Raw genomic sequence first — 55,496 nt, forward strand, 5'->3', positions numbered from 1 at the left:
GCTGCCCCAAATGCCAGAACCAGGACATCGCCGACTCCAACGCACCGATTGCCGCCGACCTGCGCAAAGAGATTTTCCGCATGCTCGGCGAGGGCAAGGACAATCAGCAGATCATCGACTTCATGGTCGATCGCTACGGTGATTTCGTCCGCTACAAACCGGCGCTCAATGCCAAGACCGCGCTGCTGTGGTTCGGCCCGGCCGCTCTGCTGCTCGGCGGTTTTGTGGTGATCGTGCTGATCGTGCGCAGGCGTCGCGGGCAACGCGCCGAAACGCCGTCATCGCTGTCTGCCGAAGAACGTCAGCGCCTCGACCAACTGTTGGATAAAAACCAAGAATGATTGATTTCTGGCTCGCCGCAGGGCTGTTGCTTCTGGTCGCCCTGAGTTTTCTGCTGATCCCGGTACTGCGCGAACGCCGCGCTCAGCGGGAAGAAGATCGCACCGCGTTGAACGTCGCGCTGTACCAGGAACGGGTTGCCGAGCTGCAAGCGCAGCAGGCCGAAGGCGTGCTCGACGCCGCGCAACTGGACAGCGGCCGCGCAGAAGCCGCGCGTGAATTGCTCGCTGACACCGAAGGCGTCACCGCACCGCGTGTCTCCCGCCTGGGCAAGCCGTTGCCGCTGCTGGCCGCCGTGTTGGTACCGGTGCTGGGTCTCGGTCTGTACCTGCATTTCGGCGCCGCCGACAAGGTCGAACTGACCCGCGAATTCGCTCAGGCACCACAGTCGATGGAAGAGATGACCCAGCGTCTGGAGCGTGCGGTTGCCGCGCAACCGGATTCCGCTGAAGGCCTGTATTTCCTCGGCCGTACCTACATGGCTCAAGACCGTCCGGCAGACGCGGCGAAGATGTTCGAACGCGCCGCCAACCTCGCCGGTCGCCAGCCGGAACTGCTCGGCCAGTGGGCGCAGGCGCAGTATTTTGCTGACGGTAAAAAGTGGTCGGAGCAGATTCAGAAATTGACCGACGAAGCGCTGAAGGCCGATCCGAAGGAAGTTACCAGCCTCGGCCTGCTCGGCATCGCCGCGTTCGAAGGCGAGCGTTATCAGGAGGCCATCGACTACTGGAATCGCCTGCTCGCGCAACTGCCGCCGGATGACAACTCTCGCGCTGCGCTGCAAGGCGGCATCGAGCGTGCCGCCGAACGCTTGAAAGCCAGCGGCGGCAAAGTTGCCCAGGCACCGGCGCCGAAAGCGGCATTGCTGACAGTCAGCGTTGATCTGGCCAGCGAACTCAAGAGCAAGGTGCAACCGGGCGACAGCGTGTTCATCTTCGCCCGCGCCACTTCTGGCCCACCGGCGCCGCTGGCGGCCAAACGCCTGACCGTCGCCGACCTGCCGGTAACCGTCGAACTGGGCGATGCCGACGCGATGATGCCGCAGTTGAAACTGTCCAACTTCCCTGAAGTCCAACTGGTTGCGCGCATCTCACGAGCCGGTCAACCGACTGCCGGTGAGTGGATCGGTCGCAGCGGCCCAGTGGCCAGCAACACCACCGCGCCACAAAAACTGACTATCGACAGCCCGGACAAGTAACCGGACCCAACAGGAAAGCACCGCCATGCACACCATCGCCCGCATCACAGTCCTCACACTGGCCCTGGGCTTGAGTGCATGTGCGGTACAACGCCCGGAACCGACCACCAGCCTGCCGCCAATCCCGCCCTCGCAGCCAAGCCCGACCCCGTCGACCTCGCCGAGCCCCGGCAAGAGCATCCCGGCCAAACCCGCCAAGCCCGTGCCCCGTACCTCGGCCAGCTTTGCCCCGCCACCGGGCGGCAACAGCCACTGGGACCAGAAACTCGGCGTCTACGTGCTCGACGACCAGACCAACACCTTCTACCGCCAGCGCACCTACTACCGCTGGAACAACGGCTGGAGCCGCTCGGTCAGCCCCAACGGCCCGTGGGAAGACACCAACATCCACGGCGTCCCGCCGGGGTTGGGCAAGAAATTCGGGCAGTGATGAGAAACGGCGATCCTGGGATCGCCGTTTTTTTTGCGTCTGATTTTCAGAGAATCGCACGATAGTGACCTAACGCCTTTACCGACTCGACCAATCCTTGCCGTTGGAGAAAGCCAAGATATTTGTCCACCTCCACACTGGGCGTTTTCAATTGCCGTCGCTGGCTTTGAGCCGCAGCGACGACGGCAGCCGAATCAAGATGGAAAAGGTTTTCCACAAACTCATCCGGGTGCTGAGCTTCAATGCCGTATGGCGCGAGGTGACGGGTGGGGAAATCTTTCAGGTTGAACGTCACTATTACATCGGCACCGCATCGGATAGCGGCCGCCAGAACATGGCGGTCGTTCTCATCAGGCAGCGTCAGGCCTGACACCAAGTCTTCATAGCCATCGATACACGCATCTGGAAGGGCCAGGTCCATCAATTGCGATGTGCGATCGAGTTGTTCGCGGGTCAGGTCGGACCTGTTCTTCAATAAGTTACGCTTCCATTCGTGGTGTATTTCCTGAGTCCAGCGAGCCCGATACAGCCCTGACAACGCGAGCCACATCAGGAAATCTTTTAAAGGGGCCGGATATAAAACGCATGCATCGTACACAGCAGTGAAAGAGGAATGCCTCACTCGTATCCTGTCCTTAGCGCCTGTGCCTGCTCCGCGAGAAGCATCATTGCCTGCTCGCTGGCGGTGTCTCGCCGGGTTTTATATTCCATCAGATCAGCAAAACGCACACGTCGGTGCTTGCCTGTTTTGTGGTAGGAAATCTCACCGCTCTCCAGCAGTTTGATCATGTGCGGACGTGAGACGTTGAGCAGATCGGCAGCTTCCTGCGTGGTCAGCTCCGCGTGGATCGGTACCACCTTCACAGCGTTGCCCTGCGCCAGCGCCGCGAGGATATCGCTCAGCAAGCGCAACGCCGATGTTGGCAGCTCGACGCTGTGGGCTTCGTTCTGTTCATCAAAAATCTGGATTCGCTGAGTTTCAAAACCGCTTGCGAGAAATGCGGTCAGGGCGCGCTGGCCTTCAATCGCGGCTTTGACCTCTCGTTCGACAGGCAGATTGATGGCAGATGGAGTAGCAGTGGTCATAAGACTGTTCCAGCATTCTATGGAAGGATGTGTCGACGTTATTCGAATCAAACGAAATTCGCAATAAACGAAACGGGTGCAGGAATACTTTGTAAAACTACCAACCATCACCCCGTCCCATTCTGTGCTTGAGTAAAGATAACTCTAGAGTTACGTTTAATGGGCCAGGCCAAGGAGGCGGTTGGTGCAGAGCAGGCTATTGATGAAGGAGCTGGAGGAGGCGGGCTGGACGCTGGATCGGGTTGCGGCCAGTCATCACATCTTCACTCATCGTTACAACCCGAACACGATTGCCGTCCCGCATCCGAAAAAGGATTTACCGCTGGGGACAGTCAAAAGCATTCGGCGGCGCGCGGGGTTATTCAGCCCGCCAACCCGTCATGAAGGAGATCCGTAATGCAATATCCCATCTGCATCGAGTGGGGTGACGAGAACACTGCCATCGGTATTCAGATCCCCGATATTCCCGGCGCAGTCACGGCCGGGGACAGCTTTGAGGAGGCCTACAACGCGGCCGTGGAAGTGGCTCACCTCATGCTGCAGGAGATCGCGGCGGCCGGTCAGGCGATTCCGATGCCGACCTCGGCAGCGGCGCATCGCAATCATCCGGATTTTGCCGAGATGGGCTGGGGCATGCTGGAGCTGGATATCTCGCCGTACCTTGGCAAGACCGAAAAGGTCAACGTTACGCTGCCCGGCTATGTGATTCAGCGTATTGATCGCTATGTACGCGAGCACAACGTCAAAAGCCGCTCCTCGTTTCTGGCGGATGCGGCGATGGAGAAACTGGTTCGGTATTGAGGGTCTGCGCAATTGTGGGAGCGAGCCTGCTCGCGAAGGCGTCAGGTCAGGCACTGATCTATGGCTGACACACCGGCCTTCGCGAGCAGGCTCGCTCCCACTATGACATCGCGTCAGGACGCGACTTTTCGCTGCGCCAGCGCAGCGTTTTGCGATGCACTCAAAAACCGCACCAACGCCAACAACGGAAACACGCTGCCGACAATCACGATCCACAACCAGCCGCCATGCTCGTACACCGCGCTGGCCACCGACGAGCCGAACGCGCCGCCGATGAAGATGCTGGTCATGTACAGCGCGTTCAAACGGCCACGACTTTTCGCGTCCAGCGAGTACACCGCGCGTTGGCCGAGGACCATGTTCATCTGCACGCAGAAGTCCAGCACCACGCCGGTCACGGCCAGGCCGATGACGCTGTAGGCCGGGTGAATGAAGGCGGGCAGGAAGCTCAGGCTGGCGAAGAGCATGGCCAGCAGCGAGGCGATGCGTGTGTGACCGGCATCAGCGAGGCGGCCGCTGATTGGCGCGGCGATGGCACCGATGGCGCCGACCAGGGCGAAGATCGCGATTTCGCTTTGCGACAGGCCATGGTTGCGTGCCAGCTCCAGCGGCACGGCGGTCCAGAACAGGCTGAACGTGGCAAACATGCAGCCCTGGTAAAACGCCCGCTGACGCAGCACCGGTTGCTGGCGCAGCAGTGTCCATAGCGAACCGATCAACTGGCCATAAGTAGCGCTGTGATCCGGCTGGCGCTTGGGCACGGTCAGCGCCAGCACCACGCTGATTGCCGCCATCAACGCTGCGGCGATCATGAACATGGCGCGCCAGCCGAGGTGATCGGCGACCACACTCGATACCGGTCGCGCCAACAGAATACCCAGCAGCAAACCGCCCATGATCCCGCCCACCACGCGACCACGGGACTCTTCCGGCGCCAGATGCGCGGCCAGCGGAATCAGGATCTGCACCGACACCGAGCTGAACCCGACCAGCAGTGAGATCAGCAGAAATACGTTCGGCTGTTCAGTGAACGCGGCGCCAAGCAGACTGGCGATCGCCACGACCGTGGTGATGATCATCAGCCGACGGTTCTCCAGCAGATCCCCCAGCGGCACCAGAAAGAACAGGCCCAACGCGTAACCGATCTGCGTCAGCGAGACGATGAAACTGGCCATGGTGTCGGAGAGGCCGATGTCCGGCGCGATCAGGCCGATGATCGGCTGTGCGTAGTAGATGTTGGCAACGATGGCGCCGCAGCAGAACGCGAACAGCAGGACCATGCCTCGGGTCATTGCGTGAGGAGTGGTGGTCATAGGGGATCTCGGGTCAGGCACAGGAAAGGGCTGAGGCTAATGGACAACGTGGACTGGCAGAAGACGTTTTCGGATGATAACTGTTATTACGCAGTGTAATGAGCGGTATTGCCGCGCAACAAAAAGGCGACCCGGTGGGTCGCCTTTTGATTTTTCAGACCAAGCCTTACTGCCCGCTGTAAATCTGATCGAACACGCCACCATCATTGAAGTGGGTTTTCTGCACCGTGCGCCAGTCACCAAAGGTCTTCTCCACCGAAAGGAAGTCGACTTTCGGGAAACGGTCGGTGTACTTCGCCAGCACCGCCGGGTCACGCGGACGCAGATAGTTGGCCGCCGCAATTTCCTGACCTTCCGGCGACCACAGGTACTTCAGATACTCGTCAGCCGCAGCGCGCGAGCCTTTCTTGTCGACGACTTTGTCGACCACCGAAACCGGTGGCTCGGCTTCCGCTGAGACCGTCGGGTAGATGACTTCGAACTGATCGCGACCGAACTCGCGGGCGATCATTTCCGCTTCGTTTTCGAAGGTCACCAGTACGTCGCCGATCTGGTTGGTCATGAACGTGGTGGTGGCGGCGCGGCCACCGGTATCGAGCACCGGCGCCTGCTTGAACAGCTTGCCGACGAAGTCCTTGGCCTTGTTCTCGTCGCCACCGTTTTTCAGCACATAGCCCCAGGCCGACAGGTAGGTGTAGCGGCCGTTACCCGAAGTTTTCGGGTTCGGCACGATCACCTGTACGCCGTCCTTGAGCAGATCCGGCCAGTCTTTCAAAGCTTTCGGGTTGCCCTTGCGGACGATGAACACCGTGGCCGAGGTAAACGGTGCGCTGTTGTTCGGCAGGCGCGTGACCCAATTGTCCGGGACCAGTTTGCCGTTGTCGGCGAGGGCATTGATGTCGGTGGCCATGTTCATGGTAATGACGTCAGCCGGCAGGCCGTCGATCACCGAACGCGCCTGCTTGCTCGAGCCGCCGAAGGACATCTGCACGGTGATGTTCTCCTTGTGCTCGGCTTGCCAGTGCTTCTGGAACGCAGTGTTGTAGTCCTTGTAGAAATCGCGCATCACGTCGTAGGAAACGTTAAGCAGCGTCGGTGCAGCCTGAGCGATGTTGGCCAAGGCCAGGCCGGCGGCGAGAAGTGAGGCGCCAAAGAGTTTTTTCACTGCGCATTCCTTATTGATTACGTATGTGTAGGAGCTGCCGAAGGCTCGGGCCGCGCACGGACGATCATTTGATCTTAAAAACAAAGTCAAAAGATCGCAGCCTTCGGCAGCTCCTACAGGGGGTGATGTTTAATTGCCACTGACTATAACGGCGCAGACATAGTCGCTTAAAGATTAAAAAGCTCTGTGCTTATTCCACTTTCTTGAACAGCTGACTACCGCAGCGCGAACAGAACGCTGCGCTCTGCTCGTGGGTCTTTTTCTGACAGCCCGGGCAGTCATGTTGCAGCTGCTCGCCGCGCATGGCATTGGCCAGCTCAGCGGTGAAGATCCCTGTGGGCACAGCGATGATCGAATAACCGGTGATCATCACCAGCGAGGAAATCACCTGGCCCAGCGGCGTCTTCGGCACGATGTCGCCGAAGCCCACAGTGGTCAAGGTCACGATGGCCCAATAGATGCCTTTGGGAATGCTGGTGAAGCCATGTTCCGGGCCTTCGATCACGTACATCAGCGTGCCGAACACCGTCACCAGCGTGCACACGCTGACCAGAAACACGACGATTTTCTGCTTGCTGCCACGCAGCGCCGACATCAGATAGTTGGCTTGCTTGAGATACGGGCTGAGCTTGAGCACACGGAAAATCCGCAGCATCCGAATGATGCGGATGATCAGCAGATACTGCGCATCGCTGTAATACAGGGCGAGGATGCCCGGCACGATCGCCAGCAGATCCACCAGGCCATAAAAGCTGAAGGCATAGCGCAGCGGCTTGGGCGAGCAGTACAGACGCAGGATGTATTCGCCGAGGAAGATCGCCGTGAAGCCCCACTCGATATAGGCCAGAACGTCGGCGTAATTACGGTGAATGCTGTCGATACTGTCGAGCATCACGATCACCAGACTGGCGAGGATGATCAACAGCAGAATGCCGTCGAAGCGACGTCCGGCCGGGGTGTCGCTCTGGAAAATCATGACGTAAAGCCGTTCGCGCCAATTGTTGCTGCTGTCCATGGATAACGCCTGAATCGAAGATCAGCGCAGCCTAGGGTGATTCTCCTCGTGAGCGCAAGACTCATGCGCGAGCGAAGCTTTGCCAAGCATTTGAATGCCAGCCCGGATCAACCAGCAGGCGAGGATGAACGGCGCGGTCAGCGTCGCCAATCCAAGGGCAGCAAACAGCGGCGTCACCAGCAGCGCCAGGACAATTGCCAGCAGCGGCAGCCACGGATGTTGCCGTTGCGCGCTGAAGGCGAGGGCGGCGAGTACGGCGTTGTAGCCACCGAGGCCGAGCAGTGCGGCGGACGTTTCGTGGTGCAGCAGACTCGAGCCCAGGCCGATCGCCGACGCCAGCAGCGCCCAGCAGAAAGCGCGGCGATCGGCGAGCAGCAAACCGCTGGCGATCAACGCCCCGGCCAATGGATGGTCGAGAAACATCACCTGGCCGAATCCGCGCAGTTCAGCGGCCAGCAGATTTGTCGTGTTCAGGTCGACCGATGCCGCCGGCGCGGACGGCTCGGCGAACATCAGCAGCACCCAGCTGAGCGCCACGAACGGCGAGGTATACGCCGGTATGGCGCGACTGCGGTACACGTGTTTGAGCCATTGCTGAGTAAGCATCGCGCTCAAGCCACCGGCTGCAAGAATCAACGGCGGCAGCAGTGGCGACCAAGGGAAATACAGGCTCAGCAGCAGGCCGAGCAGCACGCCGTTGTAGCTGAACAACCCGGCCTGGCGATCGGCCTTGGCGTAGTTGCGCCGTTGCGCGGTGAGCAGACCGGCGACGCCACCAAGCAGCGCGCCGGCGAACAGCACCGGCGCGGTCAGCAGAATCGCCAACAGACACAGCAGGCCGCACAGCGGGTGGCGCTGAAAGAAAATCTGACTGAAACCGTTGAGCAAAGCCTCGGCCCAGTCGGGGCAGTGGGTGTTGAAATGATTGGCAGGCATGTTGAGAAAATCTGGGCAGTTGGAACATCAAAAGGTCTTGCAAGTCACTGTGGCGAGGGGATTTAGCGAAACGTCGCACCGCCCCGTTCGGCTGCGCAGCAGTCGTCGCTTTTGAGGGTGTGACGGTTTCCACAGAGAAACCGCATTCTCCGATGGGGGGCCGCTTCGCAGCCCAACGGGGATAAATCCCCTCGCCACAAGTTTATGCACCCACTTTTATGGTGGGTTAAATCAACGTCTCGATGCGCAGCGAATTGGTCGACCCCGGCTGCCCGAACGGCACGCCGGCGGTGATCAGCAGCGTATCGCCACGCTCGGCCATGCCTTGCGCCTGAGCAATCTCCAGCGCGGTCGAGCAGACTTCGTCGACCTGACGCAGGCGATCGTTGACCACCGAATGAATGCCCCACGCTACGCTCAAGCGCCGCGCCGTTTGCAGGTTCGGCGTCAGATTGAGGATCGGCGCTTTCGGCCGTTCCCGGGATGCGCGCAGCGTCGAGGCGCCGGACTCGCTGTAATTGACCAGCACCGCCACCGGCAGCACGTTGCTGATCCGGCGGATCGCACAGCTGATCGCATCGGAAACCGTCGCCTCGGCTTTCGGTCGGCTGACGTCAAGCTGGGTCTGATAATCCGGGCCGTTCTCAACTTGACGGATGATCTTGCTCATCATCTGCACGGCTTCCAGCGGGTATTCGCCGGACGCGGTCTCCGCCGAGAGCATCACCGCATCGGCGCCTTCGGCCACGGCGTTGGCGACGTCAGTCACCTCGGCACGGGTTGGGGCAGGGGAGAAGCGCATTGACTCGAGCATCTGCGTCGCCACCACCACCGGTTTGCCCAGCGCGCGGCAGGTGGTGATGATGTTTTTCTGAATCTGCGGCACGCTCTCCGCCGGCACTTCCACACCAAGATCGCCGCGCGCGACCATGATCGCGTCGCTCAACTCAGCAATCTCACGCAATTGCTCGACCGCCGAAGGCTTCTCGATTTTCGCCATCAGAAACGCCTTGTCGCCGATCAATGCGCGGGCTTCGACAATGTCCTGCGGGCGCTGTACGAACGACAGCGCGACCCAGTCCACACCCAATTCCAGGCCGAAGCTCAAATCGCGGCGATCCTTGGCGGTCAGCGGGCTGAGGTCGAGCACCGCTTGCGGCACATTCACGCCTTTGCGATCGGACAGTTCGCCGCCGTTGAGCACGCTGGTGTCGATCGCATCGGCGTACTTGGTGACCACGCGCAGGCGCAGCTTGCCGTCGTCGAGCAGCAGGTCCATGCCCGCTTCCAGCGCGGCAATGATTTCCGGATGCGGCAGGTTGACCCGGCGCTCATCGCCCGCTGTCGTATCGAGATCGAGGCGGAACGCCTGACCGCGATGCAACTGCACCTTGCCGTCAGCGAACTTGCCGACGCGCAGTTTCGGCCCCTGCAGATCCATCAGAATGCCCAGCGGGTAGTTGAGCTGGCGCTCGACTTCGCGGATCCACTGATAGCGCTTGGCGTGGTCGGCGTGATCGCCGTGGCTGAAGTTCAGGCGGAAGATGTTGACCCCGGCTTCGACCAGCTCGCGGATGTCGTCGATACCGTCGACCGCAGGGCCGAGGGTGGCGAGGATTTTGACCTTTTTATCAGGCGTCATGATTTGCAGTTCTCAAGGATCAGAATGGCGCGGAAGTCGTTGACGTTAGTGCGGGTCGGCTCGGTGACGATCAGCGCATCGAGCGCCTGGAAGTAGCCGTAGCCGTTGTTGTTATCCAGCTCGTCGCTGGCGCTCAGACCGAGGGCGGCGGCGCGGGCGTAGCTGTCCGGGGTCATGATCGCGCCGGCGTTGTCTTCCGAGCCGTCGATGCCATCGGTGTCGCCGGCCAGCGCGTAGACGCCGGGCTGGCCCTTGAGGCTGTCGGTCAGGCTGAGGAGGAATTCGGCATTGCGTCCGCCACGGCCATTGCCGCGCACGGTCACCGTGGTTTCACCGCCGGAGAGAATCACGCACGGCGCTGCCAAGGGCTGGCCGTGGTGGATGATCTGCCGGGCGATGCCGGCGTGGACTTTCGCCACTTCGCGGGATTCGCCTTCGAGGTCGCCGAGAATCAAGGTGCTGAAACCGGCCTGACGGCACTTCACCGCCGCCGCGTCCAGCGACTGCTGCGGGCGGGCGATCAACTGGAAATGACTGCGCGCCAGACTCGGATCGCCGGGTTTGACGGTTTCCGATTCAGGGCTTTGCAGCCAGGTGCGCACGGAGGCGGGAATCTCGATGCCATAGCGTTTGATGATCGCCAGTGCTTCGGCTGAGGTGCTCGGGTCGGCCACAGTCGGGCCGGACGCAATGACCGTGGCGAGGTCGCCCGGCACATCGGAAATCGCGTAGGTGTAAACCGTCGCCGGCCAGCAGGCCTTGCCGAGGCGGCCGCCCTTGATCGCCGAGAGGTGCTTGCGCACGCAGTTCATCTCGCCGATGGTCGCACCGGATTTGAGCAGGGCTTTGTTGATCGACTGCTTGTCAGCGAGGGTAATGCCGTCGGCGGGCAAGGCGAGCAGGGCAGAGCCGCCGCCGGAAAGCAGAAAGATCACGCGGTCGTCTTCAGTCAGGTTGCTGACCAGCTCCAGCACACGTTTGGCCACGGCCAGACCCGCCGCATCCGGCACCGGGTGTGCGGCTTCGACCACTTCGATTTTTTCGCACGGAGCGCCGTGGCCGTAGCGGGTCACCACCAGGCCGGTGACTTCACCCTCCCAGCAGCGCTCGACCACTTGCGCCATGGCGGCAGCGGCTTTGCCGGCGCCGATGACGATCACCCGGCCGGTACGATCGGCGGGCAAATGGGCTTCGAGGACTTGGTTCGGATGGGCCGCGTCGATGGCTGTAGCAAACAGCTCGCGCAGCAGTTGTTGCGGATCGACCGACATGGCGGGCTCCCGGAATTCTTGTTATTCGAAAGGGCAACTCGGAACCCTTGTGGGAGCGAGCCTGCTCGCGAACGCGGCATGTCAGCCAACATGGATGTTGGATGTGAAGCCGCTTTCGCGAGCAGGCTCGCTCCCACAGGGTTTTGTGCAGGGTTTATTTTTTGTCGCGAATCGAGAAATTGGCCATGTGCTCCAGGCCCTTGATCAGCGCCGAGTGGTCCCAGTTGCTGCCGCCGATGGCCGCGCAGGTGCTGAATACCTGCTGGGCATTGGCGGTGTTCGGCAGATTGATGTTCAGCTCCTTGGCGCCTTGCAGGGCCAGGTTCAGGTCCTTCTGGTGCAGGCTGATGCGGAAGCCCGGGTCGAAGGTGCCTTTGATCATGCGCTCGCCGTGCACTTCGAGGATCTTCGAAGAAGCGAAACCGCCCATCAGCGCTTCACGCACCTTGGCCGGATCGGCACCGTTTTTCGAGGCGAACAGCAGGGCTTCGGCTACGGCCTGGATGTTCAGCGCGACGATGATCTGGTTCGCCACTTTGGCGGTCTGGCCGTCGCCATTGCCACCAACCAGAGTGATGTTCTTGCCCATGGCCTGGAACAGCGGCAGGGCGCGTTCGAAGGCATCGGGGTCGCCACCGACCATGATGCTCAGGGTCGCGGCCTTGGCGCCGACTTCACCGCCGGACACTGGCGCGTCGAGGTACTGCGCGCCTTTTTCGTTGATCTTCGCCGCGAAGGCTTTGGTGGCGGTCGGCGAAATCGAGCTCATGTCGATGACTACTTTGCCTTTACCGATACCGGCGGCAACACCGTCGGCGCGGAACAGCACGTCATCGACCTGCGGGGTATCCGGAACCATGACGATGATGAATTCGGCTTCCTGCGCCACTTCGCGCGGGTTGGCCAGGGCGACGGCGCCAGCGGCGACCAGATCGGCCGGGGCCGCGTCGTGGTGTTGCGACAGGAACAGGCTGTGACCGGCTTTCTGCAGGTTCGCCGCCATTGGGTGGCCCATGATGCCGGTGCCGATGAATCCGATTTTAGCCATGAGAAAATCCTCTTGTTTTTGTCGTGCTCAAGCAAATAGGGGAGCTGCTTTTCATGTGGGAGCGAGCCTGCTCGCGAATGCGGTGGAACATTCAATATCCGTGTTGACTGAACCACCGCATTCGCGAGCAGGCTCGCTCCCACAGGGGATTTGCTGTGTTTCTTAGATTGCGTTGTGTGATTTCAACCAACCCAGGCCCGCTTCGGTGGTGGTCAGCGGTTTGTATTCGCAACCAACCCAACCCTGATAACCGATGCGATCAAGGTGTTCGAACAGGAAGCGGTAGTTGATCTCACCAGTACCCGGCTCGTTGCGCCCCGGGTTGTCCGCGAGCTGAACGTGGTTGATCTCGCCCAGGTGCGATTGCAGGGTGCGGGCCAGATCGCCTTCCATGATTTGCATGTGATAGATGTCGTATTGCAGGAACAGATTGGCGCTGCCGACCTGCTCGCGAATCGACAGGGCCTGCGCCGTGTTGTTCAGGTAGAAACCGGGAATGTCGCGGGTGTTGATCGCTTCCATTACCAGTTTGATGCCCGCCGCTTGCAGCTTGTCGGCGGCGTATTTGAGGTTGGCGACAAAGGTCTTTTCCACAGTGGCATCGTCAACGCCTTGCGGGCGGATACCGGCCAGGCAGTTGACCTGAGTGTTGCCCAGCACTTGTGCGTAGGCGATCGCCAGATCGACCCCGGCGCGGAATTCTTCGACCCGATCCGGCAGGCAGGCGATGCCACGCTCGCCCTTGGCCCAGTCACCGGCCGGCAGGTTGAACAGCACTTGGGTCAGCCCGTTGGCCTCGAGTTTTGCCTTGATTTCAGCCGAGCTGAAGTCGTACGGGAACAGGTATTCCACGCCACTGAAACCGGCCTTGGCGGCGGCGTCGAAACGGGCAAGGAAATCCTGTTCGGTGAACAGCATGGACAGGTTGGCTGCGAAACGCGGCATGGTGGTCTCCTAAAAACTGATGAGGCACGGTAGGTCAGACTGAGCGCGGTCAAGTCCCCTCTCCTGGGGGAGAGGGTTAGGGTGAGGGGGAATCCTGAGTCTGATCCCGATTGTGCGAACACCGCAAAACCTTTCCCTCACCCCAGCCCTCTCCCAGAGAGAGAGGGGGCTAAAAGCAATCAATCGAGCAACGAAATCGCCGTCGGCGCATCGTTGCCGACCAGTGCCAGGTCCTCGAACTCGTTGACCGCGTTGATCTCGGTACCCATGGAGATGTTGGTCACACGCTCCAGAATGATCTCGACGATCACCGGCACCTTGAACTCTTCGATCATCTGTTCGGCCTTGCGCAGGGCAGGGGCGATTTCCGACGGTTCGAACACACGCAGCGCCTTGCAGCCGAGGCCTTCGGCGACTGCGATGTGGTCAACCCCGTAACCGTTGAGTTCCGGCGCATTCAGGTTATCGAAGGACAGCTGCACGCAGTAGTCCATTTCGAACCCGCGCTGGGCCTGACGGATCAGGCCCAGGTACGAGTTGTTCACCACGACGTGGATGTACGGCAGTTTGAACTGAGCGCCGACCGCCAGTTCTTCGATCATGAACTGGAAATCATAGTCCCCCGACAGGGCCACGACTTTGCGGCTCGGATCGGCCTTCACCACGCCCAGCGCCGCCGGAATGGTCCAGCCCAACGGGCCGGCCTGGCCACAGTTGATCCAGTGACGCGGCTTGTAGACGTGCAGGAACTGCGCGCCGGCAATCTGCGACAGACCAATGGTGCTGACGTAGCAGGTGTCCTTGCCGAACACCTGGTTCATTTCTTCGTAGACGCGCTGCGGCTTGACCGGCACGTTGTCGAAGTGGGTCTTGCGATGCAGGCTGGCCTTGCGCTGCTGGCAATCCTGCAGCCAGGCACTGCGGTTTTTCAGCTTGCCGGCGGCTTGCCATTCACGGGCCACTTCGATGAACACGGTCAGCGCGGCAGCGGCGTCGGAAACGATGCCCAGATCCGGGGTGAACACGCGGCCGATCTGCGTGCCCTCGATGTCGACGTGAATGAACTTGCGGCCTTCGGTGTAGACATCCACCGAACCGGTGTGACGGTTGGCCCAACGGTTACCAATGCCCAGCACCACGTCGGATTTGAGCATGGTGGCGTTGCCGTAACGGTGCGACGTCTGCAGACCGACCATGCCGACCATCAGCGGGTGATCGTCAGGGATGGTGCCCCAGCCCATCAGGGTCGGGATGACCGGAATGCCGGTCAGCTCGGCGAACTCGACCAGCAGGTCGCTGGCGTCGGCATTGATGATGCCGCCACCGGCGACCAGCAATGGACGCTCGGCCTGATCCAGCAGCGCCAGAGCCTTCTCGACCTGCACGCGGGTTGCGGTCGGTTTGGCCAATGGCAGCGGTTGGTAAGCGTCGATGTCGAATTCGATCTCGGCCATCTGCACGTCGAACGGCAGATCGATCAGCACCGGGCCTGGACGCCCGGAGCGCATTTCATAGAAGGCTTTCTGAAACGCATAAGGCACCTGGCCCGGTTCGAGAACGGTGGTCGCCCACTTGGTCACTGGCTTGACGATGCTGGTGATGTCGACAGCCTGGAAGTCTTCCTTGTGCATCCGGGCGCGGGGTGCCTGGCCGGTAATGCAGAGGATTGGAATCGAGTCAGCCGAGGCGCTGTAGAGCCCGGTGACCATATCGGTGCCGGCCGGGCCGGACGTGCCGATGCACACGCCGATATTGCCGGCCTTGGTGCGGGTGTAGCCCTCGGCCATGTGCGAGGCGCCTTCAACGTGGCGAGCAAGGACGTGATCGATGCCACCGACTTTCTGCAAGGCGGAGTACAGCGGGTTGATCGCTGCGCCCGGGATGCCAAAAGCGGTATCAACCCCTTCACGGCGCATCACCAGAACGGCGGCTTCGATTGCTCTCATTTTGCTCATGGTTTTGTGCCTCTTTACGTTTTGTAATTGTATACAAGTGGCTTTGCGCAGAGTGTATTCACGGCGGACGGCGCAGGTCAATCCATTTTCTCAAGCGCCTGTTTCATTCGTCGGAAGCCCGAAGTGCTGTGGCTTTTCGTCGCATGTGGCGCTTTTCGAGAATTATTGTATACAAAAAAATAACTCATTGTGTTCTATTTGTGGCATCGGCCTGCGGCACAAACGCGCAGTCCCACGACTTTCCCTATAACAAAATGAGGACGGCACCATGAGCGCTTTAACCTTGAAAGTCGCAGTCAACCTGGTCAGCGAAGCCATCAACGCAGGACGCGGCATCAACGCCGCACCGCTGACCATCGCGGTACTCGATAACGGCGGCCACCTGATCGCCCTGCAACGCGAAGACGGCGCCAGCCTGCTGCGCCCGAACATCGCCATCGGCAAAGCCTGGGGCGCCATCGCCCTGGGTAAAGGCTCCCGCCTGCTCGCCCAGGACGCGCAGCAGCGCCCGGCGTTTTTTTCTTCATTGAACAACATGGGGCAGGGCAGCGTAGTGCCGGCACCGGGTGGGGTGTTGATTCGAAATCAGGCGGGTGAAGTGCTGGGCGCGATCGGGATCAGTGGGGATTTGTCGGATGTGGATGAGCAGGTGGCGATCAGAGCGGTGGAAGCGCTGGATTTGAGGGCGGATGGCGGGGTGGTTGGTTGAATGTCAGTGTCTGAATGACCGCTTTCGCCAGCAGGCTCGCTCCCCCATTCGATCAGGGTTGGACACAAAATGTCTGAACACCTGAAGCCCACTGTGGGAGCGAGCCTGCTCGCGAATACGATCTGCGCTACACATCTTGCTAAAAGTCTGACGCTCTCTTCGCCATCTCCACGGCTAGCCTTCTCATGATCAACATATGAGAAGGCAACGGAATGCCGGGTTTATCTGCTTCACATCGCTTGCGCATCGGACGCTATTCAGAACACAACCGCATTTACCTTCTGACCGCCAATACCGCCGGGAGAGAACCTGTATTCAGCGATTTCTTCCTCGGCAGATTGCTTGTAAGCCAATTCAGGGCAGCTGAGGAAACGGGATTGGCCAATTCTCTGGCTTGGGTCGTAATGCCAGATCATTTTCACTGGCTGATTGAATTGAAGAGTGGCTCGCTCGGCGAATTGATGCAGCGAACTAAATCCCTCAGCACCAAAGCGGTAAAGCTTTCGACCGGTAGAAAGTCCAGCCTTTGGCAACCTGGCTTCCATGACCGGGCACTGCGTAAAGAGGAGAATCTGGTGAAGATGGCTCGGTATGTCATTGCCAACCCATTGCGGGCAGGGCTGGTCAAAAGCCTTGGCGACTATCCGTTGTGGGATTCGATCTGGTTATGAGTTGAGGTCTGCGGTGCAGCTATTCGCGAGCAGGCTCGCTCCCACAGTGGATCTGGGTTGGACACAAAATGTCTGGACACCACAACCCCTGTGGGAGCGAGCCTGCTCGCGAAGCGGTTCCCCCGATCTCACCGATCCGGCTCACACCCCTTCAACACCAACCGGATAATCGTCTGCGCCGCCGCTTCATAATCGGCTTCATCAAGCTTGTCTTTCCCGGTCACCGCGGAAATCTGCCAGTCGAAGTCGGCGTAGGTCTGGGTCGCGGCCCAGATGCTGAACATCAGGTGGTTGGGGTCGATCGGGGCGATCTGGCCGCGGTCGATCCAGCTCTGGATGCAGGCGATGTTGTGTTTGGCCTGGGCGTTGAGCTGCTCGACAAGATCAGCGCTCAGGTGTGGGGCGCCGTGCATGATTTCGCTGGCGAACACCTTGGAGGCGTAGGGCAGGTCGCGGGAGATGCGGATCTTCGAGCGGATGTAGCCGCTCAGCACTTCGCTCGGCACGCCGTCCGGGTTGAACGGGGTCGAGGCCTGCAGAATCGGCTCGATGATGCTTTCCAGCACCTCGCGATAGAGGTTTTCCTTGGATTTGAAGTAGTAGTAGACGTTGGGCTTGGGCAATCCCGCCTTGGCGGCGATGTCGCTGGTTTTGGTCGCCGCGAAGCCCTTGTCGGCAAACTCTTCGCTGGCGGCGCGCAGGATCAGTTCTTTGTTACGCTCGCGGATTGTGCTCATAAACCCGGTGGTTCCTTGCCTGTTCTGGCGGTGGCGCATGGTAGCACCGGCCTTGAGCGGCGCTCAACAATGCAGCCTGTGGCCGGCGGTCGCGTTATGCTTGGCAACATTCATACACAGAAGGAAACAGGATTCATGGCAGGAAGCAGTTTGCTGGTGCTGATCGATGACATCGCCACCGTTCTGGATGACGTTGCGTTGATGACCAAGATGGCCGCGAAGAAGACCGCCGGAGTGCTCGGTGATGATCTGGCGCTCAATGCCCAGCAGGTATCGGGCGTGCGCGCCGAGCGGGAAATTCCCGTGGTCTGGGCGGTGGCCAAGGGCTCGTTCGTCAACAAACTGATCCTCGTGCCGTCGGCGCTGGCAATCAGCGCCTTTGTGCCTTGGCTGGTGACGCCGCTGTTGATGGTCGGCGGCGCGTACCTGTGTTTCGAGGGTTTTGAAAAACTCGCGCACAAGTTTCTGCACAGCAAAGAGGAAGACGAGGCAGAGCACACGCAGTTGACCGAAGCAGTGGCCGATCCGGCGACCGATCTGGTGGCGTACGAAAAGGACAAGATCAAAGGCGCGATCCGCACTGACTTCATTCTCTCGGCAGAAATCATTGCGATCACCCTCGGCACCGTGGCAGATGCCTCGCTGACCCAGCAAGTGGTCGTCATGTCCGGCATAGCCATTGTCATGACCGTGGGCGTTTACGGTTTGGTGGCGGGCATCGTCAAGCTCGACGACCTGGGGCTGTGGCTGACGCAGAAGCCCGGGCAGATGGCGAAAAAGATCGGCGGCGGCATTCTCAGCGCCGCGCCGTACATGATGAAAACCCTGTCGGTGGTTGGCACGGCAGCGATGTTCCTGGTCGGCGGCGGCATCCTGACCCATGGCGTGCCGGTGCTGCATCACTGGATCGAAGGTGTCGGCGCAGCGGCGGGCAGTGCCGGGTTTGCCGTACCGATGCTGCTCAATGGTGTTGCGGGGATTATTGCCGGTGCTGTGGTGTTGGCGGTGGTTTCGGTCGTAGGCAAGCTCTGGAAAGCGCTGAAGGGTTAGTCAGCAACACATAACAAATGTGGGAGCGAGCCTGCTTGCGAATGCGATAGTTCAGTCAATATCGATGTTGACTGAAACTCCGCGTTCGCGAGCAGGCTCGCTCCCACAGTGTTTTGCGCCAGCCGATTTACTCGGCGATCTGCAACTTGCGCGCTTCGGTGTAGACGTACCGCACTTTCTCGTACTCGAACGGCGAGTTCATCTGGCCGTAGCGGAAGCTGGTCTGGTAGCGCTTGTCGATCGCACGCAAGGCCCAGACTTCCGGGTGGTTGGAGCTGACTTCGGCGACGTTGAGGAAGTTGATCGCGGTGTCGGCGGTGTAATCCACGGCCAGACCTGCGGTGTCGCGGATGTTCGACGGGCCGAAGATCGGCAGTACGAAGTAGGCGCCGCCCGGTACGCCGTAGAAGCCCAGAGTCTGCCCGAAGTCCTCGTTCTGGCGCGGCAGGCCCATGGCGGTTGCCGGATCCCACAGACCGGCGATGCCGATCGTGGTGTTGAGCAGCAGGCGCGCAGTGGTTTCCATCGAGCGCTGGCCCTTGAACTGCAGCAGGCTGTTGACCAGGTTCGGCACGTCGCCAATGTTGTTGAAGAAGTTGCTCACCCCGGTACGCACGAAGCTTGGGGTGATGTAGCGATAGCCATCGACCACTGGCAAGAACACCCACTGGTCGAAGCGGTAGTTGAAGTGATAGACCCGGCGATTCCACGATTCCAGCGGGTCATAGACGTTCAGCGCATTGAGCGTGGAGCGTTCGAATTCGCGCTGATCCAGGCCCGGGTTGAACTTGAGTTTGGTCAGCGGCTGCTTGAAGCCGTCGCTGTCGACCACCACCGGTGCATCGGCTTTACTGTTGTCGGCCTGGGCCACGCCTGCACAGAGGAACGCTGCAATCAGCAGGAGATATTTAGCCACGGAAGAACTCCAGCATGGCGTCGCTGTTGACGCGATAGTTAAGGTTGCCGCAGTGGCCGCCCAGTGGATAAACGGTCAGGCGATCACCGAAGGTTTTACGCAGGAAGCCCAGGTCGCCAGGGCCGAGGATGACGTCGTCGGCGTTGTGCATGACGGCGATTTTCGGGCTGTCGTGCAGGTAATCCTTGAGCGCATACAGGCTGACCTGATCGATCAGTTGCAGCAGGCTGCCGCCGTCGGTGCGTGCGCGCCACATCGGAATAACCTGTTCGGTGATGTAGCAGTCGAAATCGCATTGAAGCGCACGCTTGAGGAACGGCGTGAGGCTGGTGCCTTCGGTGATCGGGAATTTCGGCGGGGTGATCAGGCCGCGACGGTTGACCAGGTCCGAGGTGTAGGCAATGTCGGCTGCCGAAAAGCGGAACGACGTGCCGATGAGCATGGCCATCTGTTCGTTGGTCAAATGTTGCTTGGATTGTTGAAAGTCATACAGCAGCGCATCGTTGAGATCGATGTAGCCTTTCTGCTGGAAGTAGCGGGTCAGCTTGGTCAGTACCAGTTCGTAGAACGTGGTGCTGTTGTTGATGCCCTTGACCTCGGTTTGTACCAGCTTGTCGAGGTTGGTCACCGAGGTGTATAGGTTGACCGGCGGGTTCAGCAGCAGGACTTTTTTGAAGTTGAAGCTGCGGCGAGTCTCGTCCAGATGCGCGACGAACGCGGCATCAAGGGCGCCGAGGCTGTAACCGGTCAGGTAATACTCGGTGACCGGCAGCTTCGGGTTCTGCGCCCGCACGGCCTGCATCACCCGGTACATGTCTTCGGCATCTTCCTTGGTCACGCCCGGCGTGGCGAAACGCGAGGCGGCGCTGATGAAGTCGAAGCTGGTCGGCGAGGACAACTGCACGACGTGGTAGCCGGCCTTGTAATACAGCTTTTTCAGGTATTCGTTGAGCGTGCTGTCAAAGCGCGCGCCGGTGCCGGCAATCAGGAAGATAAGCGGCGCCGGTTTGTCCTGCGTGGCGATGCGGTAAGTGAGTTTCTTCACTGCCCAGAAATTGTCCGGCAGTTGGAATTCACGCTCCGGGCGCAGGGTGAGGCTGCGGTCCGATTGATTGATGTCGTCGTCCAGCGGCAGCTCCGGACGCAGGTCCGGTGGTGTCGTGGCGATCGTCGCCTCGAACGGGTTGGTCAGCGGGTAGCCATAGCTGGCGGCGTCGATATCCACCGCCAGCGCGGACGCACTCAAGATAAGGCCGCTGAACAGCGCGGCGAAGCGCAAGGAACGGAGCATGACTAGATCCCTTAGAGGAAGGTGCCGATTGAAGTTCGCAGGCTATGACCACCGGCCGTGCGCCAAAGTGCCATGCTGCGGCACCAAACAGGCGGAATTCGGGGTAATAGTAGCTGGACGATACACGTTGCAAGGGCTCGCTGAACAGTTAACAGTTGTTAGTGCTTGCGAATGCCGGTCGGCAGATTAAGCTGGCCGCCGATTTCCGCAGATTGGAGTGCTCCATGTCCCGCCGCTTGCCCGTTATTGTGCTGCTCGTTTTGTTGCCGCTGTGGCTGGCCGGCAGTTATGCCGCGCGCTATGGCTTCATGGAAGACGGGCAGTGGGTGGGCATCTGTGTCGACGAGACCGGCCGTTGGGAATGCGTGGTGCGGTCGAACCTCGGGCTGATGATTCATTTCAAGGTGCTGGGCTGGGCGGCGGTGGGCGCGGCGGTATTGGCGTTTGTATTGCCGGGACGGACAGGGTGGTGGCTGGGGGTGCTGGCGCTGGTGTTCGGCCTGCCGGCGCTGGCGTTGTACAACACCACATTAGCGGTATTTGCGGTGGTGATTGCCGGATTGCGCCTGGTCCGCGAGTCCCGCAGCGCCTGACAGTCAGTCATCGCGGGCAAGCCCGCTCCCACAGGGATTGAGGTGAACACAACATTTGTGTGCAGCAGAAATCCTGTGGGAGCTGGCTTGCCAGCGATGGCGATTTCGAAAGCGCTGAAATCAGGCCTTGCGAACCCGCAGACAGCGCCACAACGCCACCACCATCAATCCACTGACCAGCGCCCAGCCCCACGCCTGCTGATTCAGCATCCCTTCCTGATACAACTGCGGTGCAATCCCCGCGCCAACGATAAAGGTCAGCAGAGCAACCTCCCGACGCGGCACGCTTACCGGGCGGCACAGGTAGACCAGCGCCGGGAGGACGAACGCCATGCTGGCGAAACTGCGATAGCGCGGGTCGAAGACCATTTCCAGCATCATCACCGCCGCGGCAAAACCGGCCACCGCGACCAGCCAGCCGGCGCGACGCTCGAGCAAATCGAAGGCTCGCGCGCGCCAACCGCTGCGTGCGCTCAACGTCAGCGCGGCATGCGCGAGCACCAACAGATTCAACCCGGTCAGCAAGCCGACCCACAGCCATTCACCGGCAAACCGTGTGGTCAATCGAGCCAGATCGCCCCAGGCGCCAATCGAGCACGCTGCGACCGCGCCCAGCAGCGGTAGCAGCAACGCCGAACGAGTGGTGCGCACGCGTCCACCAAGGATCAGCGTGCCGAGGAAAATCAAAGCACCGACTGCCAGCCATTCTTTCCAGTACGGCACATTGCTCACCGGTCCGGCGAGCACGCCTTTGTCCTGCCGATCCGCATCGAACAGCCCCCAGTAGCCGCCGACCGCGCCTTCACTGCCGCGCTTCCACGGTTGATCAAAGGCTTCGATCAGGTTGTAACGCCAGCCTTCCTGCTCGGCCATCGCCACGAATCCACGAATGAATTTCGCCTCGTTGACCCGGCTCGGCACGGCGGTTTCGCGCTGGCGGCCTTCGCTGGGCCAACCGGTTTCGCCGATCATCACGTCCTTGGGCGCGAACTTGTTGCCGAACACCTGACGCACATCCGCCACATGCCGCAGCGCCACGTCGATATTCGACGGATCGTCTTCCCAGTACGGCAGCAAGTGGATGGTCAGAAAATCCACGGCCGGGGCGACTTCCGGGTGCTTGAGCCAGAATTCCCAAACATCGGCGTAAGTCACCGGTTGCTTGACCTGGCTTTTTACCTTGTTGATCAGCCGGGCCAGTTGCGCGCCAGTGACCTCTTTGCGCAGCAGCGCTTCGTTGCCGACGATTACGGCGGTGACCACGTCGGGGTTGGCATTGGCCGATTTGATCAGCAGGTCGACTTCCTGCTCGGTATCGACGGGGTTGCTATTGACCCAGGCGCCGATCATCAACTTCAGACCGTGCTTGCGCGCCAGATCGGGCAGGGCGTCGAGGCCGGTCATCGAGTAGGTGCGGATGCATTCAAAGCGCGTCGCCAGCAGCGCGAGGTCGGCGTCCATGCGCTCGGGGCGCAATTTGAACGGCACGTCGAACGGCGATTGGTCCTTGTCGAACGGCGTATAGGAGGCGCACTGCAATTTGTGTGTCGGCGTTGCAGCGTCCGGCAGGAACACCGGTTGGCCGAGGCCATACCAGAAACCGCCAAGGGCCAGGAGCCCGAGCAGGCAGGCGAACAGATAGGGCAGAAAAGGAAATCGGGACGTTGCGGACATAGTCAGGCCGAGTGGCTGCAAAGCGACGCATGTTACCTGCATTTATGAAAGGGCAGGTGGCTCGCTGGCGTTGTACATGCAAAGTTCGGGCGGATTGTCTGGCGTCAATTAATCTCGCTTGATTAATGGCTTTCTGATGTCGTTTCTCGCTGCCTTGAGGTCGCTGACAGAGCAGGTCGCCGGCCGCTTGAGGTTGATGATCAAACCATCAGTACCCTTTTTGAAAAATCGGCTGATGTTCGGTGTGTGAGGTCCGGCGTGATGGGGGCGCTGTGCACCATAACAATACGTTGACGATGCCCGGCATCCGTCGGGCGCAGCATTTCGGGGAAGTAAACGATGAAGATGCGACGACTTTTAGGCGCAGGTGCCGCTTTGGCGCTTGCGATGAGTTCCACTTTCGCCAACGCTGAAAAACAGACCCTGAACATCGGTTACGTTGACGGCTGGTCCGACAGCGTCGCGACCACCCACGTGGCGGCCGAAGTGATCAAACAGAAGCTCGGTTATGACGTGAAGCTGCAAGCTGTCGCCACCGGGATCATGTGGCAGGGCGTGGCCACCGGCAAACTCGATGCGATGCTCTCGGCCTGGCTGCCCGTGACCCACGGTGACTACTGGACGAAAAACAAGGATCAGGTCGTCGATTACGGCCCGAACTTCAAGGACGCGAAGATCGGCCTGATCGTGCCGGAGTACGTCAAAGCCAAATCGATCGAAGACCTGAAAACCGACGACACCTTCAAAAACCGCATTGTTGGCATCGACGCCGGTTCAGGCGTAATGCTCAAGACCGATCAGGCGATCAAGGATTACGGCCTGGACAAATACAGCCTCAAGGCCAGTTCCGGCGCCGGCATGATTGCCGAGCTGACCCGCGCCGAGAAGAAGAACGAATCCATCGCCGTCACCGGTTGGGTGCCGCACTGGATGTTCGCCAAGTGGAAACTGCGCTTCCTCGACGACCCGAAAGGCGTGTATGGCCAGGCTGAAACCGTGAACAGCATCGGCAGCAAAGGCCTGGACGCCAAGGCGCCGGAAGTGGCCAAATTCCTGAAAAACTTCCAGTGGGCCTCGAAAGACGAAATCGGCGAGGTCATGCTGGCGATTCAGGACGGTGCCAAGCCTGATGCAGCGGCCAAGGACTGGGTGGCCAAACACCCGGAACGTGTAGCTGACTGGACCAAGTAATTTAAACACCGCCACACCCCTGTGGGAGCGAGCCTGCTCGCGAATGCAATCTGTCAGTTGATGCAATATCGACTGATACGACGCCTTCGCGAGCAGGCTCGCTCCCACATTTTTTCCTGTGTACCGGAAAATGGCAAAAACATCATGGCCATCTACTACTAAGGTCGTCTGGAACCTCTCTCGCAGCCGCATACATTAGCTACGTTCCAACAATAATTTGTGCTGCGAGGATAAAAACAATGAACGACAGCATTTACCTCTCGATTCAAAACAGTCCCCGATTCAAGGAGCTGGTTCAGAAACGGGAACGATTCGCCTGGATTCTCTCGGCAATCATGCTTGGGCTCTACTCCGCATTCATCCTGCTGATCGCATACGGGCCGCACGTGCTCGGGGCGAAACTCAGTCCTGAATCCTCGATCACCTGGGGCATCCCGATCGGTGTCGGTCTGATCATTTCAGCCTTCGTCCTGACCGGCATCTACGTGCGCCGCGCCAATGGCGAGTTCGACGACCTGAACAATGCGATTCTCAAGGAGGCTCAGCAATGATCCGGCGTCTACTGGCTTTATTGAGTGTTGCGGCTTTCGCGCCGAGTGTCTGGGCGGCTGACGCATTGACGGGGGAGGTGGCCAAACAGCCGCTGAACATCCCGGCGATCCTGATGTTCGTGGCCTTCGTCGGCGCGACGTTGTACATCACCTACTGGGCTTCGAAGAAAAACAATTCGGCCGCCGACTACTACGCGGCGGGCGGCAAGATCACCGGTTTCCAGAACGGCCTGGCGATCGCTGGCGACTACATGTCGGCGGCGTCCTTCCTGGGGATCTCCGCGCTGGTGTTCACCTCCGGCTACGACGGCCTGATCTACTCGATCGGCTTCCTCGTGGGCTGGCCGATCATTCTGTTCCTGATCGCCGAACGCCTGCGCAACCTGGGTAAATACACCTTTGCCGACGTGGCGTCCTACCGCCTCGGGCAAACCCAGATTCGCACCCTGTCCGCCTGCGGTTCGCTGGTGGTGGTGGCGTTCTACCTGATCGCGCAAATGGTCGGTGCCGGCAAGCTGATCCAGCTGCTGTTCGGCCTCGATTACCACGTTGCGGTGATCCTGGTCGGCGTGCTGATGTGCATGTACGTGCTGTTCGGCGGCATGCTCGCGACCACTTGGGTGCAGATCATCAAGGCAGTGCTGCTGCTGTCCGGTGCCTCGTTCATGGCGCTGATGGTGATGAAGCACGTGGGCTTCGACTTCAACACGCTGTTCTCCGAAGCGATCAAGGTTCACGCCAAGGGCGAAGCGATCATGAGCCCCGGCGGTCTGGTGAAGGATCCGATCTCGGCATTCTCGCTGGGTCTGGCGCTGATGTTCGGCACCGCTGGCCTGCCGCACATTCTGATGCGCTTCTTCACCGTGAGTGACGCAAAAGAAGCGCGCAAGAGCGTGCTGTACGCTACCGGTTTCATTGGCTACTTCTACATCCTGACCTTCATCATCGGCTTCGGCGCGATCCTGCTCGTCAGCACCAACCCGGCCTTTAAAGATGCAGCGGGCGCCTTGCTCGGCGGCAACAACATGGCGGCGGTGCACCTGGCCAACGCGGTGGGCGGCAGCATCTTCCTTGGCTTCATCTCGGCAGTGGCGTTCGCAACCATTCTGGCTGTGGTAGCCGGTCTGACGCTGGCGGGTGCTTCGGCGGTTTCTCACGACCTGTACGCCAGTGTGATCAAGAAGGGCAAGGCCAACGAGAAAGATGAGATTCGCGTGTCGAAGATCACCACTATCGCTCTGGCGGTGCTGGCGATTGGTCTGGGCATTCTGTTCGAAAGCCAGAACATTGCGTTCATGGTCGGCCTGGCGTTCTCCATCGCGGCGAGCTGCAACTTCCCTGTGCTGCTGCTTTCGATGTACTGGAAGAAGCTGACCACTCGTGGCGCGATGATTGGTGGCTGGCTGGGTCTGGTGAGTGCTGTTGGTCTGATGATCCTTGGCCCGACCATCTGGGTGCAGATTCTGCATCACGAGAAGGCGATCTTCCCTTACGAATATCCGGCGCTGTTCTCGATGATGATTGCGTTCATCGGGATCTGGTTCTTCTCGATTACCGACAAGTCGGCGGCTGCGGACAATGAGCGGGCGTTGTTCTTCCCGCAGTTTGTGCGTTCGCAGACCGGGTTGGGGGCGAGTGGGGCGGTTTCGCACTAAGAGATCAGTTGTAAGCTGCAAGCTGCAAGCTTCAAGCTTCAAGAAAACGCCCTGGTTGAGAGATTGGGGCGTTTTTTTTGTGGGCGGTTATCGGTTGGTTTGGTGTGTATATCCGTTGCTGCGGTAACGGCGGCTTAGGGTTTCGCCCTTACGGCGAGTCACCTTTTCCAAACGCCGAAAAGGTAACCCAAAAGGCTTGCTCCTGCGTTCGGCCCTCGCAGGCTCGGGTTCCTTCGCTGCGGGATCGATCCGGGCGCAGCGGCTCCGGTTTGCTTCGCTGCACCTCCTTCCGCTGTGTCTGGCTGCGCCAGACGGTCGCTGCGCTCCCACCCCCGGATCAATCCCTCCACTCAGCCTTCCGACGTCGCCCGTGGATCAAGATCAAAAGCACTCGAGCTAACGCTCATTGTTGAGTGGTTAGAAGCGTCGCACGGCTTGAGATTTTCGGTGGATTCGCCCCTCACCCCAGCCCTCTCCCGAGGGAGAGGGAGCCGATTTGTGTGGTGTTCAAAACCTGCATTCGACTCGGTATCGCAAGTCGGCGTGTTTCGCCCAAACACCTCGGTCAGTCCCCTCTCCCTCTGGGAGAGGGCTAGGGTGAGGGGCTCTTGATCTGGCTTTGGCTTTTGCTTTTGATCTTTTGCCCCTTCGGCAGGCTTCGTTACGGGATCGATCCGGGTGTGGGAGCGCAGCGACCGTACGACGCAGTCGTACACAGCGAGTGTAGGTGCAGCGAAGCCAACCGGAGCCGCTGCGCCCGGATCGGTCCCGTAACGAAGGTACCCCGAGCCCCAGCGAGCGGGCCGTACGCCGGGGCAAAGCCTTTTGGGTTACCTTTTTGGCGTTTGGAAAAGGTGACTCGCTGTAAGAGCGAAACCGCCAGCGGCAGCACCCGCAGCAACGGATATGCCCCCAAAATCCAAGAACCAGTCGGCCCGAAGGCCGCTGAAACCACAAACAAAAACGGCCTCTATATAAGAGGCCGTTCCTGACACACCACTAAACCATCACAAAAAAGAAAAACCCTTATTTGCGATCTTCCAGCTTGGTAATGTCACGCGACTCGTAACCGGTGTACAGCTGGCGCGGACGGCCAATCTTGTACGGGCTCGAAAGCATTTCTTTCCAGTGCGAAATCCAGCCCACAGTACGCGCCAGGGCGAAAATCACCGTGAACATGCTGGTTGGAATGCCGATCGCCTTGAGGATGATCCCCGAGTAGAAGTCGACGTTCGGGTACAGCGAGCGCTCGATGAAGTACGGGTCGGTCAACGCGATCTCTTCCAGGCGCATGGCCAGTTCGAGTTGCGGATCGTTGTTGATGCCCAGTTCCTTCAGCACTTCGTCGCAGGTCTGCTTCATGACAGTCGCGCGAGGGTCGCGGTTCTTGTAGACGCGGTGACCGAAGCCCATCAACTTGAACGGATCGTTCTTGTCCTTGGCTTTGGCGATGAACTTGTCGATGTTCGACACATCGCCAATCTCGTCGAGCATGGTCAGCACGGCTTCGTTCGCACCGCCGTGGGCAGGACCCCACAGTGCGGCGATACCGGCAGCGATGCAGGCGAACGGGTTGGCACCCGAAGAGCCGGCCAGACGCACGGTGGAGGTCGAAGCGTTCTGCTCGTGGTCGGCGTGGAGGATGAAGATCCGGTCCATGGCCTTGGCGAGTACCGGGCTGATCGGTTTGATCTCGCACGGGGTGTTGAACATCATGTGCAGGAAGTTTTCCGCGTAAGTCAGATCGTTGCGCGGGTACATCATGGGTTGGCCCATGGAGTACTTGTAAACCATCGCTGCCAGGGTCGGCATCTTCGCAACCAGACGGATCGCGGAAATTTCGCGATGCTGCGGGTTATTGATGTCCAGGGAGTCGTGGTAGAAGGCCGAGAGGGCGCCGACTACACCGCACATGACGGCCATCGGGTGGGCGTCGCGACGGAAACCGTTGAAGAAGGTTTTCAGCTGCTCGTGAACCATGGTGTGGTTCTTCACGGTGCTGACGAACTGGGCCTTCTGTTCTGCGGTCGGCAATTCGCCGTTGAGCAGCAGGTAGCAGGTTTCCAGGTAGTCCGACTTTTCAGCCAGCTGTTCGATCGGGTAGCCGCGGTGCAACAAAATGCCGTTGTCGCCGTCGATATAGGTAATTTTCGATTCGCACGAAGCGGTCGACATGAAACCCGGGTCGAAAGTGAAGCGGCCCGTGGCCGTCAGGCCCCGAACATCGATTACATCGGGACCAACGGTGCCGGTTAAAATGGGCAGCTCGACGGGGGCTGCGCCCTCGATGATCAACTGCGCTTTTTTGTCAGCCATGTGGCCTCCTATTTATGCTTGAACCATCAGACAGACCCCCCACGCAGGGCCCGCACCACTATAGTGAGATAAATTCGAATGTCAATTTGCCTAAAGTCTTGCTCCAGAAGGCTTTAAGCCGACTTTTTCCTCGAAATTGCCTGCCATTTACGCCTTTTATGCAACTTGTGCAATCCGCTATTGGGGGTAGGTGAACGCGTTGTCATTAGTAGCCTAACTGTCTATACTCGGCCACCGACCGCCAAGGGCTTTTGGGCTTGCTTTCATTGGGGGTCGCATCCCTGGGTGGTGGTTACCTGACCAGTGCACTCCCCAACAACTTTGCCCTGATTGTTAGGGGCTCTTCAGTGTGAAAAAAAAGCCGTGAAAAGCCAACGACCTGTAAACCTAGACCTAAGGACCATCAAACTCCCAGTCACTGCTTACACGTCCATTCTTCACCGTATCTCCGGTGTCATCCTCTTCGTGTGCCTTGCCATCATGCTTTACGCATTGGACAAGTCGCTGAGCTCCGAGGAAGGCTTCGGTCAGGTGAAAGCGTGTCTGACCAGTCCGCTAGCCAAGCTAGTGATTTGGGGCATCCTGTCCGCTCTGCTGTATCACCTGGTAGCCGGTGTGCGCCACTTGATCATGGACATGGGCATCGGTGAGACGCTGGAAGGCGGCAAACTGGGCTCGAAAATCGTTATCGCCGTTTCCGTGGTGGTAATCGTTCTGGCAGGAGTCTGGATATGGTAACTAACGTCACTAACCTGTCGCGTTCGGGCCTCTATGACTGGATGGCACAGCGTGTGTCTGCGGTCGTTCTCGCGGCTTACTTCATCTTTCTGATCGGATACATCGTCGCCAACCCTGGCCTCGAGTATGCCCAGTGGCATGAACTGTTCGCTCACAACGGAATGCGTATTTTCAGCCTGCTGGCCCTTGTTGCTCTGGGCGCTCACGCCTGGGTCGGCATGTGGACCATCGCGACCGACTACCTGACGCCAATGGCGTTCGGCAAGTCCGCAACGGCGATACGTTTCCTTTTCCAGGCAGTATGCGGCGTTGCGATGTTCGCTTACTTCGTCTGGGGTGTGCAGATTCTCTGGGGTATCTGATTCATGGCTAACATTCCAACGATTTCTTTCGACGCCATCATTATTGGTGGTGGCGGTGCCGGCATGCGCGCTGCGCTGCAGCTGGCACAGGGCGGCCACAAGACTGCGGTGATCACCAAGGTTTTCCCGACCCGTTCGCACACCGTGTCCGCACAGGGCGGCATCACGTGCGCCATCGCTTCCGCCGACCCGAACGATGACTGGCGCTGGCACATGTACGATACCGTCAAGGGTTCCGACTACATCGGTGACCAGGACGCTATCGAATACATGTGTCAGGAAGGCCCTGCCGCTGTTTTCGAGCTGGACCACATGGGTCTGCCGTTCTCGCGTACCGAGCAAGGCCGCATCTACCAGCGTCCATTCGGTGGCCAGTCCAAGGATTACGGCAAGGGCGGTCAGGCTGCACGTACCTGCGCTGCATCCGACCGTACCGGTCACGCGCTGCTGCACACCCTTTATCAGGGCAACCTGAAAGCCGGCACTACGTTCCTCAACGAGTACTACGCTGTTGATCTGGTGAAAAACCAGGAAGGCGAATTCGTTGGTGTGATCGCGATCTGCATCGAAACCGGCGAAACCTCCTACATTCGTGCCAAGGCCACGGTTCTGGCCACTGGCGGTGCAGGCCGTATCTACGCGTCCACCACCAACGCCCTGATCAACACCGGTGACGGCGTCGGCATGGCTCTGCGTGCTGGCGTGCCGGTACAAGACATCGAAATGTGGCAGTTCCACCCGACCGGCATCGCCGGCGCCGGTGTACTGGTTACCGAAGGTTGCCGTGGTGAAGGTGGTTACCTGATCAACAAGCACGGCGAGCGTTTCATGGAGCGTTATGCTCCGAACGCGAAGGACCTTGCAGGTCGTGACGTGGTTGCCCGTTCGATGGTCAAGGAAATCATCGCCGGCAACGGTTGCGGTCCGAATGGCGACCACGTAATGCTCAAGCTCGACCACCTGGGCGAGGAAGTGCTGCACAGCCGTCTGCCAGGCATCTGCGAACTGTCGAAGACTTTCGCCCACGTTGACCCGGTCGTTGCTCCGGTTCCGGTTGTGCCGACCTGCCACTACATGATGGGCGGCGTTGCCACCAACATTCATGGCCAGGCGATCACCCAGAACGCCGAAGGTCAGGACCAGATCATCCCTGGCCTGTTCGCGGTAGGCGAAGTGGCTTGCGTATCGGTACACGGTGCGAACCGTCTGGGCGGCAACTCGCTGCTCGACCTGGTGGTCTTCGGTCGCGCTGCCGGCCTGCACCTGGAAAAGGCGTTGACCGATGGCATCGAATACGACGACGCTACCGAGTCCGACATCGAAGCTGCACTGTCGCGTCTGAACGCGCTGAACAACCGTACCGACGGTGAAGACGTTGCCACCCTGCGTCGCGAGCTGCAAAGCTGCATGCAGAACTACTTCGGTGTATTCCGTACCGGCGAATACATGCAGAAGGGCATCGCTCAGCTGGCCGATCTGCGCAAGCGTATCGCCAACGTGAAGATCAACGACAAGTCGCAAGCGTTCAACACTGCACGTATCGAAGCGCTGGAACTGCAGAACCTGCTGGAAGTGGCTGAAGCTACCGCCATCGCGGCCGAAGTACGTAAAGAGTCCCGCGGCGCTCACGCCCGTGAAGACTTCGAAGACCGTGATGACGAAAACTGGCTGTGCCACACCCTGTACTTCCCGGGTGACAAGCGCGTCACCAAGCGTGCCGTGAACTTCTCGCCGAAGACTGTTCCGACTTTCGAACCTAAAGTCCGGACTTATTAAGGGTGACCGCCATGTTGCAAGTCAGTGTTTATCGCTACAACCCTGATCAGGACGCTGCGCCGTTCATGCAGGATTTCCAGGTCGATACCGGTGGTAAAGACCTGATGGTGCTGGACGTGCTGGCCCTGATCAAAGAGCAGGACGAAGGTTTCTCCTATCGTCGCTCCTGCCGTGAAGGCGTCTGCGGCTCCGACGGCATGAACATCAACGGCAAGAACGGTCTGGCCTGCATCACGCCGCTGTCTGCCGTTGTAAAAGGCAACAAGCTGATCGTTCGTCCGCTGCCAGGTTTGCCGGTTATCCGTGACCTGGTCGTCGATATGAGCATCTTCTACAAGCAATACGAGAAGGTGAAGCCTTACCTGCAGAACGACACGCCGGCTCCGGCCATCGAGCGTCTGCAGTCGCCAGAAGAGCGCGAAAAGCTCGACGGTCTGTACGAGTGCATCCTGTGCGCCTGCTGCTCGACCTCTTGCCCGTCCTTCTGGTGGAACCCGGACAAGTTCCTGGGTCCTGCTGCGCTGCTGCAAGCCTACCGCTTCCTGGCAGACAGCCGCGACACCAAGACCAGCGAGCGTCTGGCTTCACTTGACGACCCGTTCAGCGTTTTCCGCTGCCGGGGCATCATGAACTGCGTCAACGTATGTCCGAAAGGCCTGAACCCGACTAAGGCCATCGGTCACATCCGTAACATGCTGCTTTCGAGCGGCGTGTGATTCAGCTGCTGTAACCGTTGCACCGTAGAGGCTGTGGCGCGGGCTTCAACCCGCGTCATGGCTATAACCAGAGCAGTAGCCATAAGCTGCAGCTCTTCTTTTGAAGAAATGAGACAAGCAGGGGCATCCGGGCTGGTACCCGGACTATCAGTGTGATCCTAGGTGGCTTGTTTTAGTCGCTGCATTCGGACTTCTGCAAGTTTGCTCGGTGTCGACACCGATGGTGTTCCCCTAACCGAGGGTGACCAAGCATGCAAGAAAGCGTGATGCAGCGCATGTGGAACAGCGCCTACCTTTCAGGTGGAAACGCTGCCTATGTGGAAGAGCTTTATGAGCTCTACCTGCACGACCCTAACGCTGTGCCAGAAGAGTGGCGCACCTACTTTCAGAAGTTGCCAGCCGACGGCAACTCTGCCACTGATGTTTCGCACTCGACGATTCGCGATCATTTCGTGCTGCTGGCAAAGAACCAGCGCCGCGCCCAACCGGTTTCCGCCGGCAGCGTGAGCAGTGAGCACGAGAAGAAGCAAGTTGAAGTGCTGCGATTGATCCAGGCCTACCGTATGCGTGGCCACCAGGCAGCCCAGCTTGACCCGCTGGGGCTGTGGCAGCGTCCTGCACCTGCAGACCTGTCGATCAATCATTACGGCTTGACCAATGCCGATCTTGATACGACCTTCCGTGCCGGCGACCTGTTCATCGGCAAAGAGGAAGCGAGCCTACGCGAAATTCACGAAGCGTTGCAGCAGACATATTGCCGCACCATCGGCGCTGAGTTCACGCACATCACCGATTCCGAGCAGCGCCAGTGGTTCCAGCAGCGTCTGGAAAGCGTGCGTGGCCGTCCGACGTACTCCGCCGACATCAAGAGCCACCTGCTTGAGCGCGTGACTGCCGGTGAAGGCCTGGAAAAATACCTCGGTACCAAATACCCGGGCACCAAGCGTTTCGGTCTGGAAGGCGGCGAAAGCCTGATTCCGATGCTCGACGAACTGATCCAGCGTTCCGGCTCGTACGGCACCAAGGAAGTCGTCATCGGCATGGCCCACCGTGGCCGTCTGAACGTTCTGGTCAATACCTTCGGCAAGAACCCGCGCGAGCTGTTCGACGAGTTCGAAGGCAAGAAGAAGGTCGAGCTCGGTTCCGGTGACGTCAAATACCACCAGGGCTTCTCGTCCAACGTGATGACCACCGGCGGTGAAGTTCACCTGGCCATGGCGTTCAACCCGTCCCACCTGGAAATCGTTTCCCCGGTGGTCGAAGGTTCGGTGCGCGCCCGTCAGGACCGTCGCAACGACCTGACCGGTGAGAAAGTTCTGCCGATCTCCATCCACGGTGACGCGGCATTCGCCGGTCAGGGCGTGGTCATGGAAACCTTCCAGATGTCGCAGACCCGCGGTTTCAAGACCGGCGGTACCGTGCACATCGTGATCAACAACCAGGTTGGTTTCACCATCAGCAACCCGCTGGACTCGCGTTCTACCGAGTACGCCACCGACGTTGCCAAGATGATCCAGGCGCCGATCCTCCATGTGAATGGTGATGATCCGGAAGCCGTGCTGTTCGTGACCCAACTGGCCATCGACTACCGCATGCAGTTCAAGCGTGACGTGGTGATCGATCTGGTCTGCTACCGTCGTCGCGGCCACAACGAGGCCGACGAACCAAGCGGCACCCAGCCCCTGATGTATCAGCAGATCACCAAACAGCGCACCACCCGTGAGCTGTACGCTGATCGCCTGACTCAGGCCGGTGTGCTTGACGCTGAACGCGTTCAGGCCAAGGTCGACGAATACCGCAACGCGCTGGACAACGGTCTGCACGTAGTGAAATCGCTGGTCAAAGAGCCGAACAAAGAGCTGTTCGTCGACTGGCGTCCGTATCTGGGCCACGCCTGGACTGCGCGTCACGACACGCGTTTCGATCTCAAGACCCTGCAAGAGCTGTCCGCCAAGCTGCTGGAAATTCCGGAAGGCTTCGTCGTTCAGCGCCAGGTCGCGAAGATCTACGAAGACCGTCAGAAGATGCAAGCCGGCGGCCTGCCGATCAACTGGGGTTACGCCGAAACCATGGCGTACGCGACCCTGGCGTTCGAAGGTCACCCGATTCGCATGACTGGTCAGGACATCGGCCGCGGTACGTTCTCGCACCGTCACGCTGTGTTGCACAACCAGAAAGACGCGGGCACCTACATTCCGCTGCAGAACCTGTACGACGGTCAGCCACGTTTCGACCTGTACGACTCGTTCCTCTCGGAAGAAGCGGTACTGGCATTCGAATACGGTTACTCGACCACCACGCCAAACGCGCTGGTGATCTGGGAAGCCCAGTTCGGCGACTTCGCCAACGGTGCTCAGGTCGTGATCGACCAGTTCATCACCAGCGGCGAGCACAAGTGGGGCCGTCTCTGCGGTCTGACCATGCTGCTGCCACACGGTTACGAAGGCCAAGGCCCTGAGCACAGCTCGGCTCGTCTTGAGCGTTACCTGCAGCTGTGCGCCGAGCACAACATTCAGGTGTGCATGCCGACCACGCCAGCGCAGATCTACCACTTGCTGCGTCGTCAGGTGATCCGTCCGCTGCGCAAGCCGCTGGTCGTGCTGACGCCGAAGTCGCTGCTGCGCCACAAACTGGCCATCTCGACGCTGGAAGATCTGGCCGAAGGTTCGTTCCAGACCGTGATCCCGGAAATCGATGCACTGGACCCGAAAAAGGTCGAGCGCGTGGTTCTGTGCAGCGGCAAGGTCTACTACGACCTGCTGGAAAAACGCCGTGCCGAAGGCCGCGAAGATATCGCCATCGTGCGTATCGAGCAGCTGTATCCGTTCCCTGAGGACGACTTGAAAGAAGTCCTGGCTCCATACACCAACGTCAAACACGCCGTTTGGTGTCAGGAAGAGCCGATGAACCAGGGTGCCTGGTACTGCAGCCAGCATCACTTGCGTCGCAGCATCGCCAACCTCGACAAGACTCTCGTACTTGAGTACGCGGGCCGTGAGGCTTCGGCTGCGCCAGCTTGTGGTTACGCATCGATGCACGCCGAGCAGCAGGAAAAACTGCTGCAAGATGCTTTCACTGTTTAACGCCTTCGCGCTGACTGAAACCGAATTTTAAGGACCCACAGATAATGGCTATCGAAATCAAAGCCCCGTCATTCCCGGAATCGGTTGCCGATGGCACCGTTGCCACCTGGCACAAGAAACCAGGTGAGGCCGTCAAGCGTGACGACCTGATCGTCGACATCGAAACCGACAAAGTCGTGCTCGAAGTGTTGGCTGAAGCAGACGGCGTGCTGGGCGCAATCGTTGCCGAAGAGGGCGCTACCGTTCTGTCGAACCAGGTCCTGGGCTCGATCGAAGAGGGCGGCGCTGCTGCTGCCGCTCCTGCCGCCGCTGCTGCTCCGGCCGCTACTGCCGCTGCCGCACCAGCTGCTGCCGATGGCGAAGATGACCCGATCGCCGCTCCTGCCGCGCGCAAGCTGGCTGAAGAAAACGGCATCAACATCGCTTCCGTTGCCGGCACCGGCAAGGGCGGTCGTGTGACCAAGGAAGACGTGGTAGCAGCGGTTGCTGCCAAGAAAGCCGCACCGGCTGCCGCGCCTGCCAAGGCTGCTGCTCCTTCGGCTGCTGCGCCTGTGTTCGCTGCCGGCGACCGCATCGAGAAGCGCGTACCGATGACTCGCGTACGTGCCACCGTGGCCAAGCGTCTGGTTGAAGCCCAGTCGAACATGGCGATGCTGACCACGTTCAACGAAGTCGACATGACCGAAGTCATGGCGCTGCGTTCGAAGTACAAGGACCTGTTCGAGAAGTCCCACAACGGCGTACGCCTGGGCTTCATGTCGTTCTTCGTGAAAGCGGCCACCGAAGCGCTGAAACGCTTCCCGGCTGTCAACGCGTCGATCGACGGCGGCGACATCGTTTATCACGGCTATGCGGACATCGGCGTTGCCGTTTCCAGCGACCGTGGCCTGGTGGTACCGGTTCTGCGTAACGCCGAGCTGATGAGCCTGGCTGAAATCGAAGGCGGCATCGCAACATTTGGCAAGAAAGCCCGTGACGGCAAACTGTCGATGGACGAGATGACCGGTGGTACCTTCACCATCACCAACGGTGGTACCTTCGGTTCGATGATGTCGACGCCGATCGTCAACCCGCCGCAGGCAGCGATTCTGGGCATGCACAACATCATCCAGCGTCCGATGGCCATCAACGGTCAGGTCGTGATCCGTCCGATGATGTACCTGGCTCTGTCCTACGATCACCGCCTGATCGATGGCAAAGAAGCTGTGACCTTCCTGGTGACCATCAAGAACCTGCTGGAAGATCCGGCTCGTCTGTTGCTGGATATCTAAAAAGCAGCTGCAAGCTTTCAGCTACAAGCCTCAAGCTCAAGGCGAGCGGGTGGGCTTGCAGCTTGAAGCTTGCGGCTTGTAGCTTTATTGCTAAAGAGGATTTTTTGAATGTCGCAGAAATTTGACGTAGTAGTGATCGGTGCCGGCCCTGGTGGCTATGTAGCGGCCATCAAGGCTGCTCAGTTGGGCCTGACCACTGCCTGCATCGAGAAGTACACCGACGCAGAGGGCAAGCAAGCCCTGGGCGGTACCTGCCTGAACGTAGGTTGCATTCCTTCCAAGGCGCTGCTCGACAGCTCGTGGAAATACAAGGAAGCCAAAGAGAGCTTCAACGTTCACGGTATCTCGACCGGCGAAGTCAAAATGGACGTCGCTGCGATGGTTGGCCGCAAGGCTGGCATCGTCAAGAACCTGACCGGCGGCGTTGCCACCCTGTTCAAGGCCAACGGCGTTACTTCGATCCAGGGCCACGGCAAGCTGCTGGCCGGCAAGAAAGTCGAAGTCACCAAGCCGGACGGTTCGGTTGAAGTCATCGAAGCGGAAAACGTCATTCTCGCGCCAGGTTCGCGTCCGATCGACATTCCACCGGCTCCGGTTGACCAGAAAGTCATCGTCGATTCGACTGGCGCTCTGGAATTCCAGTCCGTACCTAAACGTCTGGGCGTGATCGGCGCTGGCGTGATCGGTCTGGAGCTGGGTTCGGTGTGGTCGCGTCTGGGTGCAGAAGTGACTGTGCTCGAAGCGCTGGACACTTTCCTGATGGCAGCGGACACCGCTGTTTCCAAGGAAGCGCTGAAAACCCTGACCAAACAGGGTCTGGACATCAAGCTGGGCGCTCGCGTTACCGGTTCGAAAGTCAACGGCGAAGAAGTCGTCGTCAACTACACCGATGCCAACGGCGAACAGACCATCACTTTCGACAAGCTGATCGTAGCCGTTGGTCGCCGTCCGGTGACCACTGATCTGCTGTCTGCCGACTGCGGCGTGGAAATCGACGAGCGCGGTTTCATCGCGGTCGATGACCATTGCGTCACAGCTGTACCGGGCGTCTTCGCCATCGGTGACGTGGTTCGCGGCATGATGCTGGCCCACAAGGCTTCGGAAGAAGGCATCATGGTTGTCGAGCGCATCAAGGGCCACAAGGCTCAGATGAACTATGATTTGATCCCTTCGGTTATTTATACTCACCCGGAAATCGCGTGGGTTGGCAAAACCGAGCAGGCGCTGAAGGCCGAAGGCGTTGAAGTCAACGTCGGCACCTTCCCGTTCGCCGCTTCCGGCCGTGCCATGGCTGCCAACGATACCGGTGGTTTCGTCAAGGTCATCGCCGATGCCAAGACCGACCGCGTATTGGGCGTGCACGTGATTGGCCCGAGCGCTGCAGAACTGGTTCAGCAGGGCGCGATCGGTATGGAATTCGGCACCAGCGCTGAAGACCTGGGCATGATGGTTTTCTCCCATCCGACCCTGTCCGAAGCCTTGCACGAAGCTGCTCTGGCAGTGAATGGCGGCGCCATTCACATTGCCAACCGCAAGAAGCGTTAAGACATAATAAGAAACCACGGCGGCAACGGCCCGTCGTGAGCCTTGCGAGCAAGACTCACCGCGGAATGTCCGCCGGACGCAGTCTTGCGTAGCCCAGCTACGCAAGCAGCAGTCACAGGTGGCGCGGCACTCAAACGAGCGCAGCGCCGAATGCGCAGTACCTAACGAAGACGGTAAAAAGCATGAATCTTCACGAGTATCAGGGTAAGCAGCTGTTCGCTGAATACGGCCTGCCAGTTTCCACTGGTTACGCAGTAGACACCCCGGAAGCAGCAGCAGAAGCTTGCGACAAAATCGGCGGCAACGAGTGGGTCGTCAAAGCCCAGGTTCACGCCGGTGGTCGCGGTAAAGCGGGCGGCGTAAAGCTGGTTCGCAGCAAAGAAGACGCCAAAGCCTTCGCACAGCAGTGGCTGGGCAAGCGTCTGGTGACTTACCAGACTGACGCCAATGGCCAGCCAGTCACCAAGATCCTGGTTGAATCGTGCACTGATATCGCTAAAGAGCTGTACCTGGGCGCTGTCGTTGACCGTTCGAGCCGTCGCATCGTGTTCATGGCTTCCACCGAAGGTGGCGTGGACATCGAGAAAATCGCTCACGACACTCCAGAAAAAATTCTCAAGGCCACTATCGATCCACTGGTTGGCGCTCAGCCATCCCAGGGTCGCGAGCTGGCATTCCAGCTGGGTCTGGAAGGCAAGCAGGTCACTCAGTTCGCCAAGATCTTCGTAGGTCTGGCCAAGCTGTTCAAAGACCACGACCTGGCTCTGCTGGAAGTGAACCCGCTGGTGATCAAGGCTGACGGCGATCTGCACTGCCTCGACGCGAAGATCAACATCGACGCCAACGCCATGTACCGTCAGCCTAAGCTGAAGGCTTTCCACGATCCGTCGCAGGACGATCCGCGCGAAGCGCACGCTGCCAAGTTCGAACTGAACTACGTAGCCCTGGAAGGCAACATCGGCTGCATGGTCAACGGTGCCGGTCTGGCCATGGGTACCATGGATATCGTCAACCTGCATGGCGGCAAGCCGGCCAACTTCCTCGACGTAGGTGGTGGCGCTACCAAGGAACGCGTTACTGAAGCGTTCAAGATCATCCTGTCCGACCAGAACGTCGCGGCAGTACTGGTCAACATCTTCGGCGGCATCGTTCGCTGCGACATGATTGCCGAAGGCATCATCGGCGCTGTGAAAGAAGTCGGCGTGAAAATCCCGGTTGTTGTTCGCCTTGAAGGCAACAACGCTGAGCTGGGCGCTAAAGTACTGGCAGAAAGCGGTTTGAACATCATCGCTGCAACCAGCCTGACCGACGCTGCTCAACAAGTTGTCAAAGCTGCGGAGGGCAAATAATGAGCGTCCTGATCAATAAAGACACCAAAGTTATCTGCCAGGGTATTACCGGTTCGCAAGGTAGTTTCCACACCCAGCAAGCCATCGAATACGGCACCAAGATGGTTGGCGGCGTAACTCCGGGCAAAGGCGGCACCGAGCACCTGGGTCTGCCAGTGTTCAACACCGTCAAAGATGCAGTAGCAGCCACTGGCGCTACCGCCAGCGTGATCTACGTTCCGGCTCCGTTCTGCAAGGACTCGATCCTGGAAGCGGCATTCGGCGGCATCAAGCTGATCGTCTGCATCACCGAAGGCATTCCTACCCTGGACATGCTGGACGCCAAGGTTAAGTGCGACGAGCTGGGCGTAGTCCTGATCGGCCCTAACTGCCCAGGCGTGATCACCCCAGGCGAATGCAAGATCGGCATCATGCCAGGTCACATTCACTTGCCAGGCAAGGTCGGTATCGTTTCGCGTTCCGGCACCCTGACCTACGAAGCTGTGAAGCAGACCACTGACGCCGGTTTCGGTCAGTCGACTTGCGTCGGCATCGGCGGTGACCCGATCCCGGGTTCGAACTTCATCGACATCCTGAAGCTGTTCCAGGAAGACCCGAAGACCGAGGCGATCGTGATGATCGGCGAGATCGGCGGTTCGGCTGAAGAAGAAGCGGCTGCCTACATCAAGGCTAACGTGACCAAGCCGGTTGTTTCCTACATCGCTGGTGTGACTGCTCCTCCGGGCAAGCGCATGGGCCATGCTGGCGCAATCATCTCTGGCGGCAAAGGCACTGCAGACGAGAAATTCGCTGCGCTGCAAGACGCAGGCGTTAAAACCGTGCGTTCGCTGGCAGACATCGGCAAGGCCCTGGCCGAGCTGACTGGCTGGGAAGTGAAGAAGTAAGCTTCGGCTGACTTTTTAGCTCCAGCAACAAAGGCCACCTTCGGGTGGCCTTTGTCGTTTCTGGCGTATGAGAATTTTGAGAGCTGTTGTGGCGAGGGGATTTATCCCCGCTGGGCTGCGAAGCGGCCCCCATGCTAGCGACCATGATCAGTCAGTCATTTCCAGCTCGGATTCTTTGGGACTGCTGCGCAGCCCAACGGGGATAAATCCCCTCGCCACAGGTTCGTTGTGATGAATACAGGTTCTCTGTATGAAAAATAGATATGTAAACGCGACACTGAAACGTCGCGTATCGGATAGTTCGCCCTCTAACAGTGCGTTTGTCAGCCAAATTCGTTAGGCTGGCCGCCATTTTTGCGTCCGCCGCCCACAAGGCAGCTACGCGCTTTAAGGGTCAGTCCCATACGGATCGACAGCATTTCCCTAATCCAACAGGGCAATCCCCCTCTAAATTCCGATTTCAGTAGTGTGGTATTACCTTAATGAAAGTTTTGAAAGGTCAGGACATCCTGGCACTTGGTTTTATGACGTTTGCCCTGTTTGTCGGGGCCGGTAACATCATTTTCCCGCCGATCGTCGGCTTGCAGGCCGGGCCTCACGTCTGGATGGCCGCACTGGGCTTTCTGATCACCGCCGTCGGTTTACCGGTGGTCACCGTGGTGGCGCTGGCCAAGGTCGGCGGTGCGATGGATGCGTTGAGCAGCCCTATCGGCAAGATCGCTGGCGGTATCCTCGCGGCGGCATGCTACTTGGCCGTGGGTCCGCTGTTCGCCACCCCGCGTACCGCGACCGTATCCTTCGAGGTAGGTCTGGCGCCGTTGACCGGCGAAAGCCCGCTGGCGTTGTTCCTCTACAGCTCGGTGTACTTCCTGCTGGTGTTCTTCATTTCGCTCTACCCTGGGCGGTTGCTGGATACCGTTGGCCGCTTCCTCGCACCGCTGAAAATCATTGCGCTGGCAGTACTGGGCATCGCCGCGTTCGCCTTGCCGGCGGGTGACATCGGTCACGGCACACCGGAATACGTCGCCGCGCCATTTTCGCAAGGGTTCATCAATGGTTATCTGACCATGGATACCCTTGGGGCACTGGTGTTCGGCATCGTTATCGTCAACGCGATCCGCTCCCGTGGCGTCGAGTCGCCGGCGCTGATCACCCGTTATGCGATCATCGCCGGGCTGATTGCCGGCGTGGGGCTGGCACTGGTCTACGTCAGCCTGTTCCGCCTCGGTTCCGGCAGCCATGAAGTCGCGGTCGGCGCCACCAACGGCGCGGCGGTGTTGCATGCCTACGTGCAACACACCTTCGGTTCGCTGGGTAGCGGTTTCCTTGCGGTGCTGATCTCGCTGGCGTGTCTGGTCACGGCGGTCGGTCTGACCTGTGCCTGTGCTGAATACTTCAGCCGTGTGCTGCCACTGTCCTACAAGACGCTGGTGATTATCCTCGCGGCGTTCTCGCTGCTGGTCTCCAACCTCGGTCTGACCAAGCTCATTGCTTTCTCGATTCCGGTACTCACCGCGATCTACCCGCCGTGCATCGTTCTGGTCGCACTGAGCTTCTGCAAGGATTTCTGGCATGAGCACGGGCGCATTCTTGGCCCGGTGATGCTGGTTTCCTTCGTTTTCGGCACCATCGACGCCCTGAAAGGCGCTGGTCTGGCCGACTGGATGCCAACTCAGCTGACCCATCTGCCGCTGAGCGAGCAAGGGCTGGCATGGCTGGTGCCATGCGTGATGACCCTGGTGGTCGCCGTGGTCTGTGATCGCCTGCTGGGCAAGCGCAGCGAAGTCACTGCCTGACGTGATGTGACCCGCCACAAGCGGGTCAGGCACGGTTAAACAGAAATGCCCCGTATCAATCGATACGGGGCATTTTTTATGGGCGAGAGGCAGTGTCTTTTTCGCTGAACTAACGTCGAAGGGTTGCCGAAATCGTTACGTGGGAGCGAGCCTGCTCGCGAAAGCGTTGTGTCAGCCGCCATGAATGTTGCGTGGTAAGCCGCTTTCGCGAGCAGGCTCGCTCCCACAGGTCATTCATACCGTGATCACATTTCACAAGGAATTGCATGTCGTTCATCCAAGCCAATCTGATCCACTTGCTCGCCGCCGTCTGGTTCGTCGTCTGCTGGGGCGGTTACACCCGTTATGCCACCTGGAAGGCCCGTGATACGGCGTGTCTGGCCAGCGTGTTGCACCTGTACCGCGAAGACTGGATGCGCCGCATGCTGCTGCGTGACAACCGCATCGCCGATGCCAGCGTGATCGGCAATCTGGAACGCAACGCGTCGTTCTTCGCCTCCAGCACGCTGATCATCCTCGCCGGTATCCTCACCGTGCTCGGTGCGTCCGACCGAGCCGTGTCGTTGTTGGCGGATATTCCGATGGTGCAGCAGGCGTCGCAGGGCATGTCGGAGATCAAGTTGCTGTGTCTGGCACTGGTGTTCGTCTATGCGTTCTTTACTTTCAGCTGGTGCATGCGCCAATACAACTTCGCTGCGATTCTGGTCGGTTCAGCGCCGATGATCGGTGAGCGCCAAGTGACTGAACAAGAACGCAAGGCGTTCGCTTCGCGGGCGGCGCGGGTGATTTCGATGGCGGCCAACCAGTTCAACTTCGGCCTGCGTTCTTATTACTTCGGCATGAGTATGCTGGCGTGGTTCGTCAGCCCGTGGCTGTTCATGATCATGAGCGCGGGAGTCGTGGTGGTTTTGTATCGCCGCGAGTTTCATTCCGACGTTCTCGATGTCATGGTCTATACCCCTACAGAGGCGCCCGTCCCTGAGGCGAACAAAGAGGCTGTTTGATGAGTATTCCGTTCTGGTGTGTGTTTATCAGTGCTTTATTGATCTATGTGGCGCGTATGCCGGTGGCCAAGGCCATGAAAGAGCAGGGCGGGTATGACAATCACTTGCCGCGGCAGCAGCAGGCGCAGTTGACTGGCTTCGGTGCGAGGGCGCTGGCGGCCCATCAGAACAGCATCGAAGCCTTCATCCTCTTCGCCATCGGCGTGCTGATGGCGCATACCACGCAAACCGCGGGTTGGCTGATCGATGCGCTGGCGATCATCTTCGTGATCTCGCGGATTTTCTATCTGTGGTTCTATCTGGCCGATCTGGCGAAGTTGCGCAGCCTGATGTGGCTAGTTGGCTTCATCTGTTCGTTGTTGCTGATGATTAGTCCGACTTTTAGAACCGTGTTGCTATAACCGGTAAATCGCAGGCAAAAGAAAACCCGCACTTGGCGGGTTTTCTTTCACACCATAAAGCTTATTGCTTTTTGGCGGCTTCTTCTTGAGCAGCGGCGTTCGATTCAGCCTGAGCTTTGGCAGCTTCGGCGTTTTCTTTTGCTGCGTCGTTCACTTTATCCTGAGCTTTGTTCATGTCTTGCTGAGCTTGCTCAGCATGTTGGTTTGCATCTTGAGCTTTGTCCTCGGATTTTTTATCGCAGGCAGCGAGACCGAGGGAAGCGGTCAACATCAAGGCAATAGCTAAAGTCTTACGCATGGGGTGTATCTCCTTATGGAAAATAACTACTGGCCTTAAGAACTCGGCGCTACGGGTTAAGTTCCTCAATTGTTTCAGATATATAAGTTTGTTTTATCACGGAACTTTTGCCGCTTTTCTCAATACTGGCACAAGGCCCAAACGCGAGTAATTATCACATGGCCGAAAACCCCGTTTTTGAGCGCGCGACGCGCTTTTTATCGGCATTGCGGCACTGTCAGGTCCTCGGTCTGCAGGTGCACAGTGCCTCCAGCGAAGGGCTGACGGTGATCCTGCCGTACAGCGAAAAAATCGTCGGCAATCCCGAAACCGGAGTCATCCATGGCGGCGCCATCACTTCGCTGATGGACACCGCCTGCGGCATGTCGACCCTGTGCGTGCTGCCGGAGTTCGAAGTCTGTCCGACCCTCGATCTGCGCATCGACTACATGCACGCCGCTGAACCGAACAAAGCCGTGTACGGCTTTGCCCAGTGCTACCGCGTCACCACCGACGTGATCTTTGCCCGTGGTTTTGCCTACCAGGACGATCCCGAGCAACCGATTGCCCACGTCGTCGGCACATTCATGCGCATGGGCATCGGCTTGAAGGGCAGCAAAGGTTTCGCGGGCGCGATCAAGGGAGCGAGCCAATGAGCAACGATCTCAGGGAGCAGCTGCAGCAGGCCCACGCGCAGGGCGATTACGCGCCGCTGCTGGCGTTGATTCCTTATGCCGGGCTGATCGGTATCGAATGTTCGCGGGTTGGCGATGAGCTCTTGTTCAAGCTGCCGGCGAACAAGGACAACATTGGTAACCCTTTATTGCCGGCGATCCATGGCGGCGTGATTGCCGGCTTCATGGAGCTGGCCGCAGCCCTGCATCTGCTGATTTTTACCGGCACGCCGGGCGTGCCGAAGATCATCGATTTTTCCCTCGATTACCTGCGCGCCGGGCAGTTTCGCGACACGTGGGCCAGGTGTCAGGTCTGCCGTCAGGGGCGTCGCGTGGCCAACGTTGCGGTCACGGCGTGGCAGAGCACCGAGGGCGAACCGATCGCCACCGCCCGCGCGCACTTCAAAATTGATGAGCCCTTGAAATCCTGAACAGCGCCCCCAACTCAGATGACAACCCGCCGCAGACCATTTCGGGTCGCGGCCACTGCCATCTGATTGGAGTTTGATGACCATGAGTGTGGAAACTCAAAAGGAAACCCTGGGCTTCCAGACCGAGGTAAAGCAGCTGCTGCACCTCATGATCCATTCGCTGTATTCGAATAAGGAAATTTTCCTTCGCGAATTGATCTCGAACGCCTCTGACGCTGTCGACAAGCTGCGCTTCGAAGCCCTGGCCAAGCCTGAGTTGCTCGAAGGTGGCGCTGACCTGAAAATCCGTGTGAGCTTCGATAAGGACGCCAAGACCGTCACCCTCGAAGACAACGGTATCGGTATGAACCGTGACGATGTGATCACCCACCTGGGTACCATCGCCAAATCCGGCACCGCCGATTTCATGAAAAACCTGTCCGGCGATCAGAAGAAAGATTCGCACCTGATCGGCCAGTTCGGTGTCGGCTTCTACTCGGCCTTCATCGTTGCCGACAAGGTTGATGTTTACAGCCGTCGCGCCGGCACCGATGCCAGCGAAGGCGTGCACTGGTCGTCGAAAGGCGAGGGCGAGTTCGAAGTCGCCACCATCGACAAGCCAGAGCGCGGCACCCGCATCGTCCTGCACCTGAAATCCGGCGAAGACGAATTCGCGGATGGCTGGCGTCTGCGCAACATCATCAAGAAGTACTCCGACCACATCGCTTTGCCGATCGAACTGCCGAAGGAAGTCACTCCGGCCGAAGGCGAAGAGGCTCCGGCCGTTGAATGGGAAACCGTCAACCGCGCCAGCGCCCTGTGGACCCGTCCGCGCACTGAAGTCAAAGACGAGGAATACCAGGAGTTCTACAAACACATCGCTCACGACTTCGAGAATCCGCTGTCGTGGAGCCACAACAAGGTTGAAGGCAAGCTCGAGTACAGCTCGCTGCTGTACGTGCCGGCCCGCGCGCCGTTCGACCTGTACCAGCGTGAAGCGCCGAAGGGCCTGAAGCTGTACGTGCAGCGTGTGTTTGTAATGGATCAGGCCGAGTCGTTCCTGCCGCTGTACCTGCGCTTCATCAAAGGCGTGGTCGATTCCAACGACCTGTCGCTGAACGTGTCGCGTGAAATCCTGCAGAAAGACCCGATCATCGATTCGATGAAAACCGCGCTGACCAAGCGTGTGCTCGACATGCTGGAAAAACTGGCGAAGAACGAGCCTGAGCAATACAAGGGCTTCTGGAAAAACTTCGGTCAGGTCATGAAAGAAGGCCCGGCAGAAGATTTCGCCAACAAAGAGAAAATTGCCGGTCTGCTGCGTTTTGCATCGACCCAGGGCGACGACGGCGAGCAGATTGTCGGTCTGGCTGACTACCTGGCCCGCGCCAAGGAAGGTCAGGACAAGATCTACTACCTCACCGGCGAAACCTACGCGCAGGTCAAGAACAGCCCGCACCTGGAAGTCTTCCGCAAGAAAGGCATCGAAGTGCTGCTGCTGACCGATCGCATCGACGAGTGGCTGATGAGCTACCTCAGCGAATTCGACGGCAAGACTTTTGTCGACGTGGCGCGCGGTGACCTCGATCTGGGCAATCTGGACTCGGAAGAGGACAAGAAAGCCGCTGAAGAAGTCGCCAAGTCCAAAGAGGGTCTGGTGGAGCGCCTGAAAACTGCGCTGGGTGATTCCGTGGCTGAAGTTCGCGTATCCCATCGTCTGACCGACTCGCCGGCCATTCTGGCTATCGGCGAACAGGACCTGGGTCTGCAAATGCGCCAGATTCTCGAGGCCAGCGGGCAGAAAGTCCCGGATTCGAAGCCGATTTTCGAATTCAACCCGAGCCACCCGCTGATCGAGAAACTTGATGGCGAGCAGAGCGAAGAGCGTTTTGGCGACCTGTCGCACATCCTCTTCGATCAGGCCGCCCTGGCGGCGGGTGACAGCTTGAAGGATCCGGCCGCTTATGTGCGCCGGCTGAACAAGCTGCTGGTTGAACTGTCGGTTTGATCACGTTGTAGGAAAAACCCGCTTCGGCGGGTTTTTTCATTCTGGTGTTTACACAATCAGGAGTCAGAAATGAGCCAAGTCACTGTACGTTCCGTGGTCTATCAGATTGACGGCCAGCCTTATGAAGGTCGCCTGGCGTTCGACGCCGAGCACAAGGATCCGCGTCCGGGTTTGCTGATGGCGCCAAACTGGATGGGCGTCAGCGCCGGTGCCGAAGACATCGCCAAAGCGGTAGCGGCCAAGGGTTACGTGGTGCTGATCGCGGATGTCTACGGCCAGAGCGTACGTCCGCAGAACGCTGATGAGGCGCTGGCAGCAATGATGCCGCTCAAGGACGACCGCGCGCTGTTGCGCAAACGTCTGCAAGTGGCATTTGAGCAATTGAAGAGCCAGGGCGAAGCGGCAGTGGATACCTCGAAACTGGCGGTGTTCGGTTTCTGCTTCGGTGGTTGCTGTGCGCTGGACCTGGCTCGCACCGGCGCGCCGGTAAAAGCGGCGGTGTCGTTCCACGGCACGCTGGATTCGCCGAACCCGGCGGATGCGCAGAACATCAAGGGCTCGGTGCTGGTGCTGCATGGCGCATCCGATCCGTTGGTGCCGAAGGAGCAACTGCCAGCGTTCGAAGATGAAATGAACGCGGCGAAGGTCGACTGGCAACTGCTCAGCTACGGCGGCGCGGTGCACTCGTTTACCGATCCGCACGCCAATGTGCCGGGTAAGATGATGTACGACGAAAAGACCGCCAAGCGCGCGTTCAAGTCGATGCATGATTTGCTGGATGAAGTGTTCAACGGCTAAAAGCGAAAAGCCCCTCACCCTAGCCCTCTCCCGGAGGGAGAGGGGACTGATTGGGGGTTGCTCGGGAGTGGCGTCGACCTGAACGTGAACAGGCGAATCCATAATCGCCGAGACTTTTCAGGTCGATGTATAACGCAAGACGCCTCGGTCGGCTCCCTATCCCTCTGGGATAGGCGACTGATTGAGGGTTGCTCGGGAGTGACGTCGACCTGAACTTGAATAGGCGAATCCATAATCGCCGGGATTTTTCAGGTCGATGTATAACGCAAGGCGCCTCGGTCGGCTCCCTATCCCTCTGGGAGAGGGGACTGATTGGGGGTTGCTCGGGAGTGGCGTCGACCTGAACGTGAATAGGCGAATCCATAATCGCCGAGACTTTTCAGGTCGATGTATAACGCAAGACGCCTCGGTCGGCTCCCTCTCCCTCTGGGAGAGGGCTGGGGTGAGGGTAAGCGGCCTAGCGCGGTAGTTCGATCCGCTCGACTTCCCCCGGCACCGTCGGCCAATCCCCGGCCGCCCACTTGCGCCGTGCCTCATCAATCGCCGCCGGATCGCTTGCAACAAAATTCCAGTTGATCCGTCTCGGCCCGTCCAGTGCCGCGCCGCCGAACACCACCGCGTGCACATCGCTTTCGGCAAACAGGCTCATCTCTTCGCCGGCTGGCAACACCACCAGCGCATGCGGCTCGATCGCCTCGCCATTCAACTGCGCATCCCCGCTCAACACATACACCGCGCGTTCTTCATGCTCGGCCGGAATCAGCAATGTGGTCGCGGTCTGCATCTTCACTTCCGCATACAACGTAGGAGAAAGCACCGGCACCGGCGATACCAGGCAAAAGCCTGACCCGGCAATCATGCGAATCTGCACGCCGAGGTTATCGCTGACCGGCAACGTCGCTGCCGGATGATGACTGTAATGCCCCGGGCCTTCTTCGTGTGCCTTGGGCGAGGCCAGCCAGACTTGCAGGCCGTGCAGAGTGAAGGTCTCGGCGAGCAGTGGCGCAGGCGTGCGCTCGACGTGGGCGATGGCGCTGCCAGCGGTCATCCAGCTGACATCGCCGGCGCCGACCACCTGATCGGAGCCCAGACTGTCTTTGTGCTGCAATTGCCCTTCGAACAGATAGGTAAGTGTCGACAGGCCAATGTGCGGATGCTGTCGGATATCCATGCCTTTACCCGTCGGATAAATCGTCTCGAGCATGTGGTCGAAAAACACGAAAGGCCCGACGTTGCGGCATTTGGCTGACGGCAGCGGGCGCAGAATCGGCTGGCCTTCGACGTCTTCGGCGCGCGGGCGGATGATCAGGAGTGGCGTGTCCATGGTGCATTCCAGGCTGAGCGGGTGATGCCAGAAGCATAACCCGCCGCTGGCATTGGGAGGATTATTGGCTGTCGAAGCCTTGTGGTGCGTGGGTTTCGATACTGACTTCGCTGGTGGTCATCAATTTGTGAATCGGGCAGCGATCGGCCACACGCAGCAGTTCCTCGCGCTGAGCGTCGGTCAGTACACCTTTGAGGGTGAGGGTGACATGCAGGGCGTATTTGCCTTTCTGCTCTTGGCTGTTGTCGCGCTTCACTTCGACTCCCACGCCGGTCAGCGGGATGTCTTTTTTCTTCGCATACATCTTCACGGTCAGCGCTTTACAGGCGCCAAGGGCGGCGTCGAAGTAGTCGTGTGGCTCTGGCGCGGTGCCTTCACCCCCGGCGGCTTTCGGTACATCGGCAAACAATTCGTGGTCGTCGATCTGGACGGTGTGACGAAAACCTTCGGCAGAGACGGTATTGACGGTAACAGTCATGGAAACCTCACAGGCGGCAGGAAAAATCGTTCGATCAAAACAGACCTTGCAGTTATAGAGCATTCCCGGCAGTGGGCGTTCCGCTTTTCGGCAGGGATGAACCCTTGTCGTTCGGGCGCGGTCTAGGCTATGCCCATCTGCCGGAGATTACTTGTGTCCTTGTCTCGTCTGAGTCTTGCCTGTCTGCTGCTGTTCGCTGGCAGCGCCAGTGCCCGCGAATACACCTACAGCGATGCGCACCTGCATTACGTGGATTTTTTCCAGGAAAGCGCCGGCATGCAGAAATTGCTCACGGCCATGAAGGACAATTCCATCGAGCACGTCATGATTTCCGGCATTCCCGTGGCGAAGAAATGGCACGAAGACGAACCCAAGCGCCCGCGTTATTACGCCGGTGATGACGCCGATGCCTATTGGTACAGCGCCACCGATGTGATCATTGCCGATGCGGTGGAAAAACTTGCGCCGGAGCAGCGCCAGTACTTTCATCCGTTCCTGTCCGGCTTCAATCCCAATGACAAGAATTCCGCCGCGCACATCCAGCGCATGCTCGATCTGTATCCGGGGTTGTGGCAGGGCATCGGCGAGGTGTTCACCCGACACGATGACCTGACCGCGCTGACCTCCGGCGACACGCCTCGAGCGAACAACGAGGCAATGACCAAGATCTATCACCTCGCTGCGGAAAACGATCTGCCGGTGATGCTGCATTCCAACATCACTTCCAAGCGTGAGAAAAATCCGCTGTACCTGAAGGAAGTCGAAGAGCCGCTGCGCAATCATCCGCACACGCGATTCATCTGGGCGCATGCCGGCACCAGCGCCGAGATCCATCGGCATCAGACCCAGTTGCCGTTTCTCCTGCCAACCCTGACGCGCATGCTTGAGGCTTATCCGAATCTGTTTATCGACCTGTCGTGGAGCATGCTCACGCCGTATCTGCTGGACGAGCAGGGCAAGCCGCGCGCCGAATGGCTGGCGCTGGTGGAAAAGTACCCCGAGCGCTTCATGCTCGGCTCTGACGTGGTAGGACGGTTCAATAAGCTCGGTCAGGAAATGCACAGCTACAAGCCGTTTCTCGATGCTTTGCCGGAAGGGGTAGCCCGCAAAGTCGCGCGGGATAACTTCCTGGCGATATTGCCGCGCAACACAGAAAAACCCGCTGCTCCGCGCTGAAACGTCAAAGCCATGAGTTCGGACTAGCCGCTCGTCTGCCTATCGCTTTTTCGTCTTACGCAATTTCACGGCAATGCCGATACCTTCTAAAGCAACCCGCTGCAGGCTGATGCAGCGCTTTTGGAAGGAGCCAGAGTGATGAATATCCGTAGTCTCAATATTGCCCCGCGCGCCGGTCTCGGTTTCGGCCTGCTGGCCCTGATGGTGTTTGCCCTCGGCGCGTTCGCCTTGCTGCAAATGTCGAACATGCGAGCGCAGTCCGATGAAGTCGACAACAACTGGCTGCCAAGCGTGATGGCGGTGGGGGAGATGAGTCAGGACATGCTGCGCCTGCGTGCCTTGACCATGCGCCTGTTGCTCAACCGTGACCCCAAGGCACTGGAGCAGAATGTCGCCAAGCTCGACGAGCTGCGCAGTGGCTTGAGCGAAGCGCAGCAGCGTTATGACGGTCTGATCGTGCTGCCTGAAGAGCGCGTGTTGTTCGAACGCTTCAAGGGCGCCGAGCACAAATACCTTGAGCTTCAGGCACAAGTCCTACAGCTGTCAGCGCAGAATAGGGTCGCTGAGGCTTCGACGATTCTCAATGATCAGATGAGCCCGCTGGCCGATGAAATCGCCGCTACTCTGCGTGAGCTGGTCGAGTTGAATAAACAGAATGCCGGTCTGGCCACTGAGGCCGCGCGGCTGGTGTTCAAACAATCGCGGCTATGGGTCGCAGTAATGATCGCCATGGCTGCGCTGATTACTGTCGGCCTGGCGTTGCTGCTGACGCGCAGCATTGTCGTGCCATTGTCGCAATCGCTCAGCGTGGCCGAGGTGGTGGCCGGTGGGGATTTGACCGGTGACATTCACATCACTGGCAAAGACGAGCCGGCGCGCCTGCTGCAAGCGCTGAAAAGCATGCAGCACAATCTGCGCGACACGATCCGGCGCATTTCCGAGTCGTCGACCCAGTTGGCCTCGGCCGCCGAAGAACTCAGCAGCGTCACCGAAGATGCCACTCGCGGCCTGCATCAGCAGAGCCAGGAAATCGAACAGGCCGCCACTGCGGTCAACCAGATGACAGCAGCGGTGGAAGAGGTGGCGAACAACGCCGTGGCCACGTCCGAAGCTTCCCGCGAGTCCGACCGCATCGCCCGGCAAGGGCGCGAGCAAGTGCAGCAGACGGTGACGTCGATCGAGTTTCTCGCTGGCGATGTCACCAATAATGCCGCGCAGGTCGAGGCGCTGGCGCAAAAGGTTCATGGCATCAGCAAAGTGCTGGACGTGATTCGCTCGATCGCCGAACAGACCAATCTGCTCGCCCTCAACGCTGCGATCGAAGCCGCGCGCGCCGGCGATGCCGGGCGTGGCTTTGCAGTAGTGGCAGATGAAGTGCGGGCGCTGGCTCATCGCACCCAGCAGTCGACCCAGGAAATCGAGCAAATGATCGGCGGGATCCAGCAGGGCACCGATTCAGCGGTCAGCTCGATGCAGCAAAGCAATTCTCGGGCGCGCTCGACTCTGGAATTGGCCAAGAGCGCAGGCTCGGCCCTGGAGGAAATTGCCTCGGCGTTTACCTTGATCAACGAGCGCAATCTGGTCATCGCCAGTGCCTCGGAAGAGCAGGCAGCGGTGGCGCGGGAGGTGGATCGCAATCTGATGAATATTCGTGATCTGGCAATGCAGACATCGGCTGGGGCCAATCAGACCAGTGCGGCGAGTCAGGAGTTGTCGAAGTTGGCGGTGGATCTGAACGGGATGGTGGCGCGGTTTTCGGTGTGAGTTTGACCTTCAAAAGCCCCTCACCCTAACCCTCTCCCGGAGGGAGAGGGGACTAATCGTGCGATGCTTTGGAATCCATATTCGACTCGGTTTCTCAGGTCGATGGTTAGCGGCAGACACCTCGGTCGGCTCCCTCTCCCTCGGGAGAGGGCTGGGGTGAGGGGTAGGGCCGCCGCGCAGTATCATCGAACAGATAAACAAAAGCCCCGCATTCGCGGGGCTCTCTGTTCTTGCGACGGATCAGCTGCCTTTGACAGTCTTACCGTTGACCGTACCGTCCTGGAGCATGATGTTGTACTCCTTGCCGTCAGTCTCGACCTGTTGCAGGCGCACCAGCAGGTAATCCCAATCCTTGGCGAACCACAGCACGGTGATGCGTTTGCTTTGTGTCGGATCGCGCACGCGCTCGACCTTGATCGCATCGATCTGGCCGGCCTTGGTGTCGACCTTTTCCGAACCCAGCACGCGGAAGTCGTAGGTATCGACTTCGCCATCATCAACCACCTGATAGCTCATGCTTTTCTTGCCGGCGGCAACGTCGTGCTGCAGCGCCAGTTGATAGGTCGACTTGTCGACCATGCCGCGGTTCAGCGGGATCTTCACCGCGTCGCCACGGTCGGTGCCGGTCACCAGTTTATTGGCCCAGTCGAAGTCCAGATCAGCTTTTTTCGCTTTGCCCAGACCACCACGTTCAAAGTGGTAGGACTGCGGCAGCAGCGTGTCCTTGTCCAGCTTCAGGGTGCTTTCTTCAGTCAGGCTGGCGATCATCATCGAGGCCTTGAAGCTGAGCTTCCAGACGCCGTCGGCTTCCTTGGTCAGGCTGCGTTCGGCGGTGCCGCTCATGGGCAGCTGCTTCCAGTCGGCGGTGTAGCTGGCGGAGAACGGTTGAAGGTCCGCTGCCTGCGCGAAGGGCAGGGCGAGCAGAGCGCAAGCGAAGAGCAGGGCGCGACGCATAATATCTCCTAGTGTCGAATCAAGTGGCCGCTGGCGGCGAGTGGCTGACCGTCGAGTAAAGCACCCTGGTCACCGAGTGTCAGCCTGCCTTCGGCAAACCAGCGTACTGCCATCGGATAGATCAGGTGTTCCTGGGCGTGGACTCGTTGCGCCAGACTCTGCGGCGTGTCGTGCAACTCTACCGGTAATACTGCTTGTACGACCAGTGGTCCGCCATCGAGTTCCTCGGTGACGAAGTGCACGGAGCAGCCATGTTCCGTATCGCCGGCCTCCAGCGCGCGCTGATGAGTGTGTAACCCTTTGTATTTGGGCAGCAGCGACGGATGGATGTTGAGCAGGCGACCCTGGTAGTGACGCACGAAATCAGCGCTGAGAATGCGCATGAAGCCGGCCAGCACCACGAGTTCGGGGTTGAATTGGTCGATCAGTTCGATCAGCGCGGCATCGAAGGCCTCGCGGCCCTCGAATGCCTTGTGATCCAGCGAGCGGGTGGCGATACCCGCGTCGCGGGCGCGTTGCAGGCCGTAGGCGTCGGCGCGGTTGGAAATCACCGCAGCGATGCGGACCGGGCTGTCGCCGGTCCGCGTGCTGTCGATCAGAGCCTGCAAGTTACTGCCGGTGCCGGACAACAGCACCACGACATCACAGGGCTTTGGCATCAGTGAGCCTTGAGGTTCTTCAGCTCGACCTGCGCAGCGCCTTCGGCGGCCACGGCGATCTGACCGATGACCCAAGGCTGCTCGCCGGCGTCACGCAGGGTGTTCAGGGCCACTTCGACGTGCTCCTGAGCCACGCAGATGACCATGCCGACGCCGCAGTTCAATACGCGGTGCATCTCGGTTTCATCAACGTTGCCTTTCTCCTGCAGCCAGTCGAATACGGCCGGGCGAGTCCAGCTGGCCACGTCAACCACTGCTTGCGCGCCTTTTGGCAGTACGCGCGGAATGTTGTCGAGCAGGCCGCCACCGGTGATGTGGGCCATGGCCTTCACAGCGCCAGTGTCCTTGATCAGCTTGAGCAGTGGCTTGACGTAGATGCGGGTCGGGGCCATCAGCAGGTCGGTCAGCGGTTTGCCGTCGAGCTGGGTGTTCTCGATGTCGGCACCGGAGACTTCGATGATCTTGCGGATCAGCGAGTAGCCGTTGGAGTGCGGGCCGGACGATGGCAGGGCGATCAGGGCGTCACCGGTGGCGACTTTCGAGCCGTCGATGATTTCCGCTTTTTCCACGACGCCGACGCAGAAGCCGGCCAGGTCGTAGTCTTCGCCTTCGTACATGCCTGGCATTTCAGCGGTTTCGCCGCCGACCAGCGAGCAACCCGACAGTTCGCAACCAGCGCCGATGCCGGTGACAACCTGGGCAGCGGTGTCGACGTTCAGTTTGCCGGTGGCGTAGTAGTCGAGGAAGAACAGCGGCTCGGCGCCGCACACCACCAGATCGTTGACGCACATGGCGACCAGGTCGATGCCGATGCTGTCGTGCTTGTTCAGGTTCAGCGCCAGACGCAGCTTGGTGCCGACGCCGTCGGTGCCGGAGACCAGCACCGGCTGCTTGTAGCCGGCCGGGATTTCGCAGAGGGCGCCGAAACCGCCCAGGCCGCCCATGACTTCCGGGCGCGCAGTGCGCTTGGCGACGCTCTTGATGCGTTCGACCAATGCTTCACCGGCGTCGATGTCTACACCGGCGTCCTTGTAGCTCAGGGAGGGTTGCTTGCTCATGATCCAGGCCTTTAGGGGAGGGGATTCAGGGGGTAACGACCGAGTTCAGCGGGAACATCGAACTCGATGGGCGATCGCCTCACGCGAGTTTCGAGGGGCCCGGCTGTTGCCGGTCTGCGAAGGCGCGCGATTTTATCAGGCTTGAGGGGCAGCGGCCATCCTCGCACCGACGGGCAGGGCCATATCGGCGGAAATTTTTTGCAATCGCAGGGTATGACTGCCTGTATAAGGTGTGGCGATTAACCGTCTATCGTTAGGACTGTGCAAAAACTTACCGCCACCGTGTGAATGTTTTGCAAGAGGTGGGGGTCACAGCCTTGCTCAAACGGTTCACGCGGCGTGTTCCAGCCGCTCCTGTCGACGGGAATTTTCCATGCGTTTTTGTAAATTGTTATTTGTAGGCTGCCTGACGCTGGTCAGCCTGGCGAGCCATGCCGAAAACCTCAAAGGTCTGTATCAGGTGCGTCAGCCGGTCAACGGCCAGGCGCCGGAA

53 protein-coding genes (2 of these 53 only partly in view) are annotated in these 55,496 nt (G+C 59.4%); 31 read left to right on the plus strand and 22 right to left on the minus strand.

Translation table 11 applies throughout. The features are described from left to right. The 3 genes in view from ACZ9BE_RS05320 to ACZ9BE_RS05330 are tightly spaced (at most 25 nt apart) and all read left to right on the plus strand, a layout consistent with a single transcriptional unit that may run on beyond the window. Positions 1–341, plus strand: partial view of a cytochrome c-type biogenesis protein gene (locus ACZ9BE_RS05320; RefSeq protein ID WP_252883387.1) — the 3' portion only. Its footprint begins 130 nt before the window's first position; only the last 341 of its 471 coding nucleotides appear in the window; its start codon lies beyond the left edge, outside the window; its stop codon occupies positions 339–341. Beyond that, entirely contained in the window at positions 338–1,537 is a 1,200-nt protein-coding gene (gene ccmI, locus ACZ9BE_RS05325; protein WP_252887514.1) for a c-type cytochrome biogenesis protein CcmI, read from the plus strand. The genes ACZ9BE_RS05320 and ccmI overlap by 4 nt, the downstream gene beginning before the upstream one ends. Positions 1,538–1,562: 25 nt before the next feature. Next, positions 1,563–1,967 carry a hypothetical protein gene (locus tag ACZ9BE_RS05330; RefSeq protein ID WP_016771039.1) on the plus strand — a complete coding sequence of 135 codons (405 nt, stop codon included), beginning with the start codon at positions 1,563–1,565 and terminating at the stop codon, positions 1,965–1,967. A 46-nt stretch (positions 1,968–2,013) separates the two neighbouring features. Here ACZ9BE_RS05330 and ACZ9BE_RS05335 read toward each other — a convergent pair whose 3' ends face one another. Both ACZ9BE_RS05335 and ACZ9BE_RS05340 read right to left on the minus strand, forming a co-directional pair. Then, positions 2,014–2,589, minus strand: coding sequence for a VapC50 family PIN domain-containing toxin (locus ACZ9BE_RS05335; RefSeq protein WP_476248993.1), 576 nt, complete (start codon positions 2,587–2,589; stop codon positions 2,014–2,016). Further along, positions 2,586–3,053 carry a helix-turn-helix domain-containing protein gene (locus tag ACZ9BE_RS05340; protein ID WP_095180734.1) on the minus strand — a complete coding sequence of 156 codons (468 nt, stop codon included), beginning with the start codon at positions 3,051–3,053 and terminating at the stop codon, positions 2,586–2,588. The genes ACZ9BE_RS05335 and ACZ9BE_RS05340 overlap by 4 nt, the downstream gene beginning before the upstream one ends. Positions 3,054–3,237: 184 nt before the next feature. On the opposite strand from ACZ9BE_RS05340, the gene ACZ9BE_RS05345 reads away from it, so the two are divergent. Next, positions 3,238–3,450 carry a type II toxin-antitoxin system HicA family toxin gene (locus tag ACZ9BE_RS05345; RefSeq protein WP_476248994.1) on the plus strand — a complete coding sequence of 71 codons (213 nt, stop codon included), beginning with the start codon at positions 3,238–3,240 and terminating at the stop codon, positions 3,448–3,450. After that, positions 3,450–3,854 (plus strand): type II toxin-antitoxin system HicB family antitoxin, encoded by a 405-nt coding sequence (locus tag ACZ9BE_RS05350; RefSeq protein WP_016771035.1) that lies wholly within the window; start codon positions 3,450–3,452, stop codon positions 3,852–3,854. Before ACZ9BE_RS05345 ends, ACZ9BE_RS05350 begins: the two co-directional genes overlap by 1 nt. 113 nt (positions 3,855–3,967) lie before the next feature. Here the strand turns inward: ACZ9BE_RS05350 and ACZ9BE_RS05355 are convergent, their stop codons facing one another. From ACZ9BE_RS05355 to gcl, 9 genes are all read right to left on the minus strand, one after another. After that, the gene (locus ACZ9BE_RS05355) at positions 3,968–5,167 is read right to left on the minus strand and encodes an MFS transporter (protein ID WP_252887516.1); all 1,200 of its coding nucleotides are present in this window, start codon (positions 5,165–5,167) and stop codon (positions 3,968–3,970) included. A 166-nt stretch (positions 5,168–5,333) separates the two neighbouring features. Beyond that, on the minus strand, positions 5,334–6,332 hold the full coding sequence (locus ACZ9BE_RS05360) for a sulfate ABC transporter substrate-binding protein (RefSeq protein WP_136492212.1): 999 nt from the start codon (positions 6,330–6,332) through the stop codon (positions 5,334–5,336). Between the two features lie 190 nt (positions 6,333–6,522). Continuing rightward, the gene (locus tag ACZ9BE_RS05365; RefSeq protein ID WP_064365449.1) at positions 6,523–7,347 is read right to left on the minus strand and encodes an ion transporter; all 825 of its coding nucleotides are present in this window, start codon (positions 7,345–7,347) and stop codon (positions 6,523–6,525) included. Positions 7,348–7,368: 21 nt separating this feature from the next. Then, complete coding sequence (locus ACZ9BE_RS05370; protein WP_252887517.1) at positions 7,369–8,283, minus strand: urea transporter; 915 nt, start codon at positions 8,281–8,283, stop codon at positions 7,369–7,371. A 226-nt stretch (positions 8,284–8,509) separates the two neighbouring features. Beyond that, positions 8,510–9,925 carry a pyruvate kinase gene (pyk, locus tag ACZ9BE_RS05375; RefSeq protein WP_076566648.1) on the minus strand — a complete coding sequence of 472 codons (1,416 nt, stop codon included), beginning with the start codon at positions 9,923–9,925 and terminating at the stop codon, positions 8,510–8,512. Next, entirely contained in the window at positions 9,922–11,196 is a 1,275-nt protein-coding gene (locus tag ACZ9BE_RS05380) for a glycerate kinase type-2 family protein (protein WP_476248995.1), read from the minus strand. Before ACZ9BE_RS05380 ends, pyk begins: the two co-directional genes overlap by 4 nt. Before the next feature lie 154 nt (positions 11,197–11,350). Beyond that, positions 11,351–12,244, minus strand: a complete 894-nt coding sequence (locus ACZ9BE_RS05385; protein WP_476248996.1) for a 2-hydroxy-3-oxopropionate reductase — start codon at positions 12,242–12,244, stop codon at positions 11,351–11,353. Between the two features lie 162 nt (positions 12,245–12,406). Next, positions 12,407–13,189, minus strand: a complete 783-nt coding sequence (gene hyi / locus ACZ9BE_RS05390) for a hydroxypyruvate isomerase (RefSeq protein WP_095180741.1) — start codon at positions 13,187–13,189, stop codon at positions 12,407–12,409. A gap of 179 nt (positions 13,190–13,368) precedes the next feature. Beyond that, positions 13,369–15,144, minus strand: coding sequence for a glyoxylate carboligase (gene gcl, locus ACZ9BE_RS05395; protein ID WP_041479607.1), 1,776 nt, complete (start codon positions 15,142–15,144; stop codon positions 13,369–13,371). A 268-nt stretch (positions 15,145–15,412) separates the two neighbouring features. On the opposite strand from gcl, the gene ACZ9BE_RS05400 reads away from it, so the two are divergent. Together ACZ9BE_RS05400 and ACZ9BE_RS05405 are read left to right on the plus strand one after the other, a co-directional pair. Further along, a complete protein-coding gene (locus ACZ9BE_RS05400) occupies positions 15,413–15,853 on the plus strand; it encodes a GlcG/HbpS family heme-binding protein (protein WP_476248997.1) in 441 nt (146 codons plus the stop codon). Positions 15,854–16,065: 212 nt separating this feature from the next. Further along, positions 16,066–16,524: an REP-associated tyrosine transposase gene (locus ACZ9BE_RS05405; protein ID WP_056783876.1), complete on the plus strand. Its 459-nt coding sequence runs from the start codon at positions 16,066–16,068 to the stop codon at positions 16,522–16,524. 128 nt (positions 16,525–16,652) lie between these two features. Here the strand turns inward: ACZ9BE_RS05405 and ACZ9BE_RS05410 are convergent, their stop codons facing one another. Then, positions 16,653–17,261 (minus strand): TetR/AcrR family transcriptional regulator, encoded by a 609-nt coding sequence (locus tag ACZ9BE_RS05410; RefSeq protein WP_041479604.1) that lies wholly within the window; start codon positions 17,259–17,261, stop codon positions 16,653–16,655. Positions 17,262–17,396: 135 nt separating this feature from the next. On the opposite strand from ACZ9BE_RS05410, the gene ACZ9BE_RS05415 reads away from it, so the two are divergent. Then, positions 17,397–18,311 carry a DUF808 domain-containing protein gene (locus tag ACZ9BE_RS05415; protein ID WP_024012143.1) on the plus strand — a complete coding sequence of 305 codons (915 nt, stop codon included), beginning with the start codon at positions 17,397–17,399 and terminating at the stop codon, positions 18,309–18,311. A 127-nt stretch (positions 18,312–18,438) separates the two neighbouring features. On the opposite strand, the gene ACZ9BE_RS05420 is transcribed toward ACZ9BE_RS05415, so the two are convergent. After that, the gene (locus tag ACZ9BE_RS05420; protein ID WP_041479602.1) at positions 18,439–19,227 is read right to left on the minus strand and encodes an MlaA family lipoprotein; all 789 of its coding nucleotides are present in this window, start codon (positions 19,225–19,227) and stop codon (positions 18,439–18,441) included. Beyond that, positions 19,220–20,518 carry a serine/threonine protein kinase gene (locus tag ACZ9BE_RS05425; RefSeq protein ID WP_258707793.1) on the minus strand — a complete coding sequence of 433 codons (1,299 nt, stop codon included), beginning with the start codon at positions 20,516–20,518 and terminating at the stop codon, positions 19,220–19,222. The genes ACZ9BE_RS05420 and ACZ9BE_RS05425 overlap by 8 nt, the downstream gene beginning before the upstream one ends. A gap of 224 nt (positions 20,519–20,742) precedes the next feature. On the opposite strand from ACZ9BE_RS05425, the gene ACZ9BE_RS05430 reads away from it, so the two are divergent. After that, complete coding sequence (locus ACZ9BE_RS05430; RefSeq protein WP_095180744.1) at positions 20,743–21,111, plus strand: hypothetical protein; 369 nt, start codon at positions 20,743–20,745, stop codon at positions 21,109–21,111. A 120-nt stretch (positions 21,112–21,231) separates the two neighbouring features. Here the strand turns inward: ACZ9BE_RS05430 and ACZ9BE_RS05435 are convergent, their stop codons facing one another. Continuing rightward, positions 21,232–22,827 carry a glycoside hydrolase family 17 protein gene (locus tag ACZ9BE_RS05435; protein WP_476248998.1) on the minus strand — a complete coding sequence of 532 codons (1,596 nt, stop codon included), beginning with the start codon at positions 22,825–22,827 and terminating at the stop codon, positions 21,232–21,234. Between the two features lie 297 nt (positions 22,828–23,124). Here ACZ9BE_RS05435 and ACZ9BE_RS05440 point away from each other — a divergent pair, with 297 nt between their 5' ends. The 3 genes from ACZ9BE_RS05440 (at position 23,125) to ACZ9BE_RS05450 (ending at position 26,182) form a co-directional block, all read left to right on the plus strand. Continuing rightward, positions 23,125–23,976, plus strand: coding sequence for a glycine betaine ABC transporter substrate-binding protein (locus ACZ9BE_RS05440; protein WP_101158684.1), 852 nt, complete (start codon positions 23,125–23,127; stop codon positions 23,974–23,976). Between the two features lie 239 nt (positions 23,977–24,215). Continuing rightward, positions 24,216–24,527 carry a DUF485 domain-containing protein gene (locus ACZ9BE_RS05445; protein WP_016771016.1) on the plus strand — a complete coding sequence of 104 codons (312 nt, stop codon included), beginning with the start codon at positions 24,216–24,218 and terminating at the stop codon, positions 24,525–24,527. Then, positions 24,524–26,182 carry a cation acetate symporter gene (locus tag ACZ9BE_RS05450; RefSeq protein ID WP_016771015.1) on the plus strand — a complete coding sequence of 553 codons (1,659 nt, stop codon included), beginning with the start codon at positions 24,524–24,526 and terminating at the stop codon, positions 26,180–26,182. Before ACZ9BE_RS05445 ends, ACZ9BE_RS05450 begins: the two co-directional genes overlap by 4 nt. Positions 26,183–27,208: 1,026 nt before the next feature. On the opposite strand, the gene gltA is transcribed toward ACZ9BE_RS05450, so the two are convergent. Beyond that, positions 27,209–28,498: a citrate synthase gene (gltA, locus tag ACZ9BE_RS05455; protein WP_003222994.1), complete on the minus strand. Its 1,290-nt coding sequence runs from the start codon at positions 28,496–28,498 to the stop codon at positions 27,209–27,211. Positions 28,499–28,861: 363 nt separating this feature from the next. Between gltA and sdhC the strand changes: the two genes are divergently transcribed. The 12 genes from sdhC (at position 28,862) to ACZ9BE_RS05515 (ending at position 43,423) form a co-directional block, all read left to right on the plus strand. Next, complete coding sequence (sdhC, locus tag ACZ9BE_RS05460) at positions 28,862–29,236, plus strand: succinate dehydrogenase, cytochrome b556 subunit (RefSeq protein WP_016773673.1); 375 nt, start codon at positions 28,862–28,864, stop codon at positions 29,234–29,236. Beyond that, the gene (sdhD, locus tag ACZ9BE_RS05465) at positions 29,230–29,598 is read left to right on the plus strand and encodes a succinate dehydrogenase, hydrophobic membrane anchor protein (RefSeq protein WP_008049683.1); all 369 of its coding nucleotides are present in this window, start codon (positions 29,230–29,232) and stop codon (positions 29,596–29,598) included. The genes sdhC and sdhD overlap by 7 nt, the downstream gene beginning before the upstream one ends. Before the next feature lie 3 nt (positions 29,599–29,601). After that, positions 29,602–31,374: a succinate dehydrogenase flavoprotein subunit gene (sdhA, locus tag ACZ9BE_RS05470; protein ID WP_024012149.1), complete on the plus strand. Its 1,773-nt coding sequence runs from the start codon at positions 29,602–29,604 to the stop codon at positions 31,372–31,374. Positions 31,375–31,385: 11 nt separating this feature from the next. Next, entirely contained in the window at positions 31,386–32,090 is a 705-nt protein-coding gene (locus ACZ9BE_RS05475) for a succinate dehydrogenase iron-sulfur subunit (protein ID WP_016773675.1), read from the plus strand. Positions 32,091–32,341: 251 nt separating this feature from the next. Further along, positions 32,342–35,173, plus strand: coding sequence for a 2-oxoglutarate dehydrogenase E1 component (locus tag ACZ9BE_RS05480; RefSeq protein ID WP_041479560.1), 2,832 nt, complete (start codon positions 32,342–32,344; stop codon positions 35,171–35,173). A gap of 44 nt (positions 35,174–35,217) precedes the next feature. After that, positions 35,218–36,444, plus strand: coding sequence for a 2-oxoglutarate dehydrogenase complex dihydrolipoyllysine-residue succinyltransferase (odhB, locus tag ACZ9BE_RS05485; protein WP_024012151.1), 1,227 nt, complete (start codon positions 35,218–35,220; stop codon positions 36,442–36,444). A gap of 108 nt (positions 36,445–36,552) precedes the next feature. Further along, positions 36,553–37,989, plus strand: a complete 1,437-nt coding sequence (gene lpdA / locus ACZ9BE_RS05490; RefSeq protein ID WP_016773678.1) for a dihydrolipoyl dehydrogenase — start codon at positions 36,553–36,555, stop codon at positions 37,987–37,989. Positions 37,990–38,171: 182 nt separating this feature from the next. After that, entirely contained in the window at positions 38,172–39,338 is a 1,167-nt protein-coding gene (gene sucC, locus ACZ9BE_RS05495; protein ID WP_016773679.1) for an ADP-forming succinate--CoA ligase subunit beta, read from the plus strand. Continuing rightward, the gene (sucD, locus tag ACZ9BE_RS05500; RefSeq protein ID WP_016773680.1) at positions 39,338–40,222 is read left to right on the plus strand and encodes a succinate--CoA ligase subunit alpha; all 885 of its coding nucleotides are present in this window, start codon (positions 39,338–39,340) and stop codon (positions 40,220–40,222) included. The genes sucC and sucD overlap by 1 nt, the downstream gene beginning before the upstream one ends. A 482-nt stretch (positions 40,223–40,704) precedes the next feature. Further along, complete coding sequence (gene brnQ, locus ACZ9BE_RS05505; protein ID WP_016773681.1) at positions 40,705–42,018, plus strand: branched-chain amino acid transport system II carrier protein; 1,314 nt, start codon at positions 40,705–40,707, stop codon at positions 42,016–42,018. A 266-nt stretch (positions 42,019–42,284) separates the two neighbouring features. Next, a complete protein-coding gene (locus tag ACZ9BE_RS05510) occupies positions 42,285–43,022 on the plus strand; it encodes a DUF599 domain-containing protein (protein WP_016773682.1) in 738 nt (245 codons plus the stop codon). After that, positions 43,022–43,423, plus strand: coding sequence for an MAPEG family protein (locus ACZ9BE_RS05515; RefSeq protein ID WP_310215060.1), 402 nt, complete (start codon positions 43,022–43,024; stop codon positions 43,421–43,423). Before ACZ9BE_RS05510 ends, ACZ9BE_RS05515 begins: the two co-directional genes overlap by 1 nt. A 61-nt stretch (positions 43,424–43,484) precedes the next feature. Here ACZ9BE_RS05515 and ACZ9BE_RS05520 read toward each other — a convergent pair whose 3' ends face one another. Continuing rightward, a complete protein-coding gene (locus ACZ9BE_RS05520; RefSeq protein WP_007959016.1) occupies positions 43,485–43,721 on the minus strand; it encodes a hypothetical protein in 237 nt (78 codons plus the stop codon). A gap of 158 nt (positions 43,722–43,879) precedes the next feature. Between ACZ9BE_RS05520 and ACZ9BE_RS05525 the strand changes: the two genes are divergently transcribed. The 4 genes from ACZ9BE_RS05525 (at position 43,880) to ACZ9BE_RS05540 (ending at position 47,590) form a co-directional block, all read left to right on the plus strand. Further along, positions 43,880–44,356: a PaaI family thioesterase gene (locus tag ACZ9BE_RS05525; protein ID WP_024012154.1), complete on the plus strand. Its 477-nt coding sequence runs from the start codon at positions 43,880–43,882 to the stop codon at positions 44,354–44,356. Beyond that, positions 44,353–44,805 carry a PaaI family thioesterase gene (locus ACZ9BE_RS05530; protein ID WP_042607592.1) on the plus strand — a complete coding sequence of 151 codons (453 nt, stop codon included), beginning with the start codon at positions 44,353–44,355 and terminating at the stop codon, positions 44,803–44,805. Before ACZ9BE_RS05525 ends, ACZ9BE_RS05530 begins: the two co-directional genes overlap by 4 nt. Before the next feature lie 82 nt (positions 44,806–44,887). Next, positions 44,888–46,792, plus strand: coding sequence for a molecular chaperone HtpG (gene htpG, locus ACZ9BE_RS05535; RefSeq protein WP_056786759.1), 1,905 nt, complete (start codon positions 44,888–44,890; stop codon positions 46,790–46,792). 69 nt (positions 46,793–46,861) lie between these two features. Then, complete coding sequence (locus ACZ9BE_RS05540; RefSeq protein ID WP_476248999.1) at positions 46,862–47,590, plus strand: dienelactone hydrolase family protein; 729 nt, start codon at positions 46,862–46,864, stop codon at positions 47,588–47,590. 457 nt (positions 47,591–48,047) lie between these two features. Here the strand turns inward: ACZ9BE_RS05540 and ACZ9BE_RS05545 are convergent, their stop codons facing one another. Next, positions 48,048–48,914, minus strand: a complete 867-nt coding sequence (locus ACZ9BE_RS05545; RefSeq protein WP_476249000.1) for a pirin family protein — start codon at positions 48,912–48,914, stop codon at positions 48,048–48,050. 61 nt (positions 48,915–48,975) lie between these two features. Then, a complete protein-coding gene (locus ACZ9BE_RS05550; protein WP_305382469.1) occupies positions 48,976–49,392 on the minus strand; it encodes an OsmC family protein in 417 nt (138 codons plus the stop codon). A 129-nt stretch (positions 49,393–49,521) separates the two neighbouring features. Between ACZ9BE_RS05550 and ACZ9BE_RS05555 the strand changes: the two genes are divergently transcribed. After that, positions 49,522–50,568, plus strand: coding sequence for an amidohydrolase family protein (locus tag ACZ9BE_RS05555; RefSeq protein ID WP_150741312.1), 1,047 nt, complete (start codon positions 49,522–49,524; stop codon positions 50,566–50,568). A gap of 138 nt (positions 50,569–50,706) precedes the next feature. Next, on the plus strand, positions 50,707–52,332 hold the full coding sequence (locus tag ACZ9BE_RS05560) for a methyl-accepting chemotaxis protein (protein ID WP_476249001.1): 1,626 nt from the start codon (positions 50,707–50,709) through the stop codon (positions 52,330–52,332). 240 nt (positions 52,333–52,572) lie between these two features. Here the strand turns inward: ACZ9BE_RS05560 and ACZ9BE_RS05565 are convergent, their stop codons facing one another. From ACZ9BE_RS05565 to purM, 3 genes are read right to left on the minus strand one after another with little or no spacing between them, the layout of a single operon-like run. Continuing rightward, complete coding sequence (locus ACZ9BE_RS05565; protein WP_056783915.1) at positions 52,573–53,286, minus strand: DUF3108 domain-containing protein; 714 nt, start codon at positions 53,284–53,286, stop codon at positions 52,573–52,575. Between the two features lie 8 nt (positions 53,287–53,294). Next, positions 53,295–53,945 carry a phosphoribosylglycinamide formyltransferase gene (purN, locus tag ACZ9BE_RS05570; protein WP_150741314.1) on the minus strand — a complete coding sequence of 217 codons (651 nt, stop codon included), beginning with the start codon at positions 53,943–53,945 and terminating at the stop codon, positions 53,295–53,297. After that, entirely contained in the window at positions 53,945–55,003 is a 1,059-nt protein-coding gene (gene purM / locus ACZ9BE_RS05575) for a phosphoribosylformylglycinamidine cyclo-ligase (protein WP_016773695.1), read from the minus strand. Before purM ends, purN begins: the two co-directional genes overlap by 1 nt. Positions 55,004–55,376: 373 nt before the next feature. Here purM and ACZ9BE_RS05580 point away from each other — a divergent pair, with 373 nt between their 5' ends. Beyond that, a protein-coding gene (locus ACZ9BE_RS05580) for a DUF2066 domain-containing protein (RefSeq protein WP_476249002.1) crosses the window boundary here: on the plus strand, positions 55,377–55,496 show its beginning. 939 nt of this gene lie beyond the right edge of the window; the window shows 120 of its 1,059 coding nt (coding positions 1–120); it begins with the start codon at positions 55,377–55,379; its stop codon lies beyond the right edge, outside the window.

The sequence above is a fragment of the Pseudomonas sp. TE9122 genome, assembly GCF_056278925.1.

What these genes read in the sequence shown, in the direction of transcription:
- ACZ9BE_RS05475 (WP_016773675.1), top strand. Translation starts at nt 31,386, where the DNA reads ATGTTGCAAGTCAGTGTTTATCGCTACAACCCTGATCAGGACGCTGCG.
- ACZ9BE_RS05450 (WP_016771015.1), top strand. Translation starts at nt 24,524, where the DNA reads ATGATCCGGCGTCTACTGGCTTTATTGAGTGTTGCGGCTTTCGCGCCG.
- ccmI (WP_252887514.1), top strand. Translation starts at nt 338, where the DNA reads ATGATTGATTTCTGGCTCGCCGCAGGGCTGTTGCTTCTGGTCGCCCTG.
- ACZ9BE_RS05540 (WP_476248999.1), top strand. Translation starts at nt 46,862, where the DNA reads ATGAGCCAAGTCACTGTACGTTCCGTGGTCTATCAGATTGACGGCCAG.
- ACZ9BE_RS05545 (WP_476249000.1), bottom strand. Translation starts at nt 48,914, where the DNA reads ATGGACACGCCACTCCTGATCATCCGCCCGCGCGCCGAAGACGTCGAA.
- ACZ9BE_RS05555 (WP_150741312.1), top strand. Translation starts at nt 49,522, where the DNA reads ATGCCCATCTGCCGGAGATTACTTGTGTCCTTGTCTCGTCTGAGTCTT.
- ACZ9BE_RS05435 (WP_476248998.1), bottom strand. Translation starts at nt 22,827, where the DNA reads ATGCAGGTAACATGCGTCGCTTTGCAGCCACTCGGCCTGACTATGTCC.
- sdhA (WP_024012149.1), top strand. Translation starts at nt 29,602, where the DNA reads ATGGCTAACATTCCAACGATTTCTTTCGACGCCATCATTATTGGTGGT.
- odhB (WP_024012151.1), top strand. Translation starts at nt 35,218, where the DNA reads ATGGCTATCGAAATCAAAGCCCCGTCATTCCCGGAATCGGTTGCCGAT.
- ACZ9BE_RS05380 (WP_476248995.1), bottom strand. Translation starts at nt 11,196, where the DNA reads ATGTCGGTCGATCCGCAACAACTGCTGCGCGAGCTGTTTGCTACAGCC.
- ACZ9BE_RS05330 (WP_016771039.1), top strand. Translation starts at nt 1,563, where the DNA reads ATGCACACCATCGCCCGCATCACAGTCCTCACACTGGCCCTGGGCTTG.
- sucC (WP_016773679.1), top strand. Translation starts at nt 38,172, where the DNA reads ATGAATCTTCACGAGTATCAGGGTAAGCAGCTGTTCGCTGAATACGGC.
- ACZ9BE_RS05425 (WP_258707793.1), bottom strand. Translation starts at nt 20,518, where the DNA reads ATGCTCCGTTCCTTGCGCTTCGCCGCGCTGTTCAGCGGCCTTATCTTG.
- ACZ9BE_RS05340 (WP_095180734.1), bottom strand. Translation starts at nt 3,053, where the DNA reads ATGACCACTGCTACTCCATCTGCCATCAATCTGCCTGTCGAACGAGAG.
- ACZ9BE_RS05415 (WP_024012143.1), top strand. Translation starts at nt 17,397, where the DNA reads ATGGCAGGAAGCAGTTTGCTGGTGCTGATCGATGACATCGCCACCGTT.
- ACZ9BE_RS05480 (WP_041479560.1), top strand. Translation starts at nt 32,342, where the DNA reads ATGCAAGAAAGCGTGATGCAGCGCATGTGGAACAGCGCCTACCTTTCA.
- ACZ9BE_RS05510 (WP_016773682.1), top strand. Translation starts at nt 42,285, where the DNA reads ATGTCGTTCATCCAAGCCAATCTGATCCACTTGCTCGCCGCCGTCTGG.
- lpdA (WP_016773678.1), top strand. Translation starts at nt 36,553, where the DNA reads ATGTCGCAGAAATTTGACGTAGTAGTGATCGGTGCCGGCCCTGGTGGC.
- ACZ9BE_RS05515 (WP_310215060.1), top strand. Translation starts at nt 43,022, where the DNA reads ATGAGTATTCCGTTCTGGTGTGTGTTTATCAGTGCTTTATTGATCTAT.
- ACZ9BE_RS05370 (WP_252887517.1), bottom strand. Translation starts at nt 8,283, where the DNA reads ATGCCTGCCAATCATTTCAACACCCACTGCCCCGACTGGGCCGAGGCT.
- purM (WP_016773695.1), bottom strand. Translation starts at nt 55,003, where the DNA reads ATGAGCAAGCAACCCTCCCTGAGCTACAAGGACGCCGGTGTAGACATC.
- ACZ9BE_RS05365 (WP_064365449.1), bottom strand. Translation starts at nt 7,347, where the DNA reads ATGGACAGCAGCAACAATTGGCGCGAACGGCTTTACGTCATGATTTTC.
- pyk (WP_076566648.1), bottom strand. Translation starts at nt 9,925, where the DNA reads ATGACGCCTGATAAAAAGGTCAAAATCCTCGCCACCCTCGGCCCTGCG.
- ACZ9BE_RS05355 (WP_252887516.1), bottom strand. Translation starts at nt 5,167, where the DNA reads ATGACCACCACTCCTCACGCAATGACCCGAGGCATGGTCCTGCTGTTC.
- ACZ9BE_RS05520 (WP_007959016.1), bottom strand. Translation starts at nt 43,721, where the DNA reads ATGCGTAAGACTTTAGCTATTGCCTTGATGTTGACCGCTTCCCTCGGT.
- purN (WP_150741314.1), bottom strand. Translation starts at nt 53,945, where the DNA reads ATGCCAAAGCCCTGTGATGTCGTGGTGCTGTTGTCCGGCACCGGCAGT.
- ACZ9BE_RS05550 (WP_305382469.1), bottom strand. Translation starts at nt 49,392, where the DNA reads ATGACTGTTACCGTCAATACCGTCTCTGCCGAAGGTTTTCGTCACACC.
- ACZ9BE_RS05430 (WP_095180744.1), top strand. Translation starts at nt 20,743, where the DNA reads ATGTCCCGCCGCTTGCCCGTTATTGTGCTGCTCGTTTTGTTGCCGCTG.
- ACZ9BE_RS05440 (WP_101158684.1), top strand. Translation starts at nt 23,125, where the DNA reads ATGAAGATGCGACGACTTTTAGGCGCAGGTGCCGCTTTGGCGCTTGCG.
- ACZ9BE_RS05400 (WP_476248997.1), top strand. Translation starts at nt 15,413, where the DNA reads ATGAGCGCTTTAACCTTGAAAGTCGCAGTCAACCTGGTCAGCGAAGCC.
- gltA (WP_003222994.1), bottom strand. Translation starts at nt 28,498, where the DNA reads ATGGCTGACAAAAAAGCGCAGTTGATCATCGAGGGCGCAGCCCCCGTC.
- ACZ9BE_RS05530 (WP_042607592.1), top strand. Translation starts at nt 44,353, where the DNA reads ATGAGCAACGATCTCAGGGAGCAGCTGCAGCAGGCCCACGCGCAGGGC.
- brnQ (WP_016773681.1), top strand. Translation starts at nt 40,705, where the DNA reads ATGAAAGTTTTGAAAGGTCAGGACATCCTGGCACTTGGTTTTATGACG.
- hyi (WP_095180741.1), bottom strand. Translation starts at nt 13,189, where the DNA reads ATGCCGCGTTTCGCAGCCAACCTGTCCATGCTGTTCACCGAACAGGAT.
- gcl (WP_041479607.1), bottom strand. Translation starts at nt 15,144, where the DNA reads ATGAGCAAAATGAGAGCAATCGAAGCCGCCGTTCTGGTGATGCGCCGT.
- sucD (WP_016773680.1), top strand. Translation starts at nt 39,338, where the DNA reads ATGAGCGTCCTGATCAATAAAGACACCAAAGTTATCTGCCAGGGTATT.
- ACZ9BE_RS05410 (WP_041479604.1), bottom strand. Translation starts at nt 17,261, where the DNA reads ATGAGCACAATCCGCGAGCGTAACAAAGAACTGATCCTGCGCGCCGCC.
- ACZ9BE_RS05565 (WP_056783915.1), bottom strand. Translation starts at nt 53,286, where the DNA reads ATGCGTCGCGCCCTGCTCTTCGCTTGCGCTCTGCTCGCCCTGCCCTTC.
- sdhD (WP_008049683.1), top strand. Translation starts at nt 29,230, where the DNA reads ATGGTAACTAACGTCACTAACCTGTCGCGTTCGGGCCTCTATGACTGG.
- htpG (WP_056786759.1), top strand. Translation starts at nt 44,888, where the DNA reads ATGAGTGTGGAAACTCAAAAGGAAACCCTGGGCTTCCAGACCGAGGTA.
- ACZ9BE_RS05445 (WP_016771016.1), top strand. Translation starts at nt 24,216, where the DNA reads ATGAACGACAGCATTTACCTCTCGATTCAAAACAGTCCCCGATTCAAG.
- ACZ9BE_RS05560 (WP_476249001.1), top strand. Translation starts at nt 50,707, where the DNA reads ATGAATATCCGTAGTCTCAATATTGCCCCGCGCGCCGGTCTCGGTTTC.
- ACZ9BE_RS05350 (WP_016771035.1), top strand. Translation starts at nt 3,450, where the DNA reads ATGCAATATCCCATCTGCATCGAGTGGGGTGACGAGAACACTGCCATC.
- ACZ9BE_RS05405 (WP_056783876.1), top strand. Translation starts at nt 16,066, where the DNA reads ATGCCGGGTTTATCTGCTTCACATCGCTTGCGCATCGGACGCTATTCA.
- ACZ9BE_RS05525 (WP_024012154.1), top strand. Translation starts at nt 43,880, where the DNA reads ATGGCCGAAAACCCCGTTTTTGAGCGCGCGACGCGCTTTTTATCGGCA.
- ACZ9BE_RS05385 (WP_476248996.1), bottom strand. Translation starts at nt 12,244, where the DNA reads ATGGCTAAAATCGGATTCATCGGCACCGGCATCATGGGCCACCCAATG.